Source organism: Bradyrhizobium sp. SZCCHNS3002 (assembly GCF_032377435.1).
Lineage (GTDB): Bacteria > Pseudomonadota > Alphaproteobacteria > Rhizobiales > Xanthobacteraceae > Bradyrhizobium.
Genome location: NZ_JAUHHY010000002.1, coordinates 172,494 through 229,595 on the forward strand (window position 1 = coordinate 172,494; position 57,102 = coordinate 229,595).

The window sequence follows — 57,102 nt, forward strand, 5'->3', positions numbered from 1 at the left end:
TCGTCGGACTTGGCCTTCGACTCCGACGGCTTCTTGACCTCGAACAGATACATGTCATGCACCATGCGGCCGTCCTCGCGGATGCGGCCTCCCTTGGCGAACATGTCGTTGATCGGCGTCGCCTTCATCAGCTTCATCACGGCGTCCGCGTCGGTCGTACCCGCAGCCTTCACCGCCTTCAGATAGTGCGTCACCGAGGAGTAGACGCCGGCCTGGGCCGAGGTCGGCACGCGCTTGGTACGCTCCATGAAGCGCTTGGTGAAGGCGCGGGTGTCGTCGTTGAGATCCCAGTAGAACGCTTCCGCGACCAGCAGCCCCTGCGCCGTCTCCAGTCCGACGCTGTCGATGTCGGAGACGAAGGCGAGCAGCGGCGACAGCTTCTGCCCGCCCTTGGTGAGGCCGAACTCCGCGGCCTGCTTGATCGCGTTGATGGTGTCGCCGCCGGCATTGGCAAGCCCGATCACCTTGGCCTTCGAGGCCTGCGCCTGCAGCAGGAAGGAGGAGAAGTCCGAGGTGTTGAGCGGATGACGCACGCTGCCGAGCACCTTGCCGCCCGACTTCACCACCACGGCGGTGGTGTCCTTTTCCAGATCCTGGCCGAACGCGTAGTCGGCGGTCAGGAAGAACCAGCTGTCGAGGCCGGACTTCACCGCCGCCAGGCCGGTGACGTTGGCCTGCGCGAAGGTGTCGAACACGTAGTGCACGGTGTAGGGGCCGCAGGCCTCGTTGGAGAGCCTGACAGAGCCGGGACCGTTGAAGATGATGATCTTGTTGCGCGCCTTGGCGATCTCGCCGGCGGCCAGCGCGGTGGCGGAGGCGGCGACATCCCAGATCATCTCGACGCCCTGGTTGTCGAGCATGTCGCGGGCGATGTTGGCGGCGAGATCGGCCTTGTTGAGATGGTCGGCCGCGATCACCTCGATCTTGCGGCCGAGCACCTCGCCGCCGAAATCCTCCACCGCCATCTTCGCCGCGGTCTCGCTGCCCGGACCGGTGATGTCGGCGTAGAGGCTCGACATGTCGAGAATGCCGCCGATCTTCAGCGGCGGCTTGCTCTGCGCATGCGCCACGCCTGCGGACAACGTCAGCGCCGACGCCAGCATGAACAACGACGCCGCCGCGCCGCGGATGGTTCTGCTCATCGATATCCTCCCTGCCGGGCACGTCGCTACATGGCGACGGCCTCTTTGATAGTTCTCATCATGGCGCACGCATGCGCATGCGGCAAGCGCTCAGCACGCTCAGCAAAGGCGTCGCCGGTCGCCGCTTTCCGCTCAGTGGAATGGAAATTTCGTGCGATGATGCAGCATGGCGAGAGTGCGCGGAATGCAGAGCGGACGAAGGCTGGTTGCGCTCGGTGCGAGCGTGGCGGTCATCGCAATGACGTCGGCGAGTCACGCCACACCGTGCATGCTCGCGGAGCTCGGCGAAGGCCACGTCAGCGAGATCATCGATGCACGCGGCTTCCGTCTCGATGACGGTCGCGAGGTCAGGCTCGCCGGCATCGAGGTGCCGCCGGAGGAGCAGCGCGCGACGTCGGTGGATGCGCTGGGCGTGCTGCTGCGCGACCGCGACGTCGTGCTCCGCGGTGAGGACGATACCCCCGACCGCTACGGCCGGCAGCGCGCCTTCGTCTTCGTGGCCGGCGCGGACCAGCCGGTGCAAAGCGAGCTGCTGCGGCAGGGCGCCGTGCTGCGCGGGATCGACCTGCCCGACCGGGATTGCGCCCTCAGCCTGGGCGCGGCGGAAGCCGAGGCCCGCAACGCCGGGCGTGGTCTCTGGAAGATTGCGACCGTCATAAAAAACACGGAAAGTCCAGACGATATTTTGTCTCGCGTAGGGCTATTTACGGTTGTCGAAGGGAAGGTGTTGTCCGTACGACAGACGGGGACAACAACTTATCTGAACTTCGCTCGTAACTGGACACGGGGCTTCGCGGTGACTATTCCAAAGCGTATGATGGCGGTATTGGAAGGTGCCGGCATCGACGTCAAATCACTTGCGAATCGGCAGGTTCGCGTGCGCGGTTGGATTGAAGCGCATGCGGGTCCGAGACTGGAACTGACGCAGACCGCCCAGATCGAGATTTTAAGCGGGAATTGACCGCTGAGGTACATGAGTAGCGACGTGAACCTGTCTGTTCGAAAGCGCATGACGGTGATGAACTGCGGTTCGCGGATCGCACCGGCGCTGCTGTGCCTGGGGCTGGCGCTGGCCGGTTGCAGCGACATGGGCAAGTTGCAGCAGGCGACGGCGCCGTTGCCGACGCCGCGGCCGAAGCCGGCGATGGTGCAGACGACGCCGGCAAGCGATCGCGAGCACGAGCGCATTCTTGCAACCTATGGCGGCGCCTATGAGGATCCCCAGCTCGAGGGCCTGATCTCCAAGATCGTCGACCGGCTGGTGGCCGTGTCCGATCGCCCCGACCAGGGCTACAAGGTCACGATCCTGAACTCCGGTGCGGTCAACGCTTTCGCGCTGCCGACCGGCCAGCTCTACGTGACGCGCGGGCTGATTGCGCTCGCCAACGACACCTCCGAATTGTCCTCGGTGCTCAGCCACGAGATGGCGCATGTGCTGGCGCGCCATGCTGCGATCCGCGAGGACCAGGCGCGGCAGGCTGCGGTCGTGACCCGCGTCGTCTCCGACATGGGCAACGATCCGGACCTGACGGCGCTGGCGCTCGCCAAGACCAAGCTGACAATGGCGAGCTTCTCGCGCACCCAGGAGTTCGAGGCCGACGGCATCGGCGTGGGCATCTCCGCCAAGGCCAAGTTCGATCCCTACGGCGCGGCGCGCTTCCTGACCTCGATGGAGCGCAACGCAGAGTTGAAGGCCGGCAAGGTCGCGATCGACCCGCGCGCGCAAGACTTCCTGTCGTCGCATCCGGCGACGCCGGAGCGGGTGCAGAACGCCGCCGCCATCGCCAAGCAATACGTCTCCCCCGAGGCCAGGGAGCATGACCGCGAGACCTACTTGGCTGCAGTCGACAACATCGTCTATGGCGAGGACCCGAGCGAGGGCTTCGTGCGCGGACGGCGCTTCCTGCATCCGAAGCTCGGCTTCACCTTCCAGGCGCCGGAGAACTTCACGCTCGACAACACCGCGCAGGCGGTGATCGGCGTACGCGAGGGCGGCGCCCAGGCGATGCGCTTCGACGTGGTGCGCGTGCCGGCCCAGCAGACGCTCGGCGACTATCTGAATTCCGGCTGGATGGAGAACGTCGACAAGTCGGCGACCGAGGAGCTGACGATCAACGGCTTCCCGGCGGCCTCCACGACGGCGAGCGGCGATCCCTGGCAGTTCAAGGTCTATGCGCTGCGCGTCGGCAGCGACGTCTACCGCTTCATCTTCGCCTCGCGGCAGAAGACCACCGAGAGCGAGCGCAATGCGCGGGAGACGGTGAACTCGTTCCGCCGGCTCAGCCTGGAGGAGATCCAGTCGGCGCGGCCGCTGCGCATCAAGGTGATCACCGTGCAGCCCGGCGACACGGTCGAATCGCTGGCGCACCGCATGACCGGCGTCGACCGCCCGGTCGAGCGCTTCCGCGTCCTCAACGGCCTCGACGCCCGCGCCCAGGTCAAGGTCCGCGACCGCGTCAAGATCGTGGTGGAGTGAGCGCGATTTCCTCCTGAGCGAACCCTCAGGGCTGCCGCTCGCTCGAGCAGCTCGGCTGATCGGTCGAGGGGCGGACGGACGAGTGAACGCCCCTAGTCGAAATACGCCGGCGCGTGCGCAAGCCCCGCCGACTGCGCCGTATCATGGTTGAGCCACAGCTGCGCGCGCTCTGCATCGACGATGGCGGCGATCCGCTCCATTGATGTCAGGGTCGCCTCGGCGCTTGCATTCATCGTCGGCACGCAGCGATGCGCCATGTTGTAGCGGTCATGCGCGGCGTCGCCCGATAGCAGGACCGCCCCGGAGCCGGCGAGCCGCACCAGCAGCGAGCAGTGGCCCGGCGTATGGCCAGGCGTTGAGATGACGCGCACCGAACCGTCACCGAACAGATCGACATCCCCGTCCATCAATTCGAGGCAGGCTTGCCGGAGGCAATCGTAGAGCAATGGCGCGTAGCCGAAGGTGCTGAAGTCCTTGCCGAACATCGCCGCGTGCTCCCGCCGCTGGATGTACCAGCGCGCATCGCGGAACAGCCTGGCATTGCCGATGTGATCGAAATGGGCATGGGACAGCAGCACCATCGCGACATCGGCCGGCGCGAGGCCGATTTCGGCAAGCTGAGCAGTGAGAGGCTTAGCGACGAGGCCTCTGATGCCGTGGGCGATGATCCGGCCTTCCGGCGCATCGGCCAGCCTCTGGTCGATCCCGGTGTCCCACAGGATCCATTCGCCCCGTCGCTGCAGCAGATAGGCATGGCAGCTCAGCGTCACCGGCTCGCCCTGCCATTTGCCCGGCGTGTAGACGGACCGATCCGGCGCGATCGCCTTGCCGGCATCGAGCACGTACAGACGATCGATCGTTCCCAACTGTCCAGTCATGGCGCTCACGGCAATTTCCTGCTTGCGGGCTCGATCAGATCGCCTGGCCGCCGGAGACTTCGATTCGCTGCGCATTGATCCAGCGGTTGTCCTCGGACAGCAGGCTCGCGATCATCGGGCCGATAAATAGACGCCCTTGAAGTGAACATCGACCAGTCGGTCGAACAGCGCCTCCGTTGTGTCGGCGATCAACGCATGGTCGCCATGGCCAGCGTTGTTAACGAGGTGGTCGAACGTGTCGCGCTGCCAAGTCCGGCGCAGCGTCTCCGCAAACGGCGCAAAGGCGGCGACATCACCGGTGTCGAGCTGGAAGGCCAGCGCCTTGCGGCCCATCGCCTCGATCTCTTCGACGACGGCCGCCGCGTCCTCGACCCGGTTCTGATAGGTGAGGATGAGGTCACTGCCGCGTTGGGCAATATGACGTGCCGCGCTACGGCCGAGCCCGCGGCTGGCGCCGGTCACGAGTGCGATCCTGGTCATGATTTTTCTCCGGTCGGGTTTGACTGGTCGGATATTGGACACCGACCACCGGCGGAGTTGCCGGAACCGCGCCGTTCCTTGCCTGATCCTCCAAATCGGGGTGTGTGGAGAGCGAGAGCGGGCTAAGTTACGGACATGACCAGCCTGCTCAATGCCGTCAGCCGCTATGCCGCTGTCCACGCCGATACAGCCGGGATTGCCAGGACCCCGATCCCCGGACTCACGACGGTGCGCGCGACCGCACCGAGCGAGCTCGTCTACGCCATCTCGCGGCCGCTGGTGTGCCTGGTTGTGCAGGGCAGCAAGCATGTCACGATGGGGCTGCAGGGACTGACGTTTTCCGCAGGCGATTCGCTGATCATCACCGCCGACGTGCCGACCGTCAGCCAGATCACGCGCGCGACCCGCGCGGCGCCCTATCTGTCGCTGGTGCTGGAGCTCGATTCGGCGCTGATCGCGGAGCTGATCCTGCAGATGGACGGCACGACGGCGACGGACGGTTTTGCCGTCCGGGTCGAGCCGACCGACGCGGAAGTGACGGACGCGGCGCTACGCCTGATGCGCTTGCTCGATCGTCCTGCCGGATTGCAGGTGCTGCAGGCTCAGCTCTTGCGCGAGATGCATTATTGGCTGCTCGCCGGCCGGCACGGCGCGGCGATCCGCCGGCTCGGTGGCCCCGACAGCCACGCCCAGCGCATCGCCCGTGCGGTAGCCCTGTTGCGCGCCGAGTTCACCCAGGCCCTGCCGGTCGAGCGGCTCGCGGCTATCGCGGGTATGAGCCTGTCCGCCTTCCACCAGCACTTCCGCAGACACACCTCGCTGTCGCCGTTGCAATTCCACAAGCAGCTGCGGCTGATCGAGGCGCGCCGGCTGATGTTGGCCGAAGGCATCAACGCCAGCAGTGCGGCGTTCGCCGTGGGTTACGAAAGCGTGCCGCAGTTCACGCGCGACTATCGTCGCCAGTTCGGCCGTCCGCCGGTGCAAGACATCAAGGCGGCACAGGCCAAAGTCGAGGCTGTCGCGTGAGCTGCGTGCGGGTGCCGTGCCAGGGACTTGCCAGTCTCGACAGCGTCCCCTTTGAGCCAGGCAAACAAAAAGCCCGACCTTGCGGCCGGGCTTTCGTAAGCAACTAATTCGAAAACGCTTGAACGGTCGATCAGGCGGCCTCGTCGGCCACGGCGGTATCGTCGCCGTCGATGTCGTCACCCTCGCCTTCCGCATCGCCCTCGGCGACCGCGTCGGCCTCGGTCTTGGCGCCGCGGCGCGGGCTCTTGGCGAGCTGCGTCTCGATCTCCTTGACGGCCTCGGTCTCGGTCGAGTGCTGCACGACCGCGATCTCGCGCGACAGCCGGTCGAGCGCCGCTTCATAGAGCTGGCGTTCGCTGTAGGACTGCTCCGGCTGCGACTCCGAGCGATACAGATCGCGCACGACCTCGGCGATGGCGACGATGTCGCCCGAATTGATCTTCGCTTCGTACTCCTGGGCGCGGCGCGACCACATCGTGCGCTTGACGCGGGCGCGGCCCTTCAGGGTCTCCAGCGCCTTCTTGACCAGCGCCGGGTCGGACAGCTTGCGCATGCCGACATTGGCGACCTTGGCGGTCGGCACGCGCAGCGTCATCTTGTCCTTGATGAAGTTGATGACGAACAGCTCGAGCTTCGCACCCGCGATCTCCTGCTCCTCGATGGCCAGGATCTGGCCGACGCCGTGAGCCGGATAGACGACGAATTCGTTGGTCTTGAAGCCCTGGCGCTGGGTCGGCAGCTTCTTCTCCTCGACGCGCGGCGCGGCCGCGACGGGAGCAGCCGGCTTGGCGGCGACGGCGGGCTTGGCAACAGGGGCAGCAGCCGCAGGAATGGCGGTCTTGGTGGCAGCCTTGGGCGCAGCGGCGGCCTTGGCGGGCGCAGCCTTGGCAACAGAGTCCTTTGCAAGAGTGGTCTTCGCGGCGGATGCTTTCGCGGCAGTCTTGGCAGTCTTTTCAGGCATTGCGCTTCTTTTGTTCTTGGTGGACTTGGCAGCCGAGGCCTTCGCGGCAGCCCGAATCTCCTTTACAGGAGCCCGGGCACGGCCCTTGGAAACGCTGCGGCTGGCCGCGGCGGCTTTTTTTGTACTCTTGGAAGCACTCTTTTTACGCGTTTTCTGTGACACAGCCTGCGCGCGGAACTGCCACGCCCCTGTTTGATGTTGCGGGAACCTAAAAGGGCGGCCAAAAAAAGGTACGCATGGCCGGGTTCGGCTCTGAGAATGTGCTATATATAGCACATTTACCGCAAAAATCAATGATTTAGAGGCCGCAGGGGCGGTATTGTGACGGGTCCACGAAGTTAGGGTTAAGTGAAGCGTGCCGGAATAGAACAACTCATGCGGCGGTTCCCGCTCGCCGCAATCTCGTTCTAGGCCATTGTTTCCGCGTGGCGATTCCAATCAGCCACGGCCAGCGGCAGAATTGCCGGCGCCGCTCTCGCGCCAGCGCAGAGGTGACCCGTCAGTCTCCGGCGCCCGGCTTCGATGAAAAATATTTCTCGAATTTTCCGTCCTCGCCGTCGTGCTCCTTGGCATCCGCCGGCGGGTCCTTCTTCTGCGTGATATTGGGCCAGGACTTGGCATATTCGGCGTTCACGCCCAGCCATTTCTCCAGCCCCGGCTCGGTATCCGGCTTGATCGCGTCGGCCGGGCATTCCGGCTCGCACACGCCGCAATCGATGCATTCGTCCGGATGGATCACCAGCATGTTGTCGCCCTCGTAGAAGCAGTCTACCGGGCAGACCTCAACGCAATCGGTGTATTTGCATTTGATACAGTTTTCGGTGACGACGTAAGTCATCCAGGGCTCCGGAACGGATCGACAAATCGGCTGGCTTGGACTAGCGCAGGACGTGGTGTGCCGCAAGTGAAGCGGGGCGAAGAACTGAATTGGAATTGCGCCGGCGCAACCAATCAACTTCGGCCGCGACCTTCGAGGTCGTCGTAGAGCCCGCGCACGGACGCAGCGTCGCCGCGACGCGCGGCAAAGCCGGTCACCTTGAGCACGCGCACGCTGCGATCGAGCGCGATGGTCAGCACATCACCGGTCTTCACCCCATGGCCCGGCGAGGTCTCGCGCACACCATTGACCCGGACATGCCCCGACGACACCAGCGCCGCGGCGCTGGTGCGCGCCTTCACCAGCCGCGCATGCCACAGCCATTTGTCGATGCGCTGGCGCTCTGACGGGGTGTCGGACGTCGGCGTTGTCCTTCCAACCAATCTTGCCAACCGATCTTGCCGCTCAGTCCTTGCGGTTGTTCCCCGCGAGCTGCTCCTTGAGCGCAGCAAGCTTGGCAAACGGCGAATTGGGATCGACCGGACGGTCGCGATCCCGGCCGCCGCCGCTGCTCGATGCGTAGGGCCGCAGCGCCGGGCCGCTGTCGCGCTTGTCACGGCCGCCCTTGCCGAAGTCGCGGCCACCGCGCCCCTCGCGGTCGCCCCCGAACTTGCCGCCCTTGTTGCGATCCCGGTTCTGGTCGCGCCCCTTGGCATCATGATCGCGGCGCGGCCCGCGATCCTCGCGCGCCGGCGCCGATGCGCCCTCGGCTGGCGCCGCACCCGCCTCCGGCGGGCCCTTGCGGAAGTCCTTGCCGAACTCTTTCATCCGGTCGCGCCGGCCATGGCCGCGGTGATGGCGCTCGCGCGCCTCGCCGCCCTCGGCCGGAGCGGTCCCGGCCGATGCCTGACCGCCGCCGCCCCCCTGCCCGCGCTCATGCTGCGGACGGTTGGGCCGGCCGCGATGATGATGGTCGTGGCGCGGCCTGCGCTCCTCCGACCGCCCGCCCGGCCGCCAGACCTCGACCAGGACGGGCTCGGCAGCAGGCGAGGCCTCGGGAGAAGCCTCGGTGGCGGTCGATCCAGCAGCAGTTTCCGCCGCGGCAGCTTCAGCCGAAGCGTCGCCGATGCTTGTTGCCTCGTTCGCAACGGCCTCCGCGGCTTCTGGCTGCGGCGCATCCGCAGCGACGGCGGTTTCCGCCTCGGCGACGACGCTTTCGGCAGCCGTCTCGGCCATGGAAGCGGCGTCCGCCACATCCGGCGTGACGAAATCGACGGTCGGCAGCGATGCCAGGGCCGATCCCGACGTGGTTTCCGGCTGCTCCTCACCGACCATCGCGGGCACGGCGACGGCCTGCTCGGTCACCGGAGCGACGGCGGCCTCCGCGACGGTGGGAACCTGCTCGTCGGCCGGCTCGCCGGCGACAACTGCGAGGTCCTCGCCCGGCACAGCCTGCGCATCTGCCGGAGCGGCTTCGGCAGCAGCAGCTTCCGCGATGGCAGCAGCCTCGACGGGCTTCTCAATCGGCTTGGGCGGCAGCGGCGGACGCTTCTCCATGCGATAGCCGAGCGCGCGCAGGATGGAGGCGAAGTCCTCGCCGGCCGAGCCGGTGAGCGAGGTCATCGCCTGCGTCACCACGAAGCCGCGGCCGTCGAAGGCGCCGGCCGGCTTCTCGCCCGGCGCATTGTCGCGCCAGGCCAGGGCGGGACGAATCAGGTCCGCCAGCCGCTCCAGGATGTCGACGCGCACGGCGCGCTCGCCCGCCTGCTTATAGCCGAGCACGCGATAGGCATCGCGCGGCAGCGCCTTGTCGACCGGGAACGAGGTCCGGCCCGAGCTCGCCAGATGCTGCGCGCCGGTCAGCGCGGACATGTCGACATTGCCCTGCTTCTCGGCCCACAGCAGCGCGGCGAGAGCGCGCGCGGCGGGCTTGAGCAGCGCCGGGACGTAGATGTGGTAGGCACCGAAACGCACGCCATATTTGCGCAAGGTGGCGCGCGACGGCTGGTCGAGATCCTTCATCTCGGCGGCGATCTTGGCGCGCTCGATGACACCGAGCGCCTCCACCAGCTGGAACGCGATGCCACGGCCGATACCGGTGATGTCCTCGGCCTTGGACAGCTCGAACAGCGGGCCGAGCAGCTTCTCGATATGCGTCTTCAGCCACAGATCGAGCCGCGCCTGGACCTTGTCGCGCGCAGCACCGGTCAGCCGCTCGTCGGCGATGATGCGCAGGCGCGGATGCAGCGCGTCGTCGGCCGCGACCAGCTTGGCGACGGCGTCGCCGGTCCAGCGCATCGTGCCGTCGGCGGTGAGCACGATGTGCTCGTCGGGCGCGCCGGACAGCTTCTCCGCGCGCGCCTCGATCTCGCCGGCCAGCGCCTTCTGGGCAGCAGCCTGCAAGGCCTTGGCCTCCGAGCCGGCTTCGGCGGCGTCGGGCGCGAAGGTGAATCCATCCAGGCGGCCGATCGCGTGCCCTTCAACGATCACTTCGCCGGTCTTGCCGATTTCCGTATTCAAAACACTGTTCTCCCGCAGGCGCCGCATCAATACACTGGTACGACGATCAACGAAACGCTCCGTGAGCCGTTCATGAAGGGCGTCTGACAATTTATTTTCGAGTTCGCGGGTAATCCCCTGCCAATAATCAGGGTCGCGCAGCCAGTCGGGCCGGTTGGCCACGAAGGTCCAGGTGCGAATCTGTGCAATCCGCCCCGACAGCGTATCGATGTCGCCATCGACGCGGTCGGCCTGATCGACCTGGGCCGCGTACCAGGCGTCCGGAATACGCCCCTTCTGCATCAGGAAGCCGAACACGGTGGTCACCAGCTCCGCATGGGCAGCCGGCGACAGCCTGCGATAGTCGGGAATCTGGCAGGTTTCCCAGAGACGCTCGACCGCTTCAGCGCCATGCGCCATGTCGCGCACCTCGGCATCGCGCGCGGCATGATCGAGCACGCGCAGATCCTCCGCGGTCGGCGCGCGCGTCAGCGCGTCATGCCCCGGCGTAATCGCCAGGGAGACCTGGAGCGCGCTCAAGGACGCGAAATCAAGCCTGGAGTTGCGCCATTGCAGCACCTTCACGGTATCGAAGGTGTGGTTCTGGAGCGCATTGACCAGCTCGGGCTCGAACGGCGCACAACGTCCGGTGGTGCCGAACGTGCCGTTACGCGTCGCGCGTCCGGCACGGCCGGCGATCTGGGCAAACTCCGACGGCGTGAGCCGGCGGAACTGATAGCCGTCATATTTGCGGTCGGATGCGAAGGCGACGTGATCGACGTCGAGATTGAGCCCCATGCCGATCGCATCGGTGGCGACGAGATAGTCGACGTCGCCGTTCTGGAACATCGCCACCTGCGCGTTGCGCGTGCGCGGCGACAGCGATCCCAGCACCACAGCGGCGCCGCCATGCTGGCGGCGGATCAGCTCGGCGATGGCGTACACCTCGTCAGCCGAGAACGCCACGATGGCGGTCCGGCGCGGCTGCCGCGTGATCTTCCGGTCGCCGGCGAATTCGAGCTGCGACAATCGTGGCCGTGTCACCATCGACGCACCGGGCAACAGCCGCTCGATGATGGGGCGCATCGTCGCAGCCCCGAGCAGCAGCGTCTCGTCGCGCCCGCGGCGATTGAGGATGCGGTCGGTGAAGACATGGCCGCGCTCGAGATCGGACGCGATCTGGATCTCGTCGACGGCCAGGAACGACACGTCGAGATCCCTGGGCATCGCCTCGACCGTCGACACCCAATAGCGCGGGTTCTTCGGCTTGATCTTCTCCTCGCCGGTGATCAGCGCGACGGCCTCGCTGCCGACGCGATCGGCGATCTTGTTGTAGACCTCGCGCGCGAGCAGCCGCAGCGGCAGTCCGATGATGCCGGAGGAATGCGCGAGCATGCGCTCGATCGCCAGATGCGTCTTGCCGGTGTTGGTGGGGCCGAGCACGGCGGTGACGCCGCTTCCGGGAGCACGGTCGGACGTGCGCTCGAAAGGCGAGGCAGCCGAAGAGGACGAAAAAGCCATTCGTTAAATGTGGGTCTCGAAGCCGGCGTTGGAAGCGCGTCGTTCACGCGCGACGGATGCGGAATTGTCGTGTGTCTGGAGAGGCTGAGATGCTGACCCCTGTCTCACATTGTGACGCATATAGTGCCGCAGCTTAAGCTTCGGAACGCCTTGAGAACGAATCGCGAAGGAATCGCTGACTCTGTCGGCTTTCAGGCTTCGTTCACCGCAACATCTCGCGCTCTGCGATCAAGCCAGCACTAGATCAAGTTTTCGCGGGCTCCACAAGCAACGCTTTCGCGATGGAACTGGCGCGCATTCCAGGGCGTCCCGAGTCGAATCAGAATCAGGGAAGAGTCAAACGGATTCACGCGCAGCAGACAGCATCCATACGGGGACCGGCAAATCGGAGGTCAACGCGGAATCGCCATCGCATTCAAGCGAGAGCGGACGGCATGCCGCCAGACCTTCACGCCACGGCCGCTGTTGCGGCTCAGCCGCTGACGGGGCCGTGCCACAGCGACGAGATTCGGATGTGGAGGAGCAGCGATACGAGGCGCTACTGGGTCTTGGCGACGTGCGGCGCCGCCTGGGTGATGAACGACGTCGCCTCCAGCATCGCGGTCCCCAGCGGGGTCGGGATCACCATCTTGAACGGCACCAGCACGCGGGTGCCGGCGATCGGCACGAAGAAGATCTCCATGTTGCGGGCCTGAGCCAGATATTTGATGACCGGCCGGTCCGGGATGTAGCCCGCGACCGGCGTGAAGTAGATCGCGCAGACCAGCGCCGGACCGCGATAGCCCTTGTCAGCCTTGACGTTCTCCATGCGCTTGTAGTCGAGCTTGAGCTCGTAGCGCATGCGGCCGTCGAACACGGGCGCAGCGCCGCGGCAGGAGTCCGGCGACAGCAGTTCGCCATTGCCCGGCACCCGCACCAGAGAGGCCGTCATCGGATCGAGCACGCCGCGCTTGTGGGCATCCGTCACCGGAATGCGGTCGGGATCGACTGGAGGCGCCGGCTCGATGGCGAAGTCCTTCACGGTGCCGTTCTGCAGATTGATGCGGATCTGCTCCGATTTCTTTCCCGTGGAGGTCGAGGCCTGGTAGCTCTGGCCGACCAGGGCGCCGTTGACGACGCGTCCCTGCACCGAGCCCGTGCCTGATCCTTGCGAGAAGCTCTTGAGCAGGCCGGCGGTGCCGCCCTGAGCCGCAGCACCATACTGATCATCCCCGATCTCGACCGCCCAGGTGCCCTTGCCGACGGGGATGCCGGCCAGGGAAGCCTCGTATTGAGCGTCCAACCGAGCCTGCGCCTGGGCGCCTTGCGCCAGCAACAACAGGCAGAGCGCTGCCCCGGCCGCGGCCAGGCGGCCCGAGAGAAATGAGGGAACCGAGATGATGGTCACGTGACGAATGATCCTGCCGATCCGCCTGCCTGAGCGCCGGACCGATCCGACGCGCCGTCCTTGCTACTTAAGCCAAAAACGCCTTCAAACAACGCGAACCGTCCGACAATGGCGGTTTGTCCAGCGCTTTGCGCCTGAACAGCACTCAGAACCGTCGTCCGCAGCGCTGCCGGAACCGAGCCGCGAACCTCCGACCGCGCCAGCATGCCGCCATTCCGGACCGTTCGCGGGATATCCATCCATCACGTCCGAATGCGCCCTTTATATGGTCTAAACTACCCGCTATACTATTGATTACACGCCTGCTTTTCTGCTGGTCGGCGATTTCGGCCCGACCAGGAGGAGGCATGGGTCGCGTCCTCCGGGTTCGCCGGCCCGGCTCCCTGTATTTGCTGCGGCCTTCAAAACCTTGACGAAAAGCCGCATCCCCCCTATAGGACCGCATCTCCCAGAGACGAGCTGGACGAGTTTTGGACCCCCGCGGCCCGCCGACATAGGCGGACGAAGGGTGCGGGGATGAGAGAGGATTTATTGCCATGTCGCGGCGCTGTGAACTGACGGCCAAGGGTCCCCAGGTTGGCCACAAGGTCAGCCACTCCAACATCAAGACCAAGCGGCGCTTCCTGCCGAACCTGTGCAACGTGACCTTCATCTCGGATGCACTCGGCCGCAACGTGCGCCTGCGCGTTTCGACTAACGCGCTCAAGAGCGTCGACCACAATGGCGGCCTCGACGCCTATCTGCTCAAGGCCAACGCCGCGACCCTGTCGCCGCGCGCGCTGGAGCTGAAGCGCGCCATCGAGAAGAAGGCGGCGGACGCTGCCCCGGTCGCGAAGGCGAGCTGAGAGAGCCAACCGAAATTCAAGATTGATGCAGAAGCCGGACGCGTCACGAGCGGGGCTTCGAGCTGAACGAGATGTCGAAACGGCCGGGTCGAGAGATCCGGCCGTTTTGCTTGCGGATGCCGTGACCAACTGACAACTCTGGACAAGGCAGCCGGCGCGGGGCGGCAGGACAAGTCGGGTGACCATCCGTTCGTACAACGGCGTCCAGCAGTCACTCCGCCATGTCGGCCGCGCCGCGCGCAACAGCGACCCAGACGAAGTGCCATAGGGAACCGACCTCCCCAACACCAGCCGGATGCTCTACACTCGTTGCGGTAGCATTATTGCGGACATTCCTTTGCCATGAAGAATATTGTCATCTGCTGCGACGGCACCGGCAACGAGATCAGCGAGAACATCTCGAACGTACTCAAGCTCTATCGCTGCCTGCGCAAGACCGACAAGACGACACCGCATCAGGCCGTATTCTACGATCCCGGCGTCGGCACGCTGACCCAGCCCGACACCTGGCACCGCTTCAAGGCCAATTTCAACATGGTGCTGGGGCTCGCGACCGGCTACGGCCTCGACGACAACGTCATCAACGCCTACTCCTTCCTGGCCACGCATTACGAGGACGGCGACCGCATCTTTCTGTTCGGCTTCTCGCGGGGCGCCTACACCGTGCGCGTGCTGGCCGGGCTGATCCACAAGATCGGGCTGATCTCGCCGGGTCAGATCAATCTCGTCGGCCCGGGCGTGATCGCCTACAAGAAGTACTCCTCGGACAATCCGAAGGCCGGGCGCGGCATCACCAAGGAGCTCGAGAGCACCGAGGAGGACGGGCCGATCCCGGAGAGCCGCGACGACCACGCCGCGCAGTTCGCGCGGATCACCTCGGCGCGCTGGCCGACAATCCATTTCGTCGGCGTGTGGGACACGGTGGCGAGCGTGATCGTGCCGCGCACCGACCGGCTGTTCGCGCTGCCGAGCCTCGAGGAGCTCGCCTTCACGATCGAGAACCCGAGCGTGAAGATCTTCCGCCAGGCTGCGGCGATCGACGAGCGCCGCTGCATGTTCCGGCTGAAGCCGTGGGGCATGCCGCAGACCTTCACGCCGAACCGCTTCAACAAGGCGCAGGCGCGACCGCAGGACGCCAAACAGGTGTGGTTCGCCGGCGTGCATTCCGACGTCGGCGGCGGCTATCCCGAGGTCCGGTCGGCGGCTTCGAAATATCCGCTGCTGTGGATGATCGACGAGGCGGTCGAGGCCGGGCTGACGGTCAATCCGCGCACGGTGAATCAGCTCGCCTGGGGCGTGCAGCGCAAGAACAGTCCGTTCTCCTATGTGGCGCCGAGCGTCCAGGGACCGCTGCACGATTCGATGACAGCGGCCTGGCGGGTGCTCGAATGGCTGCCGAAGAGCGCGACGTACAAGGAATGGCCGGAACGCAAGGCGCATTTCGGCTTCTACATTCCGAATGGCGAACCGCGCTTCATCCCCGACGGCGCCTTCGTTCATGAGAGCGTGCTGATGCGGATCGCGGAATCGAAGGACTATCGCCCCGTCAACCTGCCCGCGTCCTATGAGCGCATTCCGCTTCCGGTCAAACAGAAGGCGGAGTAGCAGCAACAGCGCGTTGCGCGTCGGGCAGGGCCTTCTGAGGCCCGCGTGTGGCGGATCGCCTCAGATCATGCGCAGATGGATGACGCCGTCGGTCACCTCGCCACGGGCAAACTGCTCGCGCGCCATCTGCTCGAACGCCGTGCGGTTCCGTTGCAGATAGGCGAACGCCTGGTTGCGCGTGCAGAAGCAGGTCTCGAGATGACAGACCTGCCGTGTGGCGCCGATTGCGAGCGCGAATGCGATCGTCTGGGCTCCACGCTGCGTCTCATCCTTGGCAATGCGAACGTCTGTAGCGGTCGGCTTGGCCACGTCAGCCTCCTCGGTACGAAGGTCGGGTCTGTACGCGGGACACGGTTGGGGCGTAGTAATCAGGCATGGATCGCCCGTCTGTTCGAGCACCGGCAACGAAGTTCCGATAATTCCACCGGGCACCCGACGCCGGAAGGCGAGATGAAGCAGCCCTAGCGAACGACCTTCTTGCGCCGCTTCGGCGCAGGCGCCGCATCAGACCCCGCTTGCGCAGCTTCCGCTTCCTTGGCGAGCCGCAACACGCGCAGCCGCTCCATGTTCTTGCGGACCGCCATCGCGCGCTGATCCCATTCGGCGCGCGCCTTCGCCCCGTCCTCGGCGGCGACGCGCTGGCGCTCCGACCGCGCGATGCTTTCGGGGGAGCGCTCTGACATCTTCTTGGTAGCCATCGACTGATCCTTCCGGAGATGCGGGTTACCGTCGAGACGCAGAAAGCCCGCTCAATACAGGATCGAGCGGGCAAACCAGCCATTTCAGTACATCCGTGAAATGGCCTAAGACGTCAGAGACGTCTGATCAGTACGGTCAGACCAGCGCGAGATTTTCTGCGCTGGTTTTACCGCGCATCTTGTCCGTCTTGACCTCAAAACTGACTTTCTGGCCCTCAGCCAGACCGGCGAGACCAGCGCGTTCAACCGCGCTGATGTGAACGAACACGTCGTTCCCGCCATCCTGCGGCTGAATGAAACCAAAGCCCTTCTGGCCATTGAACCACTTGACGGTACCCTGCATGTCTATCTCCAAATCATTCATCGCGCGACCATCACGCGATCTCATTCAACTGAGCGATGACTTTTGGAAATAGCCCACAGGCACATTCAGAAAGGCACAGCGGCTAATCGAACTACGTCAAGGTAGAGATTTTATGGGGGATTACAAGGCCGCGCGGCAAATATAGTTTGCCGAGGACCGGAACCGTTGAGTCGGCTCGCGCTGGCAATATCAGCAGATTGCCCTTATCTTCACAGCACCATCGGTAACGGCCTGGCCATCGATGGCTGAGAGACACTCGTGCTCCCGCCTTCCGACGAAGGGGATCACCGTGTCTCGCACGCATCGTGCCTCATCACATTGTGAGCAACACGTTTCATTGGTGCCGCTCAGCTAAGCGCGCCGCTCTCCCCGCCACAGCGCCGATCGGCTTCGCCAACCGAATTTCATCGATAGAGATGAAGACAAGGAGGATACTTTTGCAGGTTCTTGTTCGTGACAACGACGTCGAGAAGGCGTTGCGCATCCTGAAGCGGAAGATGCAGCGCGAAGGCGTATTCCGCGAGATGAAGCGCCGCAGATCCTACGAGAAGCCATCGGAGCGCAAGACGCGCGAGAAATCCGATGCGATCAGGCGCCAACGCAAAGTCGCGCGCAAGCAGGCCATCCGCGAAGGCTTGCTGCCGGCGCCGGTCAAGAAGGTGCCTGCGGCGCGGCCGGGCGCGCTCCCCTCAACGACCTCGACGCGCACCGATCGTGAACGGCCGCAGGGCCAGCTCACCGCTACGCCTCCGCGCAGCTGAGCGAGCGACGGCATGCCCGCCGAAATCGACGGGACGAGGCTGGCGGTTCACGCCAGCTTCTTCGGCTGCTTGCCGGCGCTGTCAGCCGCTTCACGCGCCAAGCGCTCGGCCTTCAGCCGCTCGCGGTTCTGATCGAACGCGGCCTGTGCCTTTTCATAATCGCTTCTCGTCGGCTCGGCCGGCTTGAAGGCTTTTTGAGCCTCGCGCACGGCGGCCGTTGGCTTGCGCTCCGACATGATGAGAGTCCTCGTTGGGATGGTGAACGCCGCTGCGACATCCTGTCGAGACTGACGCTTCATGGGCACGGTTCAATGACAGCCTCGGGTAGAGGGAGCACGAGCCCGCTGTCTTGGCGCGGACCAGCTAGGGCGACCACCCTGCGGCCTCATCGGGGTCCAATGCTATTATAATCCAAATACGCCGAAGATGTTGCAAGTAATTGAACCCGGCCCGGCACGATGCGCCATGGTTCCGACCGGCGGTCGGTTTACGCACAATCACGCCATTCCGTGCTTGCGGCCGGGAACGGCAGCGAGCAGCTCGCGCGTATAGGCGTGTTCGGGATTGGCGAACAGCGCGGCGGTCGGCTTCAGCTCGACGATCTCGCCCTTCTGCATGACGGCGATCCGGTCGCAGATCTGCGCGGCCACCCGCAGGTCATGCGTGATGAACAGCATCGACAGACCAAGGCGCGCCTTCAAATCTTCCAGCAGCCGCAGCACCTGCGCCTGGACGGACACGTCGAGCGCCGACACCGCTTCGTCCGCGACGATGATCTCCGGATCGAGCGCGAGCGCGCGCGCGATGCCGATGCGCTGACGCTGGCCGCCGGAGAATTCGTGCGGATAGCGGCCGATCGCGCCCGCGTCGAGCCCGACCATGCCGAGCAGCTCCTGGGCGCGCTTCAGCGCGGCATCGAGCGGCGTGCCGCGCGCGACCATGCCGTCGGCGATGATGCGGCCGACCTTGCGGCGCGGGTTGAGCGAGGCGAACGGATCCTGGAAGATCATTTGGATGCGATGACGCTGCGCACGCAAGGCGCCGCCCTCCAGCGCCGTGAGATCGACGTCGCCGATCCGCACCGTGCCGCGATCGGCCTCGATCAGCCGCATCACGAGACGCGCGACGGACGACTTTCCCGAGCCGGACTCGCCGACGAGGCCGAGCGTCTCGCCCTGATGGATCGCGAAATTGACCGCATGCGCAGCGCGCGTCTCGCGCTTCGGGCGGAACCAGCCGGTCGGCGTCACATAGGTCTTGTCGAGGCCGATCACGTCGATCGCCTTCGGAACGTCCTCGCGGGATTGCCGCGGCGGCGGATCGAAAGAGGGCACCGCGGCGAGCAGCGCCTTGGTGTAGTCGTGCTGCGGATTGCCCAGCACGGACTCGGCCGCGCCTTCCTCCACCACCTTGCCATGGCGCAACACGACCACCTGGTCGGCGATGTCGGCGACGACGCCGAAATCATGGGTGATGAACATCACCGCCATGTTGTGGCTGGCCTGCAGGTTGCGGATCAGCTTGAGGATCTGCGCCTGGGTCGTCACGTCGAGCGCGGTGGTCGGCTCGTCGGCGACCAGCACCGCCGGTTCGAGCGCCAGCGCCATCGCGATCATCGCGCGCTGGCGCTGGCCGCCGGAGAGCTGATGTGGATAGGCGCGGATGATCCGTTCGGGATCGGGCAGGCCGACCTCGCGCACCAGCGCCAGCGCCTTCGCGCGGCGCTCGCGAGGGCTCAGCAGATCATGCGCCTCGAACACCTCCATCAATTGGTCGCCGATCCGCATCAAGGGATTGAGTGCGGTCATCGGCTCCTGGAACACCATGGCGATGCGGCGGCCGCGCAGATCGCGCCAGCCGTCCTCATCGACGGCAAGCAGGTCGCGCCCCTCGAAGCTGATCTCGCCGCTCTCGACTTTCACCGTCTCGGGCAGCAGCCCGAGCAGCGCATGCGCGCACATCGACTTGCCCGAGCCGGATTCGCCGACCACGCAGACGATCCTGCCCGCGGTCAGGTCGAACGAGACGCCGTCGACCGCGTGATTGCGCTCGGCGCCCGCCGGCAAGGCGATGCGCAGGTTCCTGATGGCAACGACGGGATTTGCCATTCGCTCACCTGCCCTCGCGCGACAGGCGCGGATTGAGCGCATCGTTCAGGCCCTCGCCGATCAAATTGAGGCCGAGCACCGACAGCAGGATCGCCACGCCGGGAAAGACCGTGATCCACCACGCCTGACGAATGACAGTGCGACCGGCGCCGACCATGTAGCCCCAGGAGATCAGGTTGGGATCGCCGAGGCCGAGGAACGACAGCGAGGATTCCAGCAGGATCGCGGTCGCGACCATCAGCGAGGCCAGCACGATGACAGGCGACAGCGCATTGGGAAGAATCTCGCGCCAGATGATCCAGGCATTGCTTTGTCCGGTGACGATGGCAGCCTGGACATATTCGCGGGTCCGCAGGCTCAGCACCTCGCCCCGCACGAGGCGCGCCACCGGCGGCCAGCTGACGAGGCCGATCGCGGCGACAATGGAATAGATCGACGGCTGCAGGATCGCCACCAGCACGATCGCGAGCGCAAAGCTCGGGATGGTCTGGAAAAACTCGGTGAAGCGCATCAGCGCGTCATCGACCCGGCCGCCGAAATAGCCGGCGATGGCGCCGAGCGGCACGCCGACGATCAGCGCAACGAGTGTCGACACGAGACCGACCAGCAGCGAGACGCGTGCACCGAAGATCAGGCCGGCGAGCACGTCGCGGCCCAGCGCATCGGTGCCGAGCGGGACCTTCGACAGTGTGAATGGCGGGACGAACGGCCGCTGCACCATGCGCCACGGCGAGTTCGGGAAGTAGAGCGGCCCGGCCACCGCGATCACGATCGCCAGCACGAGAATGATCAGCCCGATGACGCCGCTCGGGCTGCGCAGCATGGTGCGCCAGAACTGCCTCATGAGGCGTACTCGATGCGCGGATCGACCAGGCGGTAGACGAGGTCGGTCACGAGGTTGAAGATCAGCACCATCGCCGAGGACACCACGAACACGCCGAGCAGGAGATTGTAGTCGCGCTGGATCAGCGCGTCGTACATCAGCCGGCCGATGCCCGGCCATGCGAACACCGTCTCCGTCAAGACCGCGCCGCCGACCAGCGTGCCGGCATGAACGCCGGCCAGGGTCACCACCGGCAGCAGCGCGTTGCGCAGCACGTGGCGGCGCAGGATGACGCCGTCGCGCAGCCCCTTGGCGCGCGCGGTCTTGACGAAATCGAGCCGCTTGACCTCGAGCATGGAAGCGCGGGTCATGCGGGTGTAGGTCGCCATGAAGAACAGCCCGAGCGTCGCGGCGGGCATCGCGAGGTGCGCGGCGACGTCGAGCGCGTGGCGAACGCCGGTATAGCCGGCACCGATCGTCTCATAGCCGAAGCTCGGCAGCCAATCGACCCAGACCGAGAACAACAGGATCGCGATCAGCGCGATCCAGAACAGCGGCGTTGCGTAGAAGATCAGCGCGAGCACCGTGATCGCGGTGTCGAGGATGGTGCCGGCGAAGCGCGCGGCGAGCACACCGAACAGGATGCCGAGACCGAGCGAGATCGCGAACGCCGTCAGCGTCAGCAGCAGCGTCGCCGGCAGCCGCTCGGCGATCAGCCTGGCGACCGGCGCCTGCTGGCGGAACGAGAAGCCGAGATCGAGGCTGGCGATGCCCTTGACGTAGATCAGCAGCTGCTCCGGCAGCGGACGGTCGAGGCCGAACTTCTCGCGCAACTGCGCCACGAAGATCTGGTCGGAGGCGCCGGCCTCGCCGGCCATGACCACGGCCGGATCGCCCGGCGCCAGCCGGATCAGGAAGAAATTCAGCACGATGATGGCGAGAAGGACGATGATGCCTTTCACGACGCGCTGAGCGATGAAGGAGAGCATGAAAGGTCCGTGAAGGTCAGCTCGGGAGGACAGCGAAGCACCGGAGCGCGGGGATCATGGCCGCGCCCCGGAGTGCACCGCTATTTGTCGAGCCAAGCGTCGCGGAAGCCGTCGTTGACGCCGATGCCGGTGGTGATCAGGTTCTTCACCTTGCACTTGGTGATGGTCGGGAACTGGAGCTCGAGCAGCCAGGCCACCGGCACGTCCTCGGCCAGGATCTTCTGCACCTTGTCATAGGCCTCCTTGCGCTTGGCGTCGGTCGGCGCCGTCGCGCCCTCGGCGAACAGCTTGTCCACTTCCGGATTGGAATAGCCTTCGACATTGTTGAACAACTGGCCCTTGGCGATCGCCGAGGTGATGTAGTTGCGGGACACGCCGAGCGCGGGATCGCCGTACTGATAGAGATAGGTGAAGGCGATGTCGTAGTCCCACTCCATGATCTTCTGGTTGCCGCCGGGCACGTCGGTCGCGATCGTCTCGATGTTCATGCCGACATCCTGCAGGTTCTGCTTCACCGCCTCGCCCCAGCGCTGCCAGGTCTCGCCATAGGCGAGCGGCAGCATGCGGATCTTCTCGCCCTTGTAGCCGGCTTCCTTCAAGAGCGCCTTGGCCTTGGCCGGATCGTACGGATATTTCGGCACGTCATCGGAATAGAACTTGATGGTCGAGGCCGACGGACCGGTCGCCACCTTGCCGAGGCCGTTCCAGATCACGTCCTTGGCGAAGTCGCGGTCGATGGCATACATGATCGCCTGGCGCACCTTCTTGTTGGCCAGGATCGGATGCCGGTTGTTGAGCCACATCCAGGCCAGCGGCGAGAAAAACTCCCAGCCGGCACCGGTGACGCAGGCGCCCGGCAGCTTGGAGACGCGCGGCACGTCGAAATTCTCGATCGAGCCGCCCGGCAGCACATCGACCTTGCCGGTCTCGAAGGCCACCGCGCGCGCCGCCGCGTCGGGAATGATCTGCCAGTAGACCTCGTCGAGATAGGGCTTGCCCTTCTCGTGGTAGTTGGGATTTTTCACCATCCGGATGAAGGAGCCCTTCTGCCATTCCTTGAACATGAAGGGACCGGTGCCGATCGGCGCGTTGTTGTTCGGATTGGTCTTGTAGTCGGTGCCTTCATACAGGTGCTTCGGCACCATCGGCATCGAGCCGACCTCGAAAATACCGATGAAGGGACCGAACGGCTCCTTCAGCGTGAACACCACCGTGAGATCGTCCGGCGCCTCGACCTTCTCGACGATTGCGAGGTTGTTGCGGGCGCGCGCATGCGTCTGCTTCAGCATCTCGATCGAGAACAGCACGTCGGCCGACGTGAACGGCTTGCCGTCGTGCCAGGTCACGCCAGGCTTGAGCTTGAAGGTGTAGACCTTGGCATCCGGGCTGATCGTCCAACTTTCGGCGAGGCCGGGCAGCGGCTCGAGCTTGGGGCTGTAGCGCAGCAGGCCCTCAAAGATGTTGCCGGCGACCATCTGCGTCGGGCCGTTCTGGACCATCGCCAGCATCAGGCCCGGCGGCTCGGGCTGAATGACGGCATTGACCACGCCGCCGACCTTCGGCTCCTCCGCTTGCGCCGCGGACAGTCCGCAGCCAATGACCACACCCAGCAGCACCCGTTTCAACATGATGAACTTCCCAAATGTCCTTGCCGCCTGCAATGCATCAAGCGCGCCAACGCGCGCGGAATCGCCATGCGGCGTTTTGATGCTGCGCTTGCTCTGGGCGCATGGACGCCGGCTTTGTCGCGACCCCGCGCCGAAATGCAGCCTGATCATTTGCCGGATCACCGGCCGGCAAGTTGGCTCGCCGACGGTGCCGTCGCTGCTCAGTATCAGCTAGTTCCGCAGAGCAGAACTCAACGAGGAGCCTATGCGCCACCTGTTCGCCGCAAGATGAAACTCGCGACAGCGTCAGCCCAAAAATTGAACAGGGAAAATCAGCGCCGCAGACGCGCGATCGCGCCGGCAACGATCTGCATGATCACGCCGATGATCCAGCCGACCATGATCAGCGACGTCCAGACGATGTGCGGATCTTCGCGCAGGATGATGATGGCAACGGCGAAGAACGCCGTGAGGGTTGCGAGGAAGGTCCCGACGGCGCTCAGAAATTCGGCCGTGTCGATCTTCGTCTCCGTCGGCGAGTTCTCGTCATGAGGATGAAAAGGCAGTTGCGGCGTGTCGATGCCGAGATAGAAGCCCAGCGCCCCAGACAGCATCATCACGATCAGGAAGCCCTGCGTGGTCAGCAACGGAACGCTGGAGCCGACATGGGCCCCGACGAAGACGCCGCAGGCGGCGCCTGCCAGAGCCAGACCCGAGCGTTCGAGGATATGGGCAAACTTCCTGACGCGAAACCGCATGACCTGCCCCCAGATGTCAGACCCGCCACGCGCATGCAGCGGATTCGACGCCTGGATCCGTCCTAACGGCAAGACCGTCACCCAAACGTCAAATCTGAAGCTGCACTCGCGCGAAAATTTTAGCTACATTTCTTTTGACGCCAGCATTGCCCGAAAGGGAGGGGGAATGCTGGCGCCAAGATACTAGGACGTTACTAGGCGGCCTTGGTCAGGCCGGCATTGAGGTGGCTCAATCTCGGCATCACCTCCTGCTTCAACAGGCGCAGCGAGTTGTGCCAGGCTTCCGGCTTGTGCTTGTAGTCGAAGCCGAACACGCACAGCGTCCCGAAGCCGCCGACCTCGTGCCAGATCTTCTCGATCTTCTCGGTCACCGTGGCCGGCGAGCCGATGATCCAGTTGCGCTTGGCGCAATAGTCCACCGTCACGTCGGAATCCGGCACCTCGGGTGAGTGCTTCAGATAGTCCTTGAAGCCGAAATGGCCGAGCAGTGGCAGGAAATATTCGCCCATCATCCGCCCCATCATGTCGCCGGAGGACAAGCGCCAGGCTTCCTCGTCGGTCTCGGCGACGAACACCTCGCGCACCAGCCGCCAGTCATTGCGGCTGGGCTTTCGCCCGGACTTGGCCGCGCCGGCCTCGACCGAGTCCCAGTGCGACGACACATAGGCCGGGTTGAGGTTGAGGCTCATCGGGATGAAGCCGCGCTCGCCGGCGAGCTTGAGCGTGTCGGAGTTCTTCGACAGGCCGGCGACGCCGATCGGCGGATGCGGCGCCTGCACCGGCTTGATGTGCGGCTTGAGGAAGTCGAACATCACGTCGGGCTTGGTCACCGTCCAGTATTTGCCCTTGTGCGTGAACGGTGCCGGCTCGGTCCACAGACGCAGGATGATCTCCAGCGCCTCGCGCGTCATCTCGCGGTTCTGGCCGCTCATGCCGTCGACGTTGAACATCGCCCAGTCGCTCGGCAGACCGGATGCGGCAATGCCGAAATTGAGCCGGCCGTCGGACAGATGATCCAGCATCGCAACGCGGTTGGCGAGCTCGGCCGGGTGATGATAGGGCAGAAGGAAGCCGCCCGGCCCAAGCCGGATGTTCTTCGTTTCACGGAAGGCCTGCGCCAGAATGAGATCGGGTGCCGGGTGCGGCTCCCAGGGCGCGGTGTGATGCTCGCCGATCCAGGCTTCCTGATAGCCGAGTTCGTCGAGCCACCGCAGGACCTGCAGGTCCCATTCCTGCCCCTCCTTCAATCCGCACTCCGGCGGATGCGAGGGCATCGTGAAGTATCCGATTTCCATGGCGCTTTCCTCTCGCGTTATATTGCGGCGCATCTTTGCGATGCGCTCATCGTCACGCGAGACGAAACACGACCAGACGAGTCGGCATCGCCGCACGTGGTCTGCGAAGTCTAGCACTTCGTCCGACAGCGACAATCGTCAGCCGTGTCGCGGGCGGAATGATGACCGCAGAATTTTGCAACGCTGATGCGCAACATTGCGGTCACCAATTGCACGTCAGCGTGCGCCGAACGTCGTCTTGCCGAACAACTCCTTCTGCGTCGACGGCTGCGAGCGCCAATATTGCGGAGGTGCGGCGACCTGTCCGCCGAGCTCCGCTGCCGCGTGCCAGCCCCAGCGCGGGTCATAGAGCATGCCGCGGGCCAGCGCGACCATGTCGGCCTTGCCCGAGGCCACGATCTCCTCGGCCTGCTGCGCCTGCGTGATGAGACCGACCGCCATGGTCGGAAGCCCCGTCGCCTGTTTCACGGCCGCGGCAAACGGCACCTGGTAGCCGGGTCCGAGGGCGATCTTCTGCAACGGCGACACGCCGCCCGAGGAGACGTCGATCCAGTCGGCGCCGCGGCGCTTCAGCTCTTGCGCAAATATGATGGTCTGCTCGAGATCCCAGCCGCCGTCGACCCAGTCGGTGGCCGAGACACGCATGCCGACCGGCTTGTCCGCAGGCAAGACGGCGCGCACCGCATCGTAAACTTCGAGCGGAAAGCGCATGCGGTTCTCCAGAGACCCGCCATAGCTGTCGGTGCGCTGGTTGGCGATCGGCGACAGAAACTGATGCAACAGATAGCCATGCGCGCCGTGGAGCTCGATCGCGTCGATGCCGAGGCGCGACGCCCGTTGCGCTGCAGAAACGAACGCATCGCGAATGCGGGCCAGGCCCGCGAGATCGAGCGCCTCCGGCGCGAGCTCGCCCTCCTTGTGCGGCAAGGCCGATGGCGCGACCGTCTGCCATCCGCCGTCCGCGAGCGGAATCTGCTGTCCGCCATCCCACGGCTTGTAGCTGGAGCCCTTGCGGCCGGCATGGGCGAGCTGCATCGCAACCGCGGTCTTCGAATGTTTGCGAACCGAGGCCAGGATCGGCTTCAACGCAGCTTCCGTCACATCGTCCCACAGCCCGAGACAGCCGGGCGTGATGCGCCCGATCGGCTCGACATGCGTCGCCTCGATACAGAACATCGCCGCGCCCGACAGCGCCAGCGTGTTGATGTGGGTGAAGTGCCAGTCATTGGCCGCGCCATTCTCGGCCGAGTACTGGCACATCGGCGACACCATGATGCGGTTGGCGAGTTCGAGACTGCGCAGCTTGATCGGAGTGAACAGGGCGCTCATGCTGAGTTCCAGGTTGTGACGGTTGACGCGATGATCCGATGGCCGCGAGTGTCGATCATGGACGAGCCGCGGTCAACGCGAGCCGCCGCAGCGGTATCGCTGCTCACTCCATCAGCGTGAACTGCAGCAGCAGCGTGCGCTGGATCATCGAGAAGTTGTCGTCGGACACCAGCGTCAGCACGGTCTCGCCGTCCGGCGTGACATGCGCATCGATGCCCTCGAGATTGTCGATCTCCTGGCCGAGATCGGCGGAGAAGATCGCCGGACCATCGACCAGCGCGCCCGGCGCGATCTGCGCTAGCGTCAGCCGGCGGATTCGAATGCCGACCCCGTTGAACAGCGAGAACTTGCGTTCGAGCACCAGAAGATCACCGGACGGGAGCAGCACGGCATCACTGACGTCGAACTCGTTGCTACGGACGATGCTGAACTGTCCCGCGGCCGGTCCGCCGATCAGGAAGGCCAGCAGATTGCCGTTCGCGTCCAGACCGCGCTCGGACAGCGCGATCAGGGTGCCGGCGAGCGGCAGGCCCTTCGGCACGACCACCAACGCCTCCAGTCCCTTGTTGTGGGGCAGCCGTCTGGCGGCCGGCGGCAGCGGCACGATCTCGCCGCGCGCGCCGGTTCCACCCCTGGCAAAGTCGTAGCGCAGGAGCTGGTTGACGCGTTCGAGGCCGACATAGACGATGTCTCCATCGCGCGCGAGCGACTCGGAATCATACCAACCGCGATCGGTGATGGGCCGTCCGTCCGGACCAAGCAGCGGCGCCGCTTCGACGTCGGCGAGCCCCGCGATCTCGCGACCGGAATAGGCAATGCGGCCGGTGAACCAGCCGCCCTTGTCGCTGACCGCGAGGAAGCGTTCACCCTTGGCATCGAGCCGGATGCCGGACAGGCCACCGAAGCCGGGAAAAGACGAGGTCAGCGCCACGCCGCTGCGATATTGCAGCATCCCGAAGCGCAGATGCGTCCGATCACGGAGGTCGAACGAGGGCAGCGGTCGCGCGTTGACCTCGATCTTGACCGCCGATGTGACGGAGTGCTCGTCGATGGTGACGCGTCCGCGGACCGGCGCCGGCGCAAGCTGCGCGCGAGCCGTCCTGGACCATGCGAATGCCGACACTCCGCCGATGGTCAGCGCGAGAAAGCGCCTGCGGTCGGCAATCGCCTGCAGCGACATCGTCAGCGGAGCCCCCTCCCCCACCTCCTCCAAGACGGAGGAGACGCAGCCGGCCGACGGCCGCTTACGAATGCAGCCTGCGCTTTGGTCCCGGCGCAGGCTGCGGTGCCGCGTGGGTCTCCGTGAACAATTCGGCGAGCTTCTCGGTGATGGCGCCACCGAGCTCCTCGGCATCGACGATGGTCACCGCGCGACGGTAGTAGCGGGTGACGTCGTGGCCGATGCCGATCGCGATCAGCTCGACCGGCGAGCGGGTCTCGATCTCCTCGATGATGTGGCGCAGATGCCGCTCGAGATAGTTGCCGGGATTGACCGACAGCGTGGAGTCATCGACCGGCGCGCCGTCCGAGATCATCATCAGGATCTTGCGCTGCTCGGCACGCCCGAGCAGGCGCTTGTGCGCCCAGTCGAGCGCCTCGCCGTCGATGTTCTCTTTCAACAGCCCCTCGCGCATCATCAGGCCGAGATTCTTGCGCGCCCGCCGCCACGGCGCATCGGCCGACTTGTAGATGATATGGCGGAGATCGTTGAGGCGGCCGGGATTGGCCGGCTTGCCGGCGGCAAGCCACGCCTCGCGCGACTGCCCGCCCTTCCAGGCCCGCGTCGTGAAGCCGAGGATCTCGACCTTGACGCCGCAGCGCTCCAGCGTGCGGGCGAGGATGTCGGCGCAAGTCGCGGCCACCGTGATCGGTCGGCCACGCATCGAGCCGGAATTGTCGAGCAGCAGGGTCACCACGGTGTCACGGAAGGTCGCTTCCTTCTCACGCATGAACGACAGCGGTTGATAGGGGTCGATGACCACGCGCGACAGCCGCGCCGGATCGAGGATGCCTTCCTCAAGATCGAACTCCCAGGCGCGATTCTGCTGCGCCATCAGCCGGCGCTGCAGCCGGTTGGCGAGCCGCGCCACGATGCCCTGCAGATGTGCGAGCTGCTTGTCGAGATAGGAGCGCAGCCGCTCCAGCTCGTCATGGTCGCACAGGTCTTCCGCGGCAATGACCTCGTCGAACTTCGGCGCGAAGGCGTGATATTCCGGCCCGCGCGGCTCGTTGGCGCCGCCGCGGTTCGGACGCGTCGCCTCGCCCGGCGTCTCGTCGTCGCCGAGCTCGCCGTCGTCGAGCGTGTCGGACGCCGAAGCCTGGGCGGCCTCCATCGCGCTCTCCGACATCTCGTCCGACGTCGTCTGCGCCTGGTCTGCGCTCATCTCCTGCGCGGCGTCGGATTCGGGCGAGCCCTCGGCGCCGGACTGGTCGTTGTCGCCGTCGCGGCTGTCGTCGTTGTCCTCGTCCTCTTCGGAATCGGCGTTGCGCTCGTCGCCGAGATCCAGCGCCGACAAGAGATCGTGCACGAGGTCGCCGAACTTCGCCTGATCCTCGGTGAAGCGGCCGAGCTCATCGAGACGCTGGCCGATCCTGTCCTCCAGGAACGGACGCCAGAGATCGACCACCTTGCGCGCCGCGTTCGGCGGCGCCATGCCAGTGAGGCGCTCACGCACCATCATGGCCAACGCATCCGACAGCGGTGCGTCGGCACGGTCGGTGATCTCGTCATATTTGCCGCGATGGAAGTGATCATCGAGCATCGCCGTGAGATTCTTGGCGACGCCGGCCATGCGTTTTGCACCGATCGCCTCGACACGCGCCTGCTCGACCGCCTCGAACACGCCACGCGCCTGCGGATTGCCCGGGATCAGCTTGCGATGGATTTTTGGATCGTGGCAGGCGAGCTTCAGCGCGATCGAGTCGGCATGGCCGCGCACGACGGCGGCGTCGCGCTTGGTCATCTTGCGCGCCGGCTCCGGCAGCCGGGCCTTGCCCGGCGCAAGGCCGGGACGCTCGGCCGCGAAGGAGACTTCGAGCTCAGGCGCCCTGGCGATCGCGCGCAGGCACCCCGTGACCGACCTCTTGAAAGGTTCGGTCGGTGCTTCCTTGACGCCAGGACGGGGCTTGTTGCTCGGTGTGGTCATCTGGTTCCTGCGGCTATCGTCCCGGCGAACGCCAGGCCCGATAACCACCGGCGTTCGTTTGTTCGCACTCGCTCTCCCGCATCACCCCACGAGAGAGGCCGCGGCGTATGGGTCCCGGCCCGAGGCCGGGACCACGCCGTTGTGTCAGCTCAGCGCCACGTTGATGGAGGATTCCGGCAGCTCCGCATTGAAGCAGCGCTGATAGAATTCGGCGACCAGCGGACGCTCGAGCTCGTCGCACTTGTTGAGGAACGTCACACGGAAGGCGAAGCCGATGTCACCGAAGATCTCGGCGTTCTCGGCCCAGGTGATCACCGTGCGCGGGCTCATCACCGTCGACAGATCGCCATTGGCGAAGGCGTTGCGCGTGAGGTCGGCGAGCCGCACCATCTTGTTCACGATGTCGCGTCCCTGCGCGTTCTGATAGTGCTTGGCCTTGGCCAGCACGATCTCGACCTCCTCGTCATGGGCGAGGTAGTTGAGCGTGGTGACGATCGACCAGCGGTCCATCTGGCCCTGGTTGATCTGCTGGGTGCCGTGATAGAGGCCCGAGGTGTCGCCAAGGCCGATCGTATTGGCGGTCGCGAACAGGCGGAATGCCGGGTGCGGCTTGATCACCTTGTTCTGGTCGAGCAGCGTCAGGCGGCCCGACACCTCCAACACGCGCTGGATCACGAACATCACGTCCGGACGGCCGGCGTCGTATTCGTCGAACACCAGCGCGACGTTGTGCTGCAGTGCCCAGGGCAGGATGCCGTCACGGAACTCGGTCACCTGCTTGCCGTCCTTGACCACGATCGCGTCCTTGCCGACGAGGTCGATACGGCTGATGTGGCTGTCGAGATTGACCCGCACGCACGGCCAGTTGAGCCGCGCCGCGACCTGCTCGATATGGGTCGACTTGCCCGTTCCATGGTAGCCGGTCACCATCACGCGGCGGTTCTTGGCGAAGCCGGCCAGGATCGCCAGCGTGGTGGCGCGGTCGAAGCGGTAATCGGCATCGACCTCGGGAACGTGCGGGTCGGTCGCTGAAAAAGCCGGCACCTCAAGGTCGCTGTCGATCCCGAACACCTGCCGCACCGACACCTTCATGTCGGGCACACCGGTCATCTCCTGCGCATTGGTCGTAGCGGCGGTCGTCATTCATCCTCCGAGGTCCCGGGCATTCCCGAAACCAGATTTCATGTTTGGCTGCGGTTGAAGGGCTTCGACGCCAGCCTAGCAGAGAGCACGCGCGGGCAGAAGCCTAAGCCTTGATCAAAGTTCCGTCGTTATATCATCGAGATAGGCATGGGTGGCCGTTTTCGGAAGGCTGCCCTGCGAATCGTGGCACCTTTTCGCCCACCGGCTCTTCCCAGGAATCTCGACGTGGCACCCGGGGCCGGGGTTCCTACTTATCGGGAAGTCCCCGCCCCACCCTCTCCACCAACAGGAACCGCGTGGCCCATCTGCTCGACCCACTCATTGCCTTTGTCTCAGCGCATGCGGGACTGGCCTATCTCACCCTGTTTCTGGCCGCCTTGCTGGAGGCGATCCCGATCGTGGGCTCGGTGATTCCGGGCACGACCATCATCCTGGCGCTGAGCGCGCTGATTCCGGGCGGCGAGCTGACCCTGCAATGGGTGCTGGCGGCGGCCGTCCTGGGCGCGGTGCTCGGGGACGGCGGGGCGTTCTGGGTCGGCCATCGCCGGCAGCGCGAGATCCTGGCGAACTGGCCATTCTCGAACTATCCGCGCCTGGTGGCGCAGAGCGAGGCCTTCTTCCACCGGTTCGGCACCCTGGCGATCTTCTTCGCCCGCTTTGTCGCGCCGATCCGAGCCGTCGTGCCGATCACGGCCGGCGCGCTCGACATCCCTCCGCTGCGCTTCTACGCCGTGAACATCCCAGCCATCGCGCTGTGGGCCTGCGCCCACGTCCTGCCCGGCGTCTTCGCGGTGCAGCTGTTGCACCGTTATGGCGGGATTCCGCATCATAGCCATATCGCCAAGTCCACCTGGATCATCGCGGCTGTCGCGGGCACGATCGTGGTCTGGCTGGTCCTCAGATTGGTGCGGAAGCGGCGCGAGTCTGAGCTCGCCGCTGGCGTCACTGATTAGAACGCTACAGCGCATCCAACATGGCTCCGCGGCCTGGTGCGGGTCCGATATAGCGAGCACGTGGGCGGATCAGGCGGCCGTGCTGCAGCTGCTCGCAGGCATGGGCGAGCCAGCCGACGCAGCGTGCCATCGCGAACAGCGCCAGCTCGCTGCCGGCAGGCAGCCGCAGGCTATGCACTAGCACCGCCAGCGCATAGTCGATATTGACGAACTCGCCGGTCGCCTCGGCGATCCGCTCCGGCACCTCGCGGGTGAATTTGCGCGGCGCGCCGGCGCGCGTCAGCGCCTCCAGCAGCGAGATGGCGCGGGGGTCGCCGTGCTTGTAGACGCCGTGGCCGAAGCCGGCGAAGCGCTCGCCGAGCGCCACCCGCTCGCGGATCAGCGGCGCGACATCGCGATCAACGAGGGTCTTCACCAGTTGCGACGCCAGGACGCCGGCGCCGCCGTGCTGCGGTCCTTTGAGCGCCGCAAGACCCGCGATGACGGCATCGTAGAGACTGAGGCCCGTCGACGCCGCACAGCGGACGGTGAAGGTCGACGCGTTCAGCTCATGATCGGCCAGCAGCACCAGGGTGCGGCGGATCAGGTCCGGCGCATGTTCATGTCCGGGCGCCCAGCTCCGCGCGACCTGAACATGCAGCGGATCGGCTGAGGCGGGCTGGTTCAACATGGTTGCGACCACCAGCCGGACGATGCGCGCGCCGACCAGCGCCCGACCATCGGGAGCGCGGTTGAACGCCGCGGGATCGGCATGTGTCGCCAGCGCCAGCACCGCGATGGCCCGGTCGATCGGCGCCGCACGCCGCGCGGCATCGGCGATGAAACCCATCTCCTCCGACACGGCCGGAAGGTTGCCCGGCGCAAACGGATCGAGCGCGGTCACGTCCCACAGCAGGGTCGCAGCATGTTCCAGCGTGCCGCGCACGGCCAGGTCGACGCAATTGACGCCGCGGTAGATCGGACCGGCTTCGGTGATTGTCGACACGGCGGAATCGAACACGGGGAGGTCCGCATCGAAGCTGCGGAAGGCGCGCGGCTCGGGGGCCGGTGCGCGCCGCTCCTTCAGGGCCCGGATGTCCTCGGCGCGATAGCGGTTGCTGCGCGAATTCGGCGACGGCTCGGAGCGGACCAGTCCGCGGCTGACATAGGCGTAGAGGGTGGCCGGCGAGATCGCCAGTTCAGCCGAAGCTTCGCGCGCAGATAGGTAAAGACCACTGTCTTTTTTCATGTTGATCAGCTTAATCAAGATTGATCAAGTTGTCGACTGGGCGGATCTTGGCAGCGTGACCATTCTCGAAGGAGACCCGCCATGACCATCCAGCTCGGCAAGACCCCCATCGGCCTCGACGGAATCGCCGCCGCCGAGACCGTGCTCAGCCACGTCGACGGCCAGCAGGGGGAGCTCATCATCGCCGGAGCGCGTGTGGCCGACCTCGCCGCCGCCAGCGGCTTCGAGGGCGTGACTGCCCGACTATGGAGCGCGGCGACGAAGCGCAGCGTCGGCGAGACGGATGTCCGTGCCAGCCTCGGCCAGGCCCGCGCGCGCGCCTTTACGCGGCTGCCCGAGCTGCTCGCCGCGACCTCCGGCCTGTCGATCATCGACGGCTTCCGCGCCGCCATCGCGGCGCTGCGGTCCGAGCCCGGGCTCGACGACGAAGCCACGATCGTCGGCGCCTGCCCGGTGATCGCCGGCGCCCTGGTCCAGCGCGCACAGGGAGCACAGCCGATTGCGCCCGATCCTGACGCCGGCCACGCCGCAGACACCCTGCGCATGGTCCGCGGCGATACGCCTGCGGCTGGCGAGGTGGCGACGCTAGACACGTATCTCGTCACCGTCAGCGATCACGGCATGAACGCCTCGACCTTCGCCGCGCGCGTCGTCGCCTCGACCCAGGCCGACCTGTTCGCATCGGTGGCCGCCGGCTATTGCGCGCTCACCGGCCCGCTGCATGGCGGGGCGCCGGAGCCGGTGCTGGAGATGCTCAACGCGATCGGCACGCGCGAGAACATCAAGCCGTGGGTCGACGCGGCGCTCGGCCGCGGCGAGCGACTGATGGGGTTCGGACATCGGATCTATCGCGTGCGCGATCCGCGGGCCGACGTGCTCAAGGCCGCGATCGAGCGGCTGGCGGGCAGCGGCGCCGACCTGCCGTTTGCGAGCGAGGTGGAGGCTTACATCCGCCAGGCGCTGCGGCGGAAGAATCCGGAGCGGGCGCTCGACACCAATGTCGAGTTCTTCACCGCCATCCTGCTCGATGCGCTGAAGATTCCGCGCCAGGCGTTCACGCCGATCTTCGCGGTGGCGCGGGCCGCCGGCTGGACCGCCCATGCGCGGGAGCAGCAGCGGACGGGGCGGTTGATCCGGCCGAGCTCGGCCTATATCGGGCCGAAGCCCTGAGACCTTCGACGCAACGCGCGGCAGCCTCACGCGCTGCCGCGCGTCAGCCCTTCACCACCGTCTTCAGGTAGTTGTAGGCCTTGATGATCTCGATCAGGCGATCCTCGGTGGAGCGGTCGCCGCCATTGGCATCGGGATGGTGCTGCTTCACCAGCGCCTTGTACTTGACCTTGACGTCTTCCAGCGTCGCGTCGGGACCGAGGCCCATGACCTGCAGCGCCTTGCGCTCGGCGTTGAACACCTTGCGCGTCTCGGCCTTGGGGGCCGACCGGGGATCCGGGCGCCAGCTGCCGCGGCCGTTGATCTCGGCGAATACGCTGAACGGATCGGCGGCATCGCCAAGATCGCCCTCGGCGCTGCCGGTGCCGCGCTTGGCCGACGTGTTGGCACCCATCTTCCAGGTCGGGCGGTGTCCGGTCAGCGCATCCTTCTGATAGCGCGCGACCGCCTCGGCGTTCATCCCCGAGAAGAAATTATAGGACTGGTTGTACTCGCGCACGTGATCGAGACAGAAGTGCCAATACTCGCGCGCGTTCTCGCGTCCCTTGGGCGCGCGATGCGAGCCCTTGTTCTTGCAGTCCGGCCACTGACAGGGCTGGGCCTCCTCGCGCACCACCGGCTGCCGCGCAGCCGCCTTCTTGGGCTTGATGCGGATGGAGTCGAAGAATTTGTTTGAATCGATCGGCATGGCGGACTTTGACTACGCAACGCGAAAAGCTTCAAGTCTTGACATTGCGAATACCTCGGGCGGGGACCGCCGATTGACGAAAAATAATTTGATGCGTATTTCCAGAGACCATGCGGACCCGAGATGCTATCATCAAAAAGTTGCGCGAAGCTTTCACGCCTGAAAGCCTCGATGTTCAGGACGAATCACATCTGCATGAAGGCCATATGGGCCATCAGCCGAGCGGTGAGACCCATTTCCGCGTGTATATTGTGTCGCAGGCCTTCGCGGGCAAGAGCCGTGTCGATCGCCACCGCCTGATCAACGCCGCATTGGCAGCGGAACTTGCCGGCTCGGTGCACGCGCTCGCGCTGCATGCGAAGGCGCCGGGCGAGGCTTGATCCCAATTAGAACGCCGTGCCTGCACGGCGCGGCCGCGTCTCCTCGGTTTCGCCGCGCGGCACCGGTACGATGCGCAGCGCAGTGATGCGATTGCGCTCCCGGCGCAGCACGCGAAACCGGAAGCCGTGGAACGTGAAGCTCTGGCCGCGCTCGGGGATCGAACGCGCCTCGTGAATGACGAGACCGGCAACTGTCGTTGCTTCCTCATCGGGCAGCGTCCAGTCCATCGCGCGATTGAGATCGCGGATCGGCACTGAGCCATCGACGACGACGGATCCGTCCGGCTGCACGCGCACACCCGCGACCTGCACATCCTGCTCGTCGGAGATGTCGCCGACGATCTCCTCCAGAATATCCTCCAGCGTGACGATGCCTTCGACCTCGCCATACTCGTCGACCACGAGCGCGAAATGCGTCTTGCGCCGGCGGAACGCCTTCAGCTGTTCCGACACGGACCGCATCTCGGGTACGAACCACGGCGGCAGCGCCAGTGAAGCAACGTCGATGTGCGACACGTCGCCCTCGGCGGCGCGGATCGCACGCAGCAGGTCCTTCGCATGCAGCACGCCGATGATGTTCTCCGGCGTGCCGCGCCACAGCGGGATGCGTGTGTATTCGGTGGCGAGCACCTCGCGCACCAGTTCTTCCTGCGGCAGGTCCGCATTCACCATCACCATCTCGGTGCGGTGGACCATGACGTCGGACACCTGCAATTCGCGCAGATCGAGCAGGCCGCCGAGCATGTCGCGATCCTGCTTCTCGACCTTGCCTTCATGATGCAACAGATCGACGGCGCCGCGCAGGCGTTCGGTCGGCGACAGGATCGGCTGATTGGCCCCGACCTTGAAGCCGATCAGCCGCATCAGCCCGCGCACGATCGCTTCGATCACGGCAAGCACCGGACCGAGCACGATCACCGCCGCCCGCATCGGCCTGGCGACCGCGAGCGAGACGCGATCCGGCGCGTTGATCGCGATCGTCTTCGGCAGCACCTCGGCAAAGATCACGACCAGCGCGGTCATCACGCCGGTCGCGTAGAGCACGCCGACCTCACCGAACCAGGCGGTGAAAATACCGGTCGCCAGCGCGGAGGCGCCGATATTGGCGATGTTGTTGCCGAGCAGCAGCGCGCCGATCAGCCGTTCGCGCGTGTCGAACAGGCTCGACACCACGTCGGCATCGCGATTGCCCTGCTTCGACAGCCGCAGCATCGAGGCGCGAGAGGCGCCGGTCAGCGCGGTCTCGCTCAGCGCAAAGAAGGCGGAGGCGGCGAGGAGGAGAATGACGACGGAGAGTGTGAACCAGTCCATGACGCCGATGTCGCTCTGGAGGGAGGCAGCCGATGATCCGTTGGCACTGCTCAATACGGCGTAAAGCCCGGGATCAGCTTCTGCTGCGCAATTTGGCCTGGAGAAAGTCGCGGACCCGCGCCGGATCGACGTCGTTCGCGATGACGGCGCGGCCGATGGCTTCCATCAGGATGAAGGTCAACTTGCCGCGCTTGACCTTCTTGTCCTGCGCCATCAAGGCCAAGAGCCGGTCGGCGTCGCCGATCCCCTCCTGGGCAAAGCCGGCGATGTCCTGCAGGTGGGTCGGCAGACCGGCCGCGGCAAGGTGACGCTCGATGCGCACGACGTCGTCCGGCGGCAGCATCCCGAGCTCGGCCGAGAACTGCGCCGCCAGCACCATGCCGACGGCGACGCCCTCGCCGTGGAACAGGCGATCAGAGAACCCGGTGACGGCCTCCAGCGCATGGCCGAAGGTGTGGCCGAGATTGAGCAGCGCGCGGTCGCCAGTCTCGCGCTCGTCGCGGGCCACGATCGCCGCCTTGGCGCGGCACGAGGTCGCGACCGCGTGCTCGCGCGCGGCGCCGCCTCTGACGATGTCGGCGTGATTGGCCTCGAGCCAGGCGAAGAAGCTGGCATCGCCGAGCAGGCCGTATTTGGCGACCTCGGCATAGCCGGCGCGGAACTGGCGCGGCGACAGGGTATCGAGCACGGCGGTGTCGGCGATCACCAGCACCGGCTGATGGAAGGCGCCGAGCAGGTTCTTGCCTTGCGGCGAATTGATGCCGGTCTTGCCGCCGACGGAGCTGTCGACCTGCGCCAGCAGCGAGGTCGGCACCTGCACGAAATCGACGCCGCGGCGCAGGATGGCGGCCGCGAAGCCGGCGAGATCGCCGACCACGCCGCCACCGAGCGCGACGACCAGATCGTTGCGTTCGATCCTGGCAGCGATCAGCGCCTCGCTGACCTTCTCCAGGCCGGCATAGGTCTTGGAGCCCTCGCCCTCATCGACCACGATCGTGGACGCCGGGATGCCCGCCTCCGCCAGGATCGCCTCGGTCGGCTTCAGCCAATGCGCGGCCACGGTACGGTCGGTGACGATGGCCGTGCGCACGCCCGGCCGCAGCGCCGCGATGCGCTGGCCGAGCGAAGCCAGCACGCCGCGGCCGATGACGATGTCATAGGCGCGCTCGCCGAGCGCGACGTCGACGATGATCGGATCGGAATGCTTCAGAGGTGCTGTCATCGGAGCGCGCCCATCGCGTGCGGAGGATCGGGTTGAACTGGATCGGGTTGCGGTCCGGCCGGCCCCGCCTCGGTCTCCGGTGGCGAGAAGAACGCCTGCAGCGCCTCAATGCAGTCCTCGACAACGCGATCATGCGGCACATCGCGCGAGCAGATCGTGAGATCGGCAAGCTGGTAGACCGGCTCGCGCTCGACGAGCAGGCGAGCGACCGTGCCTTCGGGATCGGCGGTCTGCAGCAGCGGCCGGTCGGCCCGCCGCCGGACGCGGCGCATGATCACGTCGGCATCGGCCTTCAGCCAAACAGAGACCGCCTTCTCATGGATGCGCCGCCGCGTCTCCTCGCGCATGAAGGCGCCGCCACCGGTTGCCAGCACACCGGGCCCGTTTTCGAGCAGCCGGGCGATCACCCGGGCCTCGCCGTTGCGGAAATAGTCCTCGCCGCGCGATTCGAAGATTTCCGGTATGGTCATGCCGGCCGCGGTCTCGATCTCGGTGTCCGCATCGACGAAGGGCAGCCGCAACCGCGCCGCGAGCCGCCGGCCCACGGTCGACTTGCCGACACCCATCATGCCGACCAGCACGATCAGCCGCTTGCCGAGGCCTGCGAGAATAGCGGTCTCCGGAGCGGCTGGGCTTGCAGCGGGTTGGGACGTGTCGGTCATATGAAGGCTTCTAACCCAGCCCCTGCTGCTTTCAAAGGCATCCTGTTCCGCGACACGCAACCGGTTCTCCCCGCGGACGTCGTTCCGGGGCGCGCGCAGCGCGAGCCCGGAACCCATACCCACAGGATGCTGTGTGAGGCAGGCTGGCTGTTGGCATCTCGCCGACGACGTCGTCCCGCGGTGATGGATTCCGGGCTCGCCGCGCTGCGCGCGCCGCCCCGGAATGAGGGAGCAAGCAGAACCGACCTCCGGACGAACGGTGGAGAGCGCCGGACTTGCCAGCCGGGTGCGAACATGTTGGATGAAACTATTCCTTCCCTGGTGGCCCGCGCGACCCCGATGCCCAGCCTGTTCCGCTTCCTGACCGTGATCGCCGTCATCGTCGGCGTGGTCTATGGCGCGATCTACGCGCTGGCGAATTTCGTCAGTCCCAAATCGCGGGAGATGACGGTGACGATCCCGCCGGACAAGTTCCAGAAGAAATGATCCGGCACGCGAGCGCGAACTCAAAAGCCACACGGCATTGATTAAGCATTTTGCGCTTCTCTGAGGTGGCCGGGCGCCGCGATATCGGCCAGATTTGCAGTCACCGCTCGATGTGCCCCGGCGAATACCTCGTAGTGTTTCGATCGCCTCGGACGCAGCGGATTTCACGACATGAAGGTCAAGGCCTCCGACGCCAGGCTGATGAGCCTGTTCCTCGACATGATGGCCGCCGAGCAGGGCGCCGGTCAGAACACGCTGGACGCCTATCGCCGCGACCTCACCGATCTCTCCGAATTTCTCGGCGGCAAGGCCAACAGCTTCGCCACGGCCGACACCCAGGCGTTGCGCGACTATCTCGCCGACCTCGATACCAGGGGCTTCAAGTCCTCCAGCGTGGCGCGGCGGCTGTCGGCGATGCGGCATCTGTTCCGCTTCCTGCTGAGCGAGCGCATCCGCAGCGACGATCCCGCCGCCATCCTGTCCGGCCCGAAACGCGGCCGTTCCTTGCCCAAGGTGCTGTCGATCGGCGATGTCGATCGGATGCTGACCAGGGCCAAGGAGCTCTCCGAGGTCGGCGAGGCCTCGCCGGCGCAGCGGCTGCGCGCGCTGCGGCTGTATTGCCTGCTCGAGGTGCTCTACGCGACCGGCCTGCGCGTCTCCGAGCTGGTGGCGCTGCCGCGCACCGCGGCCCGCAACGACGCCCGCATGATCGTGGTGCGCGGCAAGGGCAACAAGGAGCGGCTGGTGCCGCTGAACCAGGCCTCGCGCCAGGCGATGGCCGACTATCTCGCCGCCCTGGATGCGCTGAAGCCTGAGAAGAAGGCCAGTGCGACATTCGGCAAATGGCTGTTTCCCTCGTTCGGCGAGAGCGGCCACCTCACCCGCCAGCACTTCGCCCGCGACCTCAAGGAGCTCGCGGTGGCCAGCGGCCTGCCCGCCCGGCTGGTGTCGCCGCACGTGCTGCGCCACGCCTTCGCCAGCCATCTGCTGCACAACGGCGCCGACCTGCGCATCGTCCAGACCCTGCTCGGCCACACCGACATCTCGACCACCCAGATCTACACCCACGTGGTCGAGGAGCGCCTCAAGAGCCTGGTCCGCGACCTGCACCCGCTGGCCGAGACCTGACCTCGCTTCACACCTTCCCGAAACCAAATCCGCCGGCGTGACGCCCGGCCGGCTTGACTTCGCGCCCGTCTGCCCCGAAAGAGCGCCATCCTGCCCGCGATCCCGGCGCGATGCCTGGAGGCTGGGCACCGATCGTACCCTAAGCTCCTGAAGTCGTTCGGCTTCAGGTCCGAAGGCCGAACCGATTTCGTCTCCCAGCGCTCTTCCTTCAGCTCTTCCATGCCGGATCCCATGCGCAGCTACCTCGATTTCGAAAAGCCTGTTGCCGAGCTCGATTCCAAGGTCGACGAACTCCGGGCGATGGCCGCCTCCGGCACCGATATCGGCGAGGAGGTCAGCCGGATCGAGGAGAAGGCCGGCCAGGCGCTGGCCGAGCTCTACGCCACGCTCACGCCGTGGCAGAAGACCATGGTGGCCCGCCATCCGCAGCGGCCGCACTTCACCGACTTCGTGGGCGGGCTGATCACCGAGTTCACCCCGCTCGCCGGCGACCGCAAGTTCGGCGAGGACGCCGCTCTGCTCGGCGGCTTCGGCCGCTTCCGCGGCGAGCCGATCTGCGTGATGGGCCAGGAAAAGGGCGCCACCACCGAGTCCCGGCTCAAACACAATTTCGGCATGGCCCGTCCCGAAGGCTACCGCAAGGCGGTCCGGCTGATGGAGATGGCCGAGCGCTTCGGCATCCCCGTTCTGTCGCTGGTCGATTCCGCCGGCGCCTATCCCGGCATCGGCGCCGAGGAGCGCGGCCAGGCCGAAGCGATCGCGCGCTCGACCGACGCCTGCCTGGCGCTCGGCGTCCCCAACATCGCGATCATCACCGGCGAAGGCATGTCGGGCGGCGCGATCGCGCTGACCACCGCCAACCGGGTGCTGATGCTGGAGCACGCGATCTACAGCGTGATCTCGCCGGAAGCCGCCTCCTCGATCCTCTGGCGCGACGGCACCAAGGCGCAGGAAGCCGCCAACAGCATGAAGATCACCGCCCAGGACATGCTCCGCTTCGGCGTGGTCGACACCATTCTCAAGGAGCCGGTCGGCGGCGCTCACCGCGATCCCGCGGCAATGATCGCGGCGACCGGCGAGGCGATCGCCCAGGCGCTCGACGAGCTGAAGGGCCTCGACGCCGACGCCATCCGCAAGCAGCGCCGGCAGAAGTTCATCGAGATCGGCCGCAAGCTCGGCTGACCGGGCTTGCGCTCGGGCCTCGGCGCTCGCGGTTTTGTGAGTCTTTCCAGCCGTTTGGCCGCATTTCGGCCCCGCCGACGGGGTCTGCTGTTTAGAAGTTGTTGACCAAGGCGGCCGGGGCCAGGTGGCATCGCCGGAGCGCGGGTTGCGAGGCCTGGGGTCAAAGGCTACAATTTTAATCAATGGTTTGACGGCATGACGCAGGGTCGACCCGTGATTTATCCAGCTTTCGGGCCGATCGGGTGAGATGAGACTGGGGTGTTGCGGCATGCGGGGTTTGCGGGGAGCTTTGCTTTGATCAACCGCGCTTTCGTCCGGGTTCTCCTGACCTCGGCGGCGTTGGCCGCCGGTGCGCTGCTGACCGGTTGCAACAGCGATCAGGTCGGACTCGCCACCAACGCCAAGGCCAACCAGCCGGTACCGCCGAAGCTCGTCGCGACGATGGGCGAGAAGGATATGGATCTGCAGTCGCCGATCCTGGTCCGCGTCTTCAAGCAGGAGGCCGAGCTCGAGGTCTGGAAGCAGGACCGCTCGGGCAAGTTCGCGCTGCTCAAGACCTATCCGATCTGCCGCTGGTCGGGCGATCTTGGACCCAAAGTGCGCGAGGGCGATCGCCAGGCGCCGGAGGGCTTCTACTCGATCAATCCGAGCCAGATGAACCCGCAATCGGCCTACTATCTGTCGTTCAACACCGGCTATCCGAACGCGTTCGACAAGGCGCTCGGCCGCACCGGCTCGCAGCTGATGGTGCATGGCGACTGCTCCTCGCGCGGCTGCTTCGCGATGACCGACGAGCAGATCGCCGAGATCTATGCGCTCGGGCGCGAGTCGTTCTTCGGCGGCCAGCGCGCCTTCCAGTTCCAGGCCTATCCGTTCCGGATGACGCCGGTGAACATGGCGAGGCACCGCAACAATCCGAACATGCCGTTCTGGCGCATGATCAAGGAAGGCTATGACGCCTTCGAGGTCACGCGGCAGGAGCCGAAGGTCGACTTCTGCGAGAAGAAATACGTCTTCAACGCCCAGAAGCCGCCGGGCGCGACGCATGATCCGGTGTTCGATGCCGCCGCCAAGTGCCCGGCCTATGTCGTGCCCGACGAGATCACCGCCGCCGTGCGCGACAAGCAGCAGGCCGACGAGGCGGAATATGCCAAGCTCGTTGCCAAGGGCACGCCGGTCGCCAAGCTCAACACCGGCATCGACGGCGGCATGAATCCGATCTTCGCCAGCCGCGTGCCCGGAGCCTCCACCGGCCTGTCCGACGCCGGCGAGGCGCCGGGCCTGTCGCTCGCCAACTTCCAGGCCGCGCCAGGCACGATCCCCGGTCACGTCAACCCGCCGCGCGCGCCCGGCGCCGACGAGGTCGCGATGCCGGCCAGTGCCGCGGAGGCGCCGGTGAGTGCGCCGTCGACCCGCGTGGCGGCCGTCAGTGCGCCCGAGAAGCCGAGCTTCATGTCGAGCCTCGCCCGCAAGGTCGGGATCGGCGGCAATGCGGCGGCTGAGAGCACGGCGACAGCCAAGCCCGCGCCGAGCAAGACCGCAGAGGCGAAGCCCGCCGAGACCAAGCCAGCGCCGAAGCCGGTCGCGGCCAAGCCCGCCGAGACCCGGCAGGCTGCCGCGCGGCCGCCGTTCAAGCCCGCGACCAGCGAGGCGCCGGCCACCACCGCCTCGGCTCCCGCCCAGACCCAGACCGCGCTGGTCTCCGGCGCCGTCCCGGTGCTGCAGTCGAACTCGTTCGACAGCCGGTTTTCGGGATTCAAGTAGGTAGGACGTCGGCGCCGCCGGCTCGGAAGAGCCGATCCGAACGCATGACGCCACCCTCCCCTGGAGGGGAAGCACCGCGTTCGTGGTGCCGTCGTGGTCAACGATCTCAAACTGCATCTGGGGATGCGCGTCTCTGTTCTCGCGGCGCATTCGGCGTCCGAGCGATGCATCGATCTCACCCTCTTCAAGACCGAGGGTGCAGGGAAGGCCGGACCTCGACTGAGGCCCGTGGCCCGCCTGCGAAAAAAATGCAGGCGGCAGGAACCACAGGTCCAGCCGGACGATCCGGCCCTCCCTGCGCGACGGTTTGAACGGCTGCTTCGCGCTCTCCCTGGGGACCGGGCTGTCTTGCCCCCATCACCGGCGAGATGCACGAGGCATCATCAGCCGGCTTGACCTCAGCGTCGGGAGGCCAGGACCACGCGACTTGACCGTACGGACCGGTGTTGTTCGTCGGCGCGATCAAGTCACGCTGCAAACCGGCCCGCCCATCACATCCCGCACTCCACGCTTCGTGACGACCGCGCAGCGCCCCTCGTCGATGAGGCGGGATGGAATGAATAGATCACGAATTTCCGAAATTGCGAAGCGGAATATTTTTGCTCACGGGACTGGACAGCCCAAATCAGCCTGAACGCGCAGGCGAAATCCGGTTTTCCGCGCCAGAGACTTTGCGGCGGATCGGGGGGGATGGACGCGCCCCGCATTCGCGACGAGCCGCAGGACCGAGTCGCCCGACGGGCAGACACGACAGCATCGCCCAAGGCCGCACGAAGGCAGGCCGGTTGACGTTCCGGACATCATGTCATATTAAAAGTTACATGAGACCCAACAGCCAGTTGTCCGGCATCCTCCATGTCCTGCTCCACATGGCGGAGCATGACGGCCCCGTCACCTCCGAAGCGCTCGCAGCGATGATGCAGACCAACCCGGTCGTGATCCGCAGAATCATGGCGGGCCTTCGGGACCGCGGCTATGTGCGCTCCGAGAAAGGCCATGGCGGCGGCTGGACGCTCGCGCGCGATCTGGCGGCCGTCACCCTGCGCGACGTCTACGATTCGCTCGGACGTCCGTCCCTGTTCGCGATCGGCCATCGGAGCGACAATCCCGACTGTCTCGTCGAGCAGGCGGTCAATGCGGCGCTCGACACCTCCATCCAGGCGGCCGAGACGTTGCTGCTGTCCCGTCTTGGCGCCATCACGCTCGCGGCGCTGAGCGCTGACTTCCACGACCGCCTTGAACGACGCAAGCGACCTCGCAAGGGAGACATTTGTCATGCCGGCTGACATTGCCGACGGCGCTCAGCAGTTCATCCGCGCGTTTTCCAATCCCGAATTCGTCGAGCGCTATACGGATGGTCCACGGCGCTTCGTGCCAGGGCTCGACGGGCTGCACCGGATGACGGCGGTCCTGCTGGCCGAGCGCGCGCCCGACCATGCGCGGGTGCTCGTGCTGGGCGCGGGCGGCGGGCTCGAGCTCAATGCGTTGGCCGAAGCGCACCCATCCTGGACCTTCGTCGGCGTCGATCCGGCGCCGCAGATGCTGCGACTCGCCGAACGCACGCTCGGCGCGCGGATGAGCCGGGTCGAACTGATCGAGGGCATCATCGACGCTGCGCCGGCCGGCCCGTTCGACGCGGCGACTTGCCTGCTGACGCTGCATTTCCTGGCAGCGCCGGAACGGCTGAGGACAGTGCGCGCCGTGCACGACCGGCTCCGCCCTGGCGCGCCGTTCGTGGTGGCCCATAGCTGCCTGCCCAACGAGCCAGTCGAGAGGTCGCTGTGGCTGGACCGTTACGCGGCCTACGCCGTTGCGTCGGGCACCGACCCCGAGCAGGCGCGGACGATGCGCGCGACCGTCGATGCCAGCGTCAACATGCTCAGTCCGGAGGACGATGAGGCGATCCTGCGCGGCGGCGGCTTTCGCGATGCCCGTCCGTTCTTCACCGCGCTGACCTGGCATGGCTGGATCGGCCACGCCTGAACCGCCGCTGAGCATCACACCGACGCTCCCCTGAATGACCGCGATCAGCGCCTGCTAATGAGTTGCGCGACCTGCGCCGGCATCCACGCATGTCCCTCCCCGCGGCCCCCGAGGACGTGGATGGCCTGGTCTTGCCGACAGGCTTCGCGCCGGAGCCCTGCCACCTCTCAGCCTGCGTGATGTCGCGCACGGAGCGCGCGGACGCGATCTGCGACAAACGGCGCGTCACCCGAGGCGAGGTGACGCAACCGAGAGGAGCAGGTCATGAGCTTTTGGGATGATATCGGAGATGCCGTCAGTTCCGCCGTCGATGACGTGAAGGACGTCGCGAAGGATGTGGCGGGTGCGGTCGGCGGCGCGGCGGGCGCCGTGGTCAACACGGTCGAGCACGTCGCCGGCGATGCGGCGCATGCCGTGGGCAGCGTGGTGCACGGCATCGGCGCGCTCGGCGGCGAGGCCATCCATACCGTGGGCGGCGTGCTCGGCGCGATCGGGCACGGCGCCGAGGCGATCGGCGGCGGCCTGCTTCACACCGTCGGCGACGTCGCGTCGACCGTGGTCCATGTCGGCGGCGACGTCCTCCACACCGGCGTCAACGTCGTGAGCGACGTGGCGTCCGGCGTCGGTCACCTGGTGCATGGCGACCTCGACGGCGTCATCAACGACGTCAAACATATCGGCGGCGACATCGTCGACGGCGGGCTCAAGGTCGGTGGCGACGTGGCGCATGGCGCCCTCGACGTCGCCGGCGACCTCGCGCACACCGCGGTCGGCCTCGGCGAGGCCGGGCTGGAGGCAGCGGGCGCAGTCGGCCACGGCGCGCTCGACATGGCCGGCACCATCGTCGGAACGGCCGGCGAGGTCGGCATGGACGCGCTCGACGCCGCAGGCGCGGTGGTGAAGGGCGGCTTCGACGCCGGCGTGGCGGTGGCTGACGGGGCCATCGGCGTGGTCACCGACACGGCGTCGGCGGCCGGCCACCTGATCGGCGGACCGATCGGCGAGGCGATCTCCGGCATCGCGCACGGCGCCGATGCGGTCGGCACCGGAATCGTCGATGGCGTCGGCCACTTCGTCGGCGAAGGCCTCAACGGGCTGGCACAGACCGCGGGCGATTTGAGCCACTCGCTGGGTCAGCAGCTCGACGCGATCGGCCACGACCTCGGCTCGCTGGTCAACGACCTCAGCCATGGCGATCTCGGCGCTGCGATCGGCGATATCTTCAAGCTGGCGCAGGACGGATTGCGCGGCGACGGCATCGCGGTGGCCCATGGCGGGTCCGAGGGCGGCAGCCATGGCGGGTTCTGGGACTCGATCGCCTCGGCGATCCAGCAGTCGGGCGACAACGCCCAGGGTGGCCAGGGCTCGGGCTTGGGCTCGGGGTTCGGCTCCGGTCCGCTGCACGGCGAAGGCTCGTCGCACAACCCGGTCATCGTCGACAATTTCGGCGACCATGGCCACCCCGGCAACACCGGCATCGTGCCGCCGAATTTCGATCACGCGCCGGTGGCCGTGCACGATGCGCCGCACGCCGACTACAGCCACATCGTCCAGATGGACGATTCGCATCACTTCGCGATGCATGGCTGAGGCAAGCGGGACATCCCGCCGTGACCGTCACGGCGGGATGTCGCGTCAGGACCGATCGGCGCTCTGCTGGACGATGGCCGGCGGCGCGCCGGTCGCCTGCGCGCGATCACGCGGCAGGTGATCGTTCATTGCCGAGAGTGCGCACAGCGCCAGCGAGCCCCAGACCGCGGCGCTGAAATACAGCGACATCCAGGCGATCTCTTCCTTCCAGTGCTCGAACTCGTGGGTGACGGTCCAGCGCGTGGCGGAGTCGCGCAGGCCGGCGAGCGGATGCAGCAGCGGCGTGCCGGCGGCGCGCTCGATGCGCCAGCGCTTCACATACATCGGGACATCGATCACGACGAGGAAGGCGAGATAGCAGGCGATGCCGACGAGGCCCGCGATCAGCAGGCCGCGCACCACGCCATCGAACTCCGGCAGCAGCCGGCCGAGCCCGATGCCGACGAGCAGGAAGGCCACCGCCCACAGCGAGTTCTCGATCGCGTTGTAGAGGAAATTCCGGGTGACGACGGCGTACCAGGAACAGATCTCGGCGATGACGATCAGCGGCACGATGATACGGGCCATGTTCACCGCGGTCTCGGCATCGGCGATCGCGCCGAGCTGCGCGAGGATGATGGCCCATTGTGCCGCGAAGGCGATCTCGGCGATGGTCGCCACGGTGCGGCCGACGAACACGCTCGACAGCCAACTGTCGACCAGGCAGATGCGCTGCACGTCGGCGCGCGGCAGCACCGAGCGGAAGGCGCAGCCGAACACATAGGCCGCCGACAGCGCCAGCATCGAACCGGTCTGGGACGCCTGCCCCGCCGAACTGCTGCCGCCGTTGAGCTGGCGGTACAGGATGAACCAGAACACGATGTTGGCGAGGCTGACGAGCGTCAGCATCGCCCACCACAGGGCGACCGGGTTCGACAGGGCTCGCGACTGCGCACGCATCCGGGCACTCCAATTTTCATGTGAACGACATGGGATCGTATTAATTTCGTCATGGAGCGGCAACCCGTTCCGGCCACGGAAGGCGCGCAAAAGGCCGTGTGCCGGGAGGGAGGTCGGCGACCGCGCGGCGGCCCCATCCCGTGCCCTGCACGGCCAGGAACTTCCGCCCTTCCTCGCCGTTCATGACGCGGCTGCGGCGTCGCGCCGCGGCCTGTCATCATCAGCCTGGAGCCGCGCAATGGCCGCAGCCCGCCATCTGCAGCGCGCGCCGCTGCTCACCTTCACCGCGATCGTTGTCGGCCTGATGGGCCTCGCGCTGCTCGCCGGCGGGGCGTGGCTCGCCGCGATCGGCGGCTCACCGTATTACCTGGTCGCAGGCCTCGCGCTGCTGGTCGTCGCGGTGCTGCTGTGGCGGCGGCATGCGGCGGCGCTGTGGATCTACGCGGTGCTGCTGCTGGGCACGATGATCTGGGCGATCTGGGAGGTCGGGCTGGATTTCTGGTCGCTGGCGCCGCGCGGCGACGTGCTGGTGCCGCTCGGCGTCTGGCTGCTGCTGCCATTCATCACGGCGCATCTGGTGGGCGACATGCGCGCGGCGCGCTGGGGGCTCGTGGCCGTGCTTGCGGTAGCCGTGGTCGTGCTCGGCGCCTCCTTGCGCGGCGATCGTTTCGGCGCCGATGGCGCGCTGCCGCAGACCGCGGCGGCGACGGCCGGCACCGATACCGCGCCAGCCGAGGCGCAGGCGGACTGGACCGCCTATGGCGCGACCAATTTCGGCACGCGCTTCTCGAGCCTGAAGCAGATCACACCCGACAATGTGAAGACTCTCAAGCTCGCCTGGGAATTCCGCACCGGCGACCGCAAAGGGCCCGACGATCCCGACGAGTTCACCAACGAGGTCACGCCGCTGAAGATCGGCGATCTGCTCTACACCTGCTCGCCGCATCAGATCGTGTTCGCGCTCGATGCCGCCACCGGCAAGCAGCGCTGGAAGTTTGATCCACAGATCGAACATCACAAGAATTTCCAGCACATGACCTGCCGCGGCGTGGCCTATCACGAGACCAAGCCGGGCGCGGTCGACGTGTCAGGCGCGGCGGCCCCGACGGAATGCGCCAGGCGCATCTTCCTGCCGACCAATGACGGAAGGCTGTTTGCGCTCGACGCCGACAGCGGCAAGCCATGCGAGGGCTTTGGCGAGCACGGCCAGATCGATCTCAAGGCCGGCAACGAGATCACCACGCTCGGCTTCTACGAAGGCACCTCGCCGCCGGTCGTCACCGACAAGGTCGTGATCATGGCCGGCGCCGTGATCGACAACTACTCCAACAAGGTGCCGTCGGGCGCGATCCGCGGCTTCGACGTCTACACGGGCAAGCTGCTGTGGGCGTTCGATCCCGGCAATCCCGATCCCAACGAGATGCCGTCGGCCACGCATCACTTCACGCCGGGCTCGCCGAACGGCTGGAGCGTCGGCGCGGCCGACGAGGCGCTCGGCCTGGTCTACATCCCGCTCGGCTCGAGCTCGCCGGACATCTGGGGCGGCAACCGCTCGGCCGACAACGAGCGCTATGATTCGGCGCTGGTGGCGCTCGACATCGCCACGGGAAAATTGCGCTGGTCGTTCCAGAATGTGCATCATGATCTGTGGGACATGGACATGCCGTCGCAGCCGAGCCTGGTCGACATGCCCGGCAAGGACGGCGTGGTGCCGGCGATCTACGTGCCGGCCAAGACCGGCAACATCTTCGTGCTCGATCGCCGCGACGGGCATCTGCTGGTCCCCGCGCCGGAGAAGCCGGTGCCGCAGGGCGCTGCGCCCGGCGACCGGCTGTCGCCGACACAACCCTTCTCCGAACTGAGCTTCCGGCCGCGAAAGGAGCTCTCGGGCGCGCAGATGTGGGGCGCGACGATGTTCGATCAGTTGGCGTGCCGCATCATGTTCAAGCGGCTGCGCTACGAAGGGCCGTTCACGCCCCCCTCCGAGCAGGGCACGCTGGTCTATCCCGGCGATTTCGGCATGTTCGAATGGGGCGGCATCGCCATCGATCCCGTTCGGAAGATCGCGATCGCCAATCCGCAGTCGATCCCGTTCGTGTCGCGGCTGGTGCCGCGCGGCAAGGACAATCCGGCCGAACCCAACGCCGCGCATCCGCCGGGCACCGAGCTCGGCGTGCAGCCGATGTACGGCACGCCCTACGGCGTCTCGCTCGGCATCTTCCTGTCGCCGCTCGGCATCCCCTGCATGGCGCCGCCCTGGGGCAGTCTCGCCGCCATCGACCTCAAGACCAACGCGATCGTCTGGCAGCACCGCGTCGGCACCATCCGCGACCAGGCGCCGCTGCCGCTGCCGTTCAAGCTGGGCGTACCGATGCTCGGCGGCCCGATGGTCACTGCGGGCGGCGTCGCCTTCCTGACCGGCACCATGGACGACTACATCCGCGCCTTCGACGTCAAGGACGGCCGCCTGCTGTGGCAGGACCGGCTGCCGGCCGGCGGCCAGTCGACGCCGATGACCTACGAGGCCGGCGGCAAACAGTATGTCGTCACCGTCGATGGCGGGCACGGCTCGTTCGGGACCAAGCTCGGCGACTATGTGCGGGCCTACGCGCTGCCCGGCAACGTCGCCAGCAAATAGTCCCGCGTGTTCCAGCTCCGCAAAGAGTCGCGCATGGCGTTGGCAGTTTCGTCACGATGTCCCAGGTTCCATGGCGAAACCCAGCGCCGGCGGCCGGCGGCTTAATCATCGGCTGTCCGACCTCGTGCATGACTCGGCGCGGGCAGAGGTGCTGCCCGCGTTGACGCTTCGCTAACCGCGATTCCGCGCGCGCCAAAACCCGTCCCGCCGCGGAGCGTAGCTGGCTGCGTGAGGTAAATTGCCGATGTTGACGATTCTGTCCTGCCTGCCCGCCGATCATGATCTGCGCTACGTCGCCGCCGCGCTGCTGGTCTGCGTGCTCGGCTCCCTGCTGTCGATGCGGCTCTTGGCGCGCGTCCGCCGCAACACCGGCCTGCGACGCTTCCATCTGCTGTTCCTGGCCGGGCTGGTCGCCGGCGGCACGGTCTGGACGACGCATTTTGCCGCCATCCTCGGCTATGACGCATCCGGCAACCGTTCGTTCGAGGCGGGACTCACGTTCGCTTCGCTCGGCCTCGCCGTGGTGTTTTCCTGGCTGGGCTTCTTCATCACCACGCGGACGCAGCGCGGCCCGCTGATCGAGGCCGGCGGCGCCGTGTTCGGGCTGGGCATCGCCGCGATGCATTACACCGGCATGGGCGCGCTCAATCTCGACGGCATCCGAACCTGGCACGCGCCGGCGATCTGGCTCTCGGTCGCGCTGGCGACGGGCTTCGGCGCCGTCGCCGCCAACCGCATCGCCCGTCCCGTCACGCGGTTCTGCAAATATGGCAGCTCGCTGGCGATGGTGCTCGCGATCCTGAGCCTGCATTTCACCGGCATGGCTGCGCTGACCTTGGCGCCGATGGCCGGCATCGACGCGCCCGTGCAATCGCTGTCCGACAGCGTGATGCTGATCAGCATCGTCACCGGCATCGGCCTGATCATGGCGATGGCCGCCTCGGCCTATATGATCGATCTGCAGGCGGCGCAGGAGGCTGTCGAAGGCTATCGGCAGCTCGCGTTGCAGGATCCGCTGACCGGCCTGCCCAACCGCAACGGCCTCGGCCATCGGCTGGCGCCGCTGCTGACCGACGGCGACGAGACGGCGCACCTGGTGGTGCTCGCGATCGACCTCGACCGCTTCAAGGACATCAACGACGCGCACGGCCATGCCGCGGGCGATGCCGTGCTGACGATGATCGCTCAGCGTATTGCATCGACGCTGCAGCCCGGCGAGTTCCTGGCGCGGATCGGCGGCGACGAGTTCGTCGCGGTCAAGAGCGAGATCTTCGCGCGCACCGAGGCGGCGAAGTTCGCCGAGCGGATGCGCACGCTGGTGCTGGCGCCCGTCGAGTGGGAGGAACGCAGCCTCTCGGTCGGCTGCAGCATCGGCATCGCGCTGCATCCCGACCACGGCCTCACCGCCGACGAGCTTCTCACCCGCGCCGACCTCGCGATGTACCGCGCCAAGAGTCTCGGCCAGGGCAAGATCTGCACCTATGAGCCGTCGATGGACGAGGCCAGCCGGCGGCGCGCCGAGCTCGCCATCGACCTCAAGCGCGCGCTGGTGCGCAACGAGTTCGAGCTGCACTACCAGGTGCAGAACGACACGCAGAGCGGCGGCATCATCGGCTTCGAGGCGCTGCTGCGCTGGAACCACCCGGTGAAGGGCCGCGTGCCGCCGAACGATTTCATTCCGATGGCCGAACAAACCGGGCTGATCGTCGACATCGGCGACTGGGTGCTGCGCACCGCCTGCGCCACCGCCGCGAGCTGGAGCCAGCCGTTCAAGGTCGCCGTCAACGTCGCGCCGATGCAGCTCAACCACGACCTGCCGAAGCGCGTCGCCGAGGTGCTGCGCGAGACCGGATTGGCGCCGGAGCGGCTGGAGATCGAGCTGACAGAAACGGGCATCATCGCCGACCGCCAGCACGCGCTACAGGTAATGCAGGCGCTGAAGGCCATCGGGGTCACGGTGGCGATGGACGATTTCGGCACCGGCTACTCGTCGCTGTCGACCTTGCAGGTGTTTCCGTTCGACAAGATCAAGGTCGACAAGAGCTTCATCCAGTCGGTCGAGACCAGCGTGCACGCCGCGGCGATCGTCAAGGCGACCCTGCTGCTCGGGCGCAGCCTCAACATCCCCGTGCTGGCCGAGGGCGTCGAGACCGAGCAGCACCTCGCCTTCCTGCGCGAGGAGGGCTGCAGCAGCGTGCAGGGCTTCCTGTTCGGCAAGCCGATGCCGCAGGAGGCGATCAGCCGGATGATCCGCGACGTGCCGACAGCGCCGGCGCGCGCGCCTGCCAAGAGCGCTGCGGCTGCCTGAGCAGGCGGACGTCTCAGAAAGTTCGGATGATCTTGAAATCGAGCCCGTCGGCCGCGGCGAGATGCATCGCCATGCCGGCGCGGCCCTGCCGGATCGTCACCTCGCCGCGCGCGCCGGAATAGACGATGTTGCGGCCGGCGGCAGCGAGCGGTCGCAGGGACAGCGAGCCGGCGCGCTCGGCGGCGGCCTTCAGGAAGCGCAGGCCCTCGTAGTTCGACTGGCCGACCGATCCGACCGGCGGCGCTTGGGCGCCAAACATGGCGGTGTAGCGGCTCATGAACGCGTCATTGGCCTTGGAGCCGATGCAGCTGAAATAGCCGGAAGAGGTATACAGATTCTCGGTGTTGTCGGCGCCGATGCCGAGCAGCACCGTTTCGTCCACCGCGCCGGCGAGACGCAGCGTGGTCGCGGCGAGGCCCGACTCGCCGAAGGCGCGATTGAAGGTGATGCTGTCGGTGCCGATCAGCGAGACCAGCACGACATCGGGCCGGGCGGCGCGGATGCGCGCCAGATGCGCCTGGTGATCATCCTCGCCCACCGGCACGAACTCCTCGCCGACCACCTGGCCGCCGGCCTCGGTGATGTAGGTCTTGGTCTGAAGATGCGACTGCCACGGCCAGACATAGTCGCTGCCGATCAGGTACCAGCGCCGGGCGCGCTTGTTCTCCGCCAGCCAGTGGATGGCAGGGCGCGTCTGGCTGTGCGGCGTCTCGCCGATCGCCATCACGCCGGGCGTGCGCTCGCCACCTTCATAGACCGGCGTATACACATAGGGGATGCGGCCGCGGGTGAGCCGGCGCAGCGCCAGCCTGACCGCGCTGATATGCGAGCCCGTCACGACGTCGATATCGTCGAATTCGAGGGCATCCCTGGCGCGCTCGACCACCTCGGCCACAGGGCCGCCGGAATCGTAGAACGACAATTCGATCTCGCGGCCGAGGATGCCGCCGCGGCGGTTGATCTCGGACACCGCCAGCAGCGCGCTGTTGGTCGCAGCCGGCCCCCAGATGCCGGGCGAGCCGGAGAAGGTGAGGAAGTTGCCGATGCGCAGCCGGCTCCGGGAGCCGCGCCGCTGGAGACGGTCGGGATCGAAGGGGGCGAGTGCAGGAAGGCCGGCCCGCCGGGGCGGGCTCCTGAACAGCAGGGATGGCGGCAGACCGAAACGCCCGGCCGTGACAGATCCTGTCGAGAGCACACCCACTCCTTGGCCGCAACCGTGTCTGGCCCATTGTGGGCCGGCGGTCATACGCCGTCAAAATCAGCACGCGTTCGGCAAATATCCTATTCGAAAATGTTGAATGTTCAAGAATTGGGATGCATATAGATCGGGCAGCAACTGCCGGACATTCATTCAAGCCGGGACCGCAAGCGAAGTTCATCGTGGCCAAACCGCCCCATCCCAACACCCCCCTCACCGAACATCTCGCCTATCTGCTCGCGCAGGCCAACCGGGAGATCAACCGGCAGCTGGAATCGCGCCTCAGCACGGAAGGCGTGCCCGTCGAGCAGTGGCGCATCCTCAAGGTGCTCTCGGACGGCGAGGGACACTCGATGGGCGACCTCGCCGACGCGGTGCTGCTGAACCACCCGACCCTGACCAAGATGATCGACCGCATGGTGTCCGACTCGCTGGTCTACCGTCGCCAGGACGCCCACGACCGCCGCAAGGTGCTGATGTTCATCAGCGACCATGGCAAGGCGCTGTGCAAGCGGCTGAACTCGCTGGCGGCCAGCCAGGAAGCGCACATCCTGGAGAACTATGGCGACAAGGCCACCGGCGAGCTGAAGCGGCTGCTCGAAAATTTGATCGACGCGGCGAGCTGAGGAGGCGCTGCTTGAACGATCGATTCGCGGTGCGCGTTAATGCGCCACCTCCCCTTGTGGGAGAGGGCGCTGTATCGCACAGCGCATGGCGGGGCTCGATCCGGGTGAGCGACAGCGCGCTTCTCCCCAACTAACGCTGCAGCGCAGCGTTGCTGCGACAATTCTCCCGGAGTCCCCAATCATACCGGGATAGACGCAAGACGAATCCTCGCTCATCCTGTCCTCTCGCGATCGCGACAAACGGGCCACAGAGCCCGCGCGCGATCACCGGCCGCATCGGCCGGACGAGGACACGACACCGGGAGGACAGGCCATGGGCATTCATCTGCTCGATCGCGCCATCGGCAGCGACTATCCGACATTCGCCAGCACCGCTGACATCCGCGCCTTCGAGCAGACGCCGTATGATGAACGCATCGCCGCGCGGAGCACCTATGAGGCGCTGAAATGCGGCGCGTCTGCCAATCCGGACGCGCCGGCGATCCAGTTTCTGCAGAATGCCGATCCCGCCGATACGCCGGTCGTGATCTCCTATCGCGACTTCGTCGCCAGGGTGACGCAGGCCGCGAACATGTTTCATGCGCTCGGCGTCGGCCCTGACGACGTCGTCAGCTTCATGCTGCCTCTGGTGCCGGACGCGTTCGTGACGCTGTTCGGCGCCGAGGCGGCCGGCATCGCCAACCCGGTCAATCCGCTGCTCGAGCCGCACCAGATCGCCGAGATTCTCGATGCCGCCAAGACCAAGGTGCTGGTGGCGCTCGGTCCCCTGCCCGGCACCGACATCTGGCAGAAGGTGGAGAAGGTGCGCGGCGGCCTCAAGCACCTCAAGGCGATCGTGCAGGTGCATGGCGGCGGCGGTGATCCTGCCAACGGCATTCATGCCTTCAACGATTTGATCGGGCCGCAGCCGAGCGATCATCTGGTCAGCGGCCGGCAGATCAAGGCGAGCGACACCGCCGCCTATTTCCACACCGGCGGCACCACCGGCACGCCGAAGCTGGTGCGCCACAGCCATGGCAATCAGGTCTATCAGGCCTGGGGCGTCAACCTGATCCTGAAGGCCAAGCCCGGCGGCACCCTGCTGTTCGGCATGCCGCTGTTTCATGTCGGGGGATCGCTGACCCAGGCGCTGCAGACGCTGTCGGCGGGCGGCTGCCTCGTCGTGCTCTCCGGCGCCGGCTGGCGCAATCCGAACGCGGTGCGCAACATCTGGGGCCTGGTCGAGCGCTTCAAGCCGGAGACCTTATCGAGCGTGCCGACCGTGCTGGCGGCGACGCTCGCGGTGCCGCAGGGCGATGCCGACATCTCCAGCCTGCGCTACGCCGCAGGCGGCGGCTCGGCGATTCCGGTCGCGGTCGGACAGGCGATCATGGACAAGCTCAAGCTGCCGGTGATCGAAGTCTACGGCATGACCGAGACCGCGAGCGTGCACACCATGGCCTATCCGGACCAGCCGATCCGGCTCGGCTCGGTCGGCCTGCCCCTGCCTTACGCCAAGGTGCGGATCGTCAAGCTCGACGCCGATGGCCGTTACGAGCGCGATTGCGCACCGGATGAGATCGGAGTCGTCATCATGGCCGGGCCCGGCGTGTTCTCCGGCTATCTCGACGACGTCCACAACAAGGGCGCCTTCGTCGACGGCCATTGGGTGAACTCCGGCGATCTCGGCCGGCTCGATGCCGACGGCTTCCTGTGGATCACCGGCCGCGCCAAGGATCTCGTGATCCGCGGCGGCCACAACATCGATCCGGCGCCGATCGAGGAGATCCTGTTCCAGCATCCTTCGGTCGGCTTCGCCGCGGTGGTCGGCCAGCCCGACGCTTACGCCGGCGAGCTGCCGATCGGCTATGTCCAGCTCAAGCCCGGTGCTGCCGTGCAGCCGGGCGAGCTGGAGGACTGGGTGCGCGCGCGCACGCCGGAGCGCGCCGCCGTGCCGGTGCAGATCATCCCGATCGATCCGATGCCGGTGACCGGCGTCGGCAAGGTGTTCAAGCCGCAGCTGCGCTGGGATGCCGCGGCGCGCGTGTTCACCAAGGTGCTGTCGCAACTGACCGACCGCGGCATCGATTGCAGCGTCAAGGTCGGCGCCCATGGCAGCCACGGCAGCCTCGCCACGGTGACCTTGCGCAACGTGCCGGCGGAGAGCCGGGAGGCGATCGAGAACGAGGTGCACACGCTGCTGGCGCCGTTCGTGATCCGGCACGAGGTGGTGATGGGGTGAGCACCGGCAGAGCAAGAGCCCCAAGTGGGGGCCCGCTCGGTAATTTTGCGGAATGTTGCGGTCGAACTACATGCAGTTCGACCGCTGCATGTTACCACCTCGGCGGGAAGCTGAGGAATTCTGGGAATGCTGAGAGTTCTGCTGGGTACGGCGGCGATTGCCTTCACCGCCTCGACTGTGTTCGCCGCCGATCTGCCCCTCAAGGCCAGCCCCCCGGCAGCTCCCATCAAGTTCACCTGGACCGGCTGTTTCGCCGGTGGCCATCTCGGCGGACTGGTCAGCGACGATCGGACGACGAATGATCTCGGCGTCTCAAGGGACTACGATGCCGCAGGCTTTGTCGGTGGCGGCCAGATCGGCTGCGACTACCAGTTTGCGCCCAACTGGGCGATCGGCGCCGAAGCCCGCGCTTCCTGGAGCACGCTGCGAACAAGTCATCCCGGCTCAGTGCGGAACCGCATCACCGGAGCGGTCCGCCCCTCGCAATTCATCACAACGAACGATGTCCTGGCTTCAGCAACGGTTCGGCTCGGCTACATCTATGGCGAGCGTTGGCTGGTCTATGCCCGCGGCGGTGCTGCATGGACCCGCGAGCGCAATGAGGACCCGTTCATCCTGCCGGCGGGAGATGCGGTCGATCCGAGCACGACGTCGACGCGGCCCGGCTGGACCGTCGGAGGCGGTGTCGAGTGGGCCTTTGCGCCGCATTGGTCGGCGAATGTCGAATACAACTACTATGACTTCGGCACCCGCGGCATCACGATGAC

Annotated in this window: 49 protein-coding genes and 1 pseudogene (2 of these 50 running past the window's edge); 21 read left to right on the forward strand and 29 right to left on the reverse strand. The window is 66.3% G+C overall.

What is annotated here, in order from left to right; translation table 11 throughout:
- Window positions 1–1,103: the 5' portion of an ABC transporter substrate-binding protein gene (locus QW845_RS05195; protein ID WP_315800912.1), read on the reverse strand. The gene continues 82 nt to the left of window position 1, outside the view; only the first 1,103 of its 1,185 coding nucleotides appear in the window; the start codon lies at window positions 1,101–1,103; the stop codon falls past the left edge of the window.
- A 223-nt stretch (window positions 1,104–1,326) separates the two neighbouring features.
- On the opposite strand from QW845_RS05195, the gene QW845_RS05200 reads away from it, so the two are divergent.
- On the forward strand, window positions 1,327–2,103 hold the full coding sequence (locus tag QW845_RS05200) for a thermonuclease family protein (RefSeq protein ID WP_409997870.1): 777 nt from the start codon (window positions 1,327–1,329) through the stop codon (window positions 2,101–2,103).
- A gap of 48 nt (window positions 2,104–2,151) precedes the next feature.
- Window positions 2,152–3,618: a M48 family metalloprotease gene (locus tag QW845_RS05205; protein WP_315800914.1), complete on the forward strand. Its 1,467-nt coding sequence runs from the start codon at window positions 2,152–2,154 to the stop codon at window positions 3,616–3,618.
- Between the two features lie 92 nt (window positions 3,619–3,710).
- Here the strand turns inward: QW845_RS05205 and QW845_RS05210 are convergent, their stop codons facing one another.
- Both QW845_RS05210 and QW845_RS05215 read right to left on the reverse strand, forming a co-directional pair.
- Window positions 3,711–4,496, reverse strand: a complete 786-nt coding sequence (locus QW845_RS05210) for an N-acyl homoserine lactonase family protein (protein WP_315800915.1) — start codon at window positions 4,494–4,496, stop codon at window positions 3,711–3,713.
- A 34-nt stretch (window positions 4,497–4,530) separates the two neighbouring features.
- Window positions 4,531–4,976: pseudogene (locus QW845_RS05215) on the reverse strand (SDR family NAD(P)-dependent oxidoreductase).
- Window positions 4,977–5,111: 135 nt separating this feature from the next.
- On the opposite strand from QW845_RS05215, the gene QW845_RS05220 reads away from it, so the two are divergent.
- Window positions 5,112–6,002: an AraC family transcriptional regulator gene (locus QW845_RS05220; RefSeq protein WP_315800571.1), complete on the forward strand. Its 891-nt coding sequence runs from the start codon at window positions 5,112–5,114 to the stop codon at window positions 6,000–6,002.
- Window positions 6,003–6,132: 130 nt separating this feature from the next.
- On the opposite strand, the gene QW845_RS05225 is transcribed toward QW845_RS05220, so the two are convergent.
- The 5 genes from QW845_RS05225 to QW845_RS05245 form a co-directional block, all read right to left on the reverse strand.
- The gene (locus tag QW845_RS05225; protein ID WP_315800572.1) at window positions 6,133–6,963 is read right to left on the reverse strand and encodes a CarD family transcriptional regulator; all 831 of its coding nucleotides are present in this window, start codon (window positions 6,961–6,963) and stop codon (window positions 6,133–6,135) included.
- 499 nt (window positions 6,964–7,462) lie between these two features.
- Complete coding sequence (fdxA, locus tag QW845_RS05230) at window positions 7,463–7,801, reverse strand: ferredoxin FdxA (protein ID WP_035660174.1); 339 nt, start codon at window positions 7,799–7,801, stop codon at window positions 7,463–7,465.
- Between the two features lie 113 nt (window positions 7,802–7,914).
- Window positions 7,915–8,172 carry an RNA-binding S4 domain-containing protein gene (locus QW845_RS05235; RefSeq protein WP_315800916.1) on the reverse strand — a complete coding sequence of 86 codons (258 nt, stop codon included), beginning with the start codon at window positions 8,170–8,172 and terminating at the stop codon, window positions 7,915–7,917.
- Between the two features lie 73 nt (window positions 8,173–8,245).
- Window positions 8,246–11,800: a helicase-related protein gene (locus QW845_RS05240; RefSeq protein WP_315800573.1), complete on the reverse strand. Its 3,555-nt coding sequence runs from the start codon at window positions 11,798–11,800 to the stop codon at window positions 8,246–8,248.
- A gap of 538 nt (window positions 11,801–12,338) precedes the next feature.
- A complete protein-coding gene (locus QW845_RS05245; protein WP_315800917.1) occupies window positions 12,339–13,115 on the reverse strand; it encodes a DUF3108 domain-containing protein in 777 nt (258 codons plus the stop codon).
- Between the two features lie 608 nt (window positions 13,116–13,723).
- Here QW845_RS05245 and rpmB point away from each other — a divergent pair.
- Together rpmB and QW845_RS05255 are read left to right on the forward strand one after the other, a co-directional pair.
- Complete coding sequence (gene rpmB / locus QW845_RS05250) at window positions 13,724–14,032, forward strand: 50S ribosomal protein L28 (RefSeq protein ID WP_172114511.1); 309 nt, start codon at window positions 13,724–13,726, stop codon at window positions 14,030–14,032.
- Between the two features lie 342 nt (window positions 14,033–14,374).
- Window positions 14,375–15,637 carry a DUF2235 domain-containing protein gene (locus QW845_RS05255; protein WP_315800574.1) on the forward strand — a complete coding sequence of 421 codons (1,263 nt, stop codon included), beginning with the start codon at window positions 14,375–14,377 and terminating at the stop codon, window positions 15,635–15,637.
- A gap of 60 nt (window positions 15,638–15,697) precedes the next feature.
- Here the strand turns inward: QW845_RS05255 and QW845_RS05260 are convergent, their stop codons facing one another.
- From QW845_RS05260 to QW845_RS05270, 3 genes are all read right to left on the reverse strand, one after another.
- Window positions 15,698–15,946, reverse strand: coding sequence for a hypothetical protein (locus QW845_RS05260; protein ID WP_315800575.1), 249 nt, complete (start codon window positions 15,944–15,946; stop codon window positions 15,698–15,700).
- Window positions 15,947–16,098: 152 nt separating this feature from the next.
- A complete protein-coding gene (locus tag QW845_RS05265) occupies window positions 16,099–16,335 on the reverse strand; it encodes a transcriptional regulator (RefSeq protein WP_315800576.1) in 237 nt (78 codons plus the stop codon).
- A gap of 136 nt (window positions 16,336–16,471) precedes the next feature.
- Window positions 16,472–16,678, reverse strand: a complete 207-nt coding sequence (locus QW845_RS05270; RefSeq protein ID WP_315715242.1) for a cold-shock protein — start codon at window positions 16,676–16,678, stop codon at window positions 16,472–16,474.
- Window positions 16,679–17,136: 458 nt separating this feature from the next.
- Here QW845_RS05270 and rpsU point away from each other — a divergent pair, with 458 nt between their 5' ends.
- Window positions 17,137–17,460: a 30S ribosomal protein S21 gene (rpsU, locus tag QW845_RS05275; protein ID WP_315800918.1), complete on the forward strand. Its 324-nt coding sequence runs from the start codon at window positions 17,137–17,139 to the stop codon at window positions 17,458–17,460.
- A gap of 47 nt (window positions 17,461–17,507) precedes the next feature.
- Here rpsU and QW845_RS05280 read toward each other — a convergent pair whose 3' ends face one another.
- The 11 genes from QW845_RS05280 to cobS all read right to left on the reverse strand — a co-directional run bounded on the left by QW845_RS05280 (window position 17,508) and on the right by cobS (window position 30,658).
- Window positions 17,508–17,696, reverse strand: a complete 189-nt coding sequence (locus tag QW845_RS05280) for a hypothetical protein (RefSeq protein WP_315800577.1) — start codon at window positions 17,694–17,696, stop codon at window positions 17,508–17,510.
- Between the two features lie 261 nt (window positions 17,697–17,957).
- Window positions 17,958–19,568: an ABC transporter ATP-binding protein gene (locus QW845_RS05285; protein ID WP_315800578.1), complete on the reverse strand. Its 1,611-nt coding sequence runs from the start codon at window positions 19,566–19,568 to the stop codon at window positions 17,958–17,960.
- Window positions 19,569–19,572: 4 nt separating this feature from the next.
- Window positions 19,573–20,412: an ABC transporter permease gene (locus QW845_RS05290; protein ID WP_315800579.1), complete on the reverse strand. Its 840-nt coding sequence runs from the start codon at window positions 20,410–20,412 to the stop codon at window positions 19,573–19,575.
- The gene (locus tag QW845_RS05295) at window positions 20,409–21,380 is read right to left on the reverse strand and encodes an ABC transporter permease (RefSeq protein WP_315800580.1); all 972 of its coding nucleotides are present in this window, start codon (window positions 21,378–21,380) and stop codon (window positions 20,409–20,411) included. Before QW845_RS05295 ends, QW845_RS05290 begins: the two co-directional genes overlap by 4 nt.
- An 80-nt stretch (window positions 21,381–21,460) precedes the next feature.
- Window positions 21,461–23,008, reverse strand: coding sequence for an ABC transporter substrate-binding protein (locus tag QW845_RS05300; protein WP_315800581.1), 1,548 nt, complete (start codon window positions 23,006–23,008; stop codon window positions 21,461–21,463).
- Window positions 23,009–23,319: 311 nt separating this feature from the next.
- Window positions 23,320–23,745, reverse strand: a complete 426-nt coding sequence (locus tag QW845_RS05305; RefSeq protein WP_315800582.1) for a hypothetical protein — start codon at window positions 23,743–23,745, stop codon at window positions 23,320–23,322.
- 194 nt (window positions 23,746–23,939) lie between these two features.
- Entirely contained in the window at window positions 23,940–25,040 is a 1,101-nt protein-coding gene (locus tag QW845_RS05310) for an LLM class flavin-dependent oxidoreductase (RefSeq protein WP_315800583.1), read from the reverse strand.
- A gap of 216 nt (window positions 25,041–25,256) precedes the next feature.
- Window positions 25,257–26,369 (reverse strand): NADH:flavin oxidoreductase/NADH oxidase, encoded by a 1,113-nt coding sequence (locus QW845_RS05315; protein WP_315800584.1) that lies wholly within the window; start codon window positions 26,367–26,369, stop codon window positions 25,257–25,259.
- A 103-nt stretch (window positions 26,370–26,472) separates the two neighbouring features.
- Window positions 26,473–27,549 carry an esterase-like activity of phytase family protein gene (locus QW845_RS05320; RefSeq protein ID WP_315800585.1) on the reverse strand — a complete coding sequence of 359 codons (1,077 nt, stop codon included), beginning with the start codon at window positions 27,547–27,549 and terminating at the stop codon, window positions 26,473–26,475.
- 64 nt (window positions 27,550–27,613) lie between these two features.
- Complete coding sequence (gene cobT / locus QW845_RS05325; protein ID WP_315800586.1) at window positions 27,614–29,515, reverse strand: cobaltochelatase subunit CobT; 1,902 nt, start codon at window positions 29,513–29,515, stop codon at window positions 27,614–27,616.
- A gap of 144 nt (window positions 29,516–29,659) precedes the next feature.
- Complete coding sequence (gene cobS / locus QW845_RS05330; protein ID WP_315800587.1) at window positions 29,660–30,658, reverse strand: cobaltochelatase subunit CobS; 999 nt, start codon at window positions 30,656–30,658, stop codon at window positions 29,660–29,662.
- Window positions 30,659–30,954: 296 nt separating this feature from the next.
- Between cobS and QW845_RS05335 the strand changes: the two genes are divergently transcribed.
- Window positions 30,955–31,611 (forward strand): DedA family protein, encoded by a 657-nt coding sequence (locus tag QW845_RS05335; protein WP_315800588.1) that lies wholly within the window; start codon window positions 30,955–30,957, stop codon window positions 31,609–31,611.
- Between the two features lie 4 nt (window positions 31,612–31,615).
- Here QW845_RS05335 and QW845_RS05340 read toward each other — a convergent pair whose 3' ends face one another.
- Window positions 31,616–32,839, reverse strand: a complete 1,224-nt coding sequence (locus QW845_RS05340) for a citrate synthase family protein (RefSeq protein ID WP_315800589.1) — start codon at window positions 32,837–32,839, stop codon at window positions 31,616–31,618.
- Between the two features lie 81 nt (window positions 32,840–32,920).
- On the opposite strand from QW845_RS05340, the gene QW845_RS05345 reads away from it, so the two are divergent.
- Complete coding sequence (locus tag QW845_RS05345) at window positions 32,921–34,009, forward strand: citrate synthase/methylcitrate synthase (RefSeq protein WP_315800590.1); 1,089 nt, start codon at window positions 32,921–32,923, stop codon at window positions 34,007–34,009.
- A 43-nt stretch (window positions 34,010–34,052) separates the two neighbouring features.
- Here QW845_RS05345 and QW845_RS05350 read toward each other — a convergent pair whose 3' ends face one another.
- A complete protein-coding gene (locus QW845_RS05350) occupies window positions 34,053–34,697 on the reverse strand; it encodes a J domain-containing protein (protein ID WP_315800591.1) in 645 nt (214 codons plus the stop codon).
- Window positions 34,698–34,807: 110 nt separating this feature from the next.
- Between QW845_RS05350 and QW845_RS05355 the strand changes: the two genes are divergently transcribed.
- Window positions 34,808–35,077 (forward strand): BolA family protein, encoded by a 270-nt coding sequence (locus tag QW845_RS05355; RefSeq protein WP_315800592.1) that lies wholly within the window; start codon window positions 34,808–34,810, stop codon window positions 35,075–35,077.
- Between the two features lie 6 nt (window positions 35,078–35,083).
- On the opposite strand, the gene QW845_RS05360 is transcribed toward QW845_RS05355, so the two are convergent.
- The 3 genes from QW845_RS05360 to QW845_RS05370 form a co-directional block, all read right to left on the reverse strand.
- Entirely contained in the window at window positions 35,084–36,388 is a 1,305-nt protein-coding gene (locus QW845_RS05360; RefSeq protein WP_315800593.1) for an HlyC/CorC family transporter, read from the reverse strand.
- Between the two features lie 73 nt (window positions 36,389–36,461).
- Window positions 36,462–37,610, reverse strand: coding sequence for a 3-dehydroquinate synthase (gene aroB, locus QW845_RS05365; RefSeq protein ID WP_315800594.1), 1,149 nt, complete (start codon window positions 37,608–37,610; stop codon window positions 36,462–36,464).
- On the reverse strand, window positions 37,607–38,272 hold the full coding sequence (locus tag QW845_RS05370; protein WP_315800595.1) for a shikimate kinase: 666 nt from the start codon (window positions 38,270–38,272) through the stop codon (window positions 37,607–37,609). The genes aroB and QW845_RS05370 overlap by 4 nt, the downstream gene beginning before the upstream one ends.
- 339 nt (window positions 38,273–38,611) lie before the next feature.
- On the opposite strand from QW845_RS05370, the gene QW845_RS05375 reads away from it, so the two are divergent.
- From QW845_RS05375 to QW845_RS05405, 7 genes are all read left to right on the forward strand, one after another.
- Window positions 38,612–38,758, forward strand: coding sequence for a histidine kinase (locus tag QW845_RS05375; RefSeq protein ID WP_315800919.1), 147 nt, complete (start codon window positions 38,612–38,614; stop codon window positions 38,756–38,758).
- Between the two features lie 171 nt (window positions 38,759–38,929).
- The gene (gene xerD / locus QW845_RS05380) at window positions 38,930–39,886 is read left to right on the forward strand and encodes a site-specific tyrosine recombinase XerD (protein ID WP_315800596.1); all 957 of its coding nucleotides are present in this window, start codon (window positions 38,930–38,932) and stop codon (window positions 39,884–39,886) included.
- Between the two features lie 219 nt (window positions 39,887–40,105).
- Window positions 40,106–41,068, forward strand: a complete 963-nt coding sequence (locus QW845_RS05385) for an acetyl-CoA carboxylase carboxyltransferase subunit alpha (protein ID WP_315800597.1) — start codon at window positions 40,106–40,108, stop codon at window positions 41,066–41,068.
- A 294-nt stretch (window positions 41,069–41,362) separates the two neighbouring features.
- Window positions 41,363–42,832, forward strand: a complete 1,470-nt coding sequence (locus QW845_RS05390) for a L,D-transpeptidase family protein (protein ID WP_315800598.1) — start codon at window positions 41,363–41,365, stop codon at window positions 42,830–42,832.
- Between the two features lie 821 nt (window positions 42,833–43,653).
- Window positions 43,654–44,118 carry an Rrf2 family transcriptional regulator gene (locus QW845_RS05395; RefSeq protein WP_315800599.1) on the forward strand — a complete coding sequence of 155 codons (465 nt, stop codon included), beginning with the start codon at window positions 43,654–43,656 and terminating at the stop codon, window positions 44,116–44,118.
- Window positions 44,108–44,815: a class I SAM-dependent methyltransferase gene (locus QW845_RS05400; RefSeq protein WP_315800600.1), complete on the forward strand. Its 708-nt coding sequence runs from the start codon at window positions 44,108–44,110 to the stop codon at window positions 44,813–44,815. The genes QW845_RS05395 and QW845_RS05400 overlap by 11 nt, the downstream gene beginning before the upstream one ends.
- Window positions 44,816–45,079: 264 nt before the next feature.
- On the forward strand, window positions 45,080–46,405 hold the full coding sequence (locus QW845_RS05405; RefSeq protein ID WP_315800601.1) for a hypothetical protein: 1,326 nt from the start codon (window positions 45,080–45,082) through the stop codon (window positions 46,403–46,405).
- Between the two features lie 45 nt (window positions 46,406–46,450).
- Here QW845_RS05405 and QW845_RS05410 read toward each other — a convergent pair whose 3' ends face one another.
- Window positions 46,451–47,344, reverse strand: a complete 894-nt coding sequence (locus QW845_RS05410; protein ID WP_315800602.1) for a hypothetical protein — start codon at window positions 47,342–47,344, stop codon at window positions 46,451–46,453.
- A gap of 238 nt (window positions 47,345–47,582) precedes the next feature.
- Here QW845_RS05410 and QW845_RS05415 point away from each other — a divergent pair, with 238 nt between their 5' ends.
- Together QW845_RS05415 and QW845_RS05420 are read left to right on the forward strand one after the other, a co-directional pair.
- Complete coding sequence (locus tag QW845_RS05415) at window positions 47,583–49,982, forward strand: membrane-bound PQQ-dependent dehydrogenase, glucose/quinate/shikimate family (RefSeq protein ID WP_315800603.1); 2,400 nt, start codon at window positions 47,583–47,585, stop codon at window positions 49,980–49,982.
- Window positions 49,983–50,226: 244 nt separating this feature from the next.
- On the forward strand, window positions 50,227–52,290 hold the full coding sequence (locus QW845_RS05420) for a putative bifunctional diguanylate cyclase/phosphodiesterase (RefSeq protein WP_315800604.1): 2,064 nt from the start codon (window positions 50,227–50,229) through the stop codon (window positions 52,288–52,290).
- Window positions 52,291–52,303: 13 nt separating this feature from the next.
- Here QW845_RS05420 and QW845_RS05425 read toward each other — a convergent pair whose 3' ends face one another.
- Window positions 52,304–53,485: a substrate-binding domain-containing protein gene (locus QW845_RS05425; protein ID WP_315800605.1), complete on the reverse strand. Its 1,182-nt coding sequence runs from the start codon at window positions 53,483–53,485 to the stop codon at window positions 52,304–52,306.
- A 185-nt stretch (window positions 53,486–53,670) separates the two neighbouring features.
- Between QW845_RS05425 and QW845_RS05430 the strand changes: the two genes are divergently transcribed.
- The 3 genes from QW845_RS05430 to QW845_RS05440 form a co-directional block, all read left to right on the forward strand.
- Entirely contained in the window at window positions 53,671–54,114 is a 444-nt protein-coding gene (locus QW845_RS05430) for a MarR family winged helix-turn-helix transcriptional regulator (RefSeq protein WP_315735215.1), read from the forward strand.
- Between the two features lie 313 nt (window positions 54,115–54,427).
- Entirely contained in the window at window positions 54,428–56,335 is a 1,908-nt protein-coding gene (locus tag QW845_RS05435) for an acyl-CoA synthetase (RefSeq protein ID WP_315800606.1), read from the forward strand.
- A 126-nt stretch (window positions 56,336–56,461) separates the two neighbouring features.
- On the forward strand, window positions 56,462–57,102 hold the 5' portion of the coding sequence (locus QW845_RS05440) for a porin family protein (protein ID WP_315800607.1). 88 nt of this gene lie beyond the right edge of the window; the window shows 641 of its 729 coding nt (coding positions 1–641); its start codon is at window positions 56,462–56,464; its stop codon lies off the right edge, out of view.

What these genes read in the sequence shown, in the direction of transcription:
- QW845_RS05340 (WP_315800589.1), bottom strand. Translation starts at nt 32,839, where the DNA reads ATGAAAAAAGACAGTGGTCTTTACCTATCTGCGCGCGAAGCTTCGGCT.
- QW845_RS05270 (WP_315715242.1), bottom strand. Translation starts at nt 16,678, where the DNA reads ATGCAGGGTACCGTCAAGTGGTTCAATGGCCAGAAGGGCTTTGGTTTC.
- QW845_RS05280 (WP_315800577.1), bottom strand. Translation starts at nt 17,696, where the DNA reads ATGTCGGAGCGCAAGCCAACGGCCGCCGTGCGCGAGGCTCAAAAAGCC.
- QW845_RS05355 (WP_315800592.1), top strand. Translation starts at nt 34,808, where the DNA reads ATGCGGACCCGAGATGCTATCATCAAAAAGTTGCGCGAAGCTTTCACG.
- QW845_RS05285 (WP_315800578.1), bottom strand. Translation starts at nt 19,568, where the DNA reads ATGGCAAATCCCGTCGTTGCCATCAGGAACCTGCGCATCGCCTTGCCG.
- QW845_RS05370 (WP_315800595.1), bottom strand. Translation starts at nt 38,272, where the DNA reads ATGACCGACACGTCCCAACCCGCTGCAAGCCCAGCCGCTCCGGAGACC.
- QW845_RS05265 (WP_315800576.1), bottom strand. Translation starts at nt 16,335, where the DNA reads ATGGCTACCAAGAAGATGTCAGAGCGCTCCCCCGAAAGCATCGCGCGG.
- QW845_RS05385 (WP_315800597.1), top strand. Translation starts at nt 40,106, where the DNA reads ATGCCGGATCCCATGCGCAGCTACCTCGATTTCGAAAAGCCTGTTGCC.
- QW845_RS05240 (WP_315800573.1), bottom strand. Translation starts at nt 11,800, where the DNA reads ATGGCTTTTTCGTCCTCTTCGGCTGCCTCGCCTTTCGAGCGCACGTCC.
- QW845_RS05200 (WP_409997870.1), top strand. Translation starts at nt 1,327, where the DNA reads ATGCAGAGCGGACGAAGGCTGGTTGCGCTCGGTGCGAGCGTGGCGGTC.
- rpmB (WP_172114511.1), top strand. Translation starts at nt 13,724, where the DNA reads ATGTCGCGGCGCTGTGAACTGACGGCCAAGGGTCCCCAGGTTGGCCAC.
- QW845_RS05360 (WP_315800593.1), bottom strand. Translation starts at nt 36,388, where the DNA reads ATGGACTGGTTCACACTCTCCGTCGTCATTCTCCTCCTCGCCGCCTCC.
- xerD (WP_315800596.1), top strand. Translation starts at nt 38,930, where the DNA reads ATGAAGGTCAAGGCCTCCGACGCCAGGCTGATGAGCCTGTTCCTCGAC.
- QW845_RS05350 (WP_315800591.1), bottom strand. Translation starts at nt 34,697, where the DNA reads ATGCCGATCGATTCAAACAAATTCTTCGACTCCATCCGCATCAAGCCC.
- aroB (WP_315800594.1), bottom strand. Translation starts at nt 37,610, where the DNA reads ATGACAGCACCTCTGAAGCATTCCGATCCGATCATCGTCGACGTCGCG.
- cobT (WP_315800586.1), bottom strand. Translation starts at nt 29,515, where the DNA reads ATGACCACACCGAGCAACAAGCCCCGTCCTGGCGTCAAGGAAGCACCG.
- QW845_RS05255 (WP_315800574.1), top strand. Translation starts at nt 14,375, where the DNA reads ATGAAGAATATTGTCATCTGCTGCGACGGCACCGGCAACGAGATCAGC.
- QW845_RS05290 (WP_315800579.1), bottom strand. Translation starts at nt 20,412, where the DNA reads ATGAGGCAGTTCTGGCGCACCATGCTGCGCAGCCCGAGCGGCGTCATC.
- QW845_RS05415 (WP_315800603.1), top strand. Translation starts at nt 47,583, where the DNA reads ATGGCCGCAGCCCGCCATCTGCAGCGCGCGCCGCTGCTCACCTTCACC.
- QW845_RS05305 (WP_315800582.1), bottom strand. Translation starts at nt 23,745, where the DNA reads ATGCGGTTTCGCGTCAGGAAGTTTGCCCATATCCTCGAACGCTCGGGT.
- QW845_RS05395 (WP_315800599.1), top strand. Translation starts at nt 43,654, where the DNA reads ATGAGACCCAACAGCCAGTTGTCCGGCATCCTCCATGTCCTGCTCCAC.
- QW845_RS05295 (WP_315800580.1), bottom strand. Translation starts at nt 21,380, where the DNA reads ATGCTCTCCTTCATCGCTCAGCGCGTCGTGAAAGGCATCATCGTCCTT.
- QW845_RS05400 (WP_315800600.1), top strand. Translation starts at nt 44,108, where the DNA reads ATGCCGGCTGACATTGCCGACGGCGCTCAGCAGTTCATCCGCGCGTTT.
- QW845_RS05420 (WP_315800604.1), top strand. Translation starts at nt 50,227, where the DNA reads ATGTTGACGATTCTGTCCTGCCTGCCCGCCGATCATGATCTGCGCTAC.
- QW845_RS05410 (WP_315800602.1), bottom strand. Translation starts at nt 47,344, where the DNA reads ATGCGTGCGCAGTCGCGAGCCCTGTCGAACCCGGTCGCCCTGTGGTGG.
- QW845_RS05210 (WP_315800915.1), bottom strand. Translation starts at nt 4,496, where the DNA reads ATGACTGGACAGTTGGGAACGATCGATCGTCTGTACGTGCTCGATGCC.
- fdxA (WP_035660174.1), bottom strand. Translation starts at nt 7,801, where the DNA reads ATGACTTACGTCGTCACCGAAAACTGTATCAAATGCAAATACACCGAT.
- QW845_RS05345 (WP_315800590.1), top strand. Translation starts at nt 32,921, where the DNA reads ATGACCATCCAGCTCGGCAAGACCCCCATCGGCCTCGACGGAATCGCC.
- cobS (WP_315800587.1), bottom strand. Translation starts at nt 30,658, where the DNA reads ATGACGACCGCCGCTACGACCAATGCGCAGGAGATGACCGGTGTGCCC.
- QW845_RS05310 (WP_315800583.1), bottom strand. Translation starts at nt 25,040, where the DNA reads ATGGAAATCGGATACTTCACGATGCCCTCGCATCCGCCGGAGTGCGGA.
- QW845_RS05375 (WP_315800919.1), top strand. Translation starts at nt 38,612, where the DNA reads ATGCCCAGCCTGTTCCGCTTCCTGACCGTGATCGCCGTCATCGTCGGC.
- QW845_RS05435 (WP_315800606.1), top strand. Translation starts at nt 54,428, where the DNA reads ATGGGCATTCATCTGCTCGATCGCGCCATCGGCAGCGACTATCCGACA.
- QW845_RS05220 (WP_315800571.1), top strand. Translation starts at nt 5,112, where the DNA reads ATGACCAGCCTGCTCAATGCCGTCAGCCGCTATGCCGCTGTCCACGCC.
- QW845_RS05205 (WP_315800914.1), top strand. Translation starts at nt 2,152, where the DNA reads ATGACGGTGATGAACTGCGGTTCGCGGATCGCACCGGCGCTGCTGTGC.
- QW845_RS05225 (WP_315800572.1), bottom strand. Translation starts at nt 6,963, where the DNA reads ATGCCTGAAAAGACTGCCAAGACTGCCGCGAAAGCATCCGCCGCGAAG.
- QW845_RS05320 (WP_315800585.1), bottom strand. Translation starts at nt 27,549, where the DNA reads ATGTCGCTGCAGGCGATTGCCGACCGCAGGCGCTTTCTCGCGCTGACC.
- QW845_RS05300 (WP_315800581.1), bottom strand. Translation starts at nt 23,008, where the DNA reads ATGTTGAAACGGGTGCTGCTGGGTGTGGTCATTGGCTGCGGACTGTCC.
- QW845_RS05315 (WP_315800584.1), bottom strand. Translation starts at nt 26,369, where the DNA reads ATGAGCGCCCTGTTCACTCCGATCAAGCTGCGCAGTCTCGAACTCGCC.
- QW845_RS05405 (WP_315800601.1), top strand. Translation starts at nt 45,080, where the DNA reads ATGAGCTTTTGGGATGATATCGGAGATGCCGTCAGTTCCGCCGTCGAT.